This window comes from Enterobacter sp. CPE_E863 (assembly GCF_046521465.1).
In the GTDB taxonomy this organism is placed as follows: Bacteria; Pseudomonadota; Gammaproteobacteria; order Enterobacterales; family Enterobacteriaceae; genus Enterobacter; species Enterobacter adelaidei.
The window spans coordinates 1-57,033 of the sequence record NZ_JBKFZX010000005.1 but is presented as its reverse complement, the minus strand read 5'-3'; the positions used below and the strand labels follow the sequence as shown (position 1 = coordinate 57,033).

Annotated in this window: 55 protein-coding genes and 5 pseudogenes (1 of these 60 only partly in view); 32 read left to right on the top strand and 28 right to left on the bottom strand. The window is 49.7% G+C overall.

The annotated features are described in order from the left end of the window. From ACLHV8_RS26570 to ACLHV8_RS26550, 5 genes are all read left to right on the top strand, one after another. A protein-coding gene (locus ACLHV8_RS26570; RefSeq protein WP_032676104.1) for a tyrosine-type recombinase/integrase crosses the window boundary here: on the top strand, positions 1-894 show its 3' portion. Its footprint begins 102 nt before the window's first position; the window shows 894 of its 996 coding nt (coding positions 103-996); its start codon lies off the left edge, out of view; it ends in the stop codon at positions 892-894. 367 nt (positions 895-1,261) lie between these two features. After that, positions 1,262-2,881, top strand: coding sequence for a phosphoethanolamine--lipid A transferase MCR-10.1 (locus ACLHV8_RS26565; RefSeq protein WP_023332837.1), 1,620 nt, complete (start codon positions 1,262-1,264; stop codon positions 2,879-2,881). Between the two features lie 852 nt (positions 2,882-3,733). After that, complete coding sequence (locus tag ACLHV8_RS26560; protein WP_032638139.1) at positions 3,734-4,501, top strand: membrane protein; 768 nt, start codon at positions 3,734-3,736, stop codon at positions 4,499-4,501. Between the two features lie 59 nt (positions 4,502-4,560). Continuing rightward, positions 4,561-4,683: a hypothetical protein gene (locus ACLHV8_RS26555; protein ID WP_021314799.1), complete on the top strand. Its 123-nt coding sequence runs from the start codon at positions 4,561-4,563 to the stop codon at positions 4,681-4,683. A gap of 249 nt (positions 4,684-4,932) precedes the next feature. After that, positions 4,933-5,166, top strand: coding sequence for a hypothetical protein (locus ACLHV8_RS26550; RefSeq protein WP_021314798.1), 234 nt, complete (start codon positions 4,933-4,935; stop codon positions 5,164-5,166). 102 nt (positions 5,167-5,268) lie between these two features. Here ACLHV8_RS26550 and ACLHV8_RS26545 read toward each other — a convergent pair whose 3' ends face one another. The 7 genes from ACLHV8_RS26545 to ACLHV8_RS26515 form a co-directional block, all read right to left on the bottom strand. Then, entirely contained in the window at positions 5,269-5,604 is a 336-nt protein-coding gene (locus ACLHV8_RS26545) for a hypothetical protein (RefSeq protein WP_021314797.1), read from the bottom strand. A 26-nt stretch (positions 5,605-5,630) separates the two neighbouring features. Then, the gene (locus ACLHV8_RS26540) at positions 5,631-5,858 is read right to left on the bottom strand and encodes a type II toxin-antitoxin system Phd/YefM family antitoxin (RefSeq protein ID WP_021314796.1); all 228 of its coding nucleotides are present in this window, start codon (positions 5,856-5,858) and stop codon (positions 5,631-5,633) included. Between the two features lie 136 nt (positions 5,859-5,994). Continuing rightward, positions 5,995-6,777, bottom strand: coding sequence for a DsbA family protein (locus ACLHV8_RS26535; RefSeq protein WP_032638136.1), 783 nt, complete (start codon positions 6,775-6,777; stop codon positions 5,995-5,997). A 28-nt stretch (positions 6,778-6,805) separates the two neighbouring features. Next, entirely contained in the window at positions 6,806-7,354 is a 549-nt protein-coding gene (locus ACLHV8_RS26530; RefSeq protein ID WP_244250187.1) for a hypothetical protein, read from the bottom strand. Then, a complete protein-coding gene (locus ACLHV8_RS26525; protein ID WP_247171603.1) occupies positions 7,317-7,961 on the bottom strand; it encodes a hypothetical protein in 645 nt (214 codons plus the stop codon). Before ACLHV8_RS26525 ends, ACLHV8_RS26530 begins: the two co-directional genes overlap by 38 nt. A gap of 5 nt (positions 7,962-7,966) precedes the next feature. Further along, positions 7,967-8,713, bottom strand: a complete 747-nt coding sequence (locus ACLHV8_RS26520) for a hypothetical protein (protein ID WP_208595317.1) — start codon at positions 8,711-8,713, stop codon at positions 7,967-7,969. Further along, a complete protein-coding gene (locus ACLHV8_RS26515; RefSeq protein WP_410392158.1) occupies positions 8,703-9,224 on the bottom strand; it encodes a hypothetical protein in 522 nt (173 codons plus the stop codon). Before ACLHV8_RS26515 ends, ACLHV8_RS26520 begins: the two co-directional genes overlap by 11 nt. A gap of 34 nt (positions 9,225-9,258) precedes the next feature. Here ACLHV8_RS26515 and ACLHV8_RS26510 point away from each other — a divergent pair, with 34 nt between their 5' ends. Continuing rightward, the gene (locus ACLHV8_RS26510; protein ID WP_032636617.1) at positions 9,259-10,239 is read left to right on the top strand and encodes an IS5-like element IS5 family transposase; all 981 of its coding nucleotides are present in this window, start codon (positions 9,259-9,261) and stop codon (positions 10,237-10,239) included. 726 nt (positions 10,240-10,965) lie between these two features. Here ACLHV8_RS26510 and ACLHV8_RS26505 read toward each other — a convergent pair. Both ACLHV8_RS26505 and sopA read right to left on the bottom strand, forming a co-directional pair. Then, a complete protein-coding gene (locus ACLHV8_RS26505; protein WP_410392157.1) occupies positions 10,966-11,931 on the bottom strand; it encodes a ParB/RepB/Spo0J family plasmid partition protein in 966 nt (321 codons plus the stop codon). Continuing rightward, positions 11,931-13,098 (bottom strand): annotated as a pseudogene (gene sopA, locus ACLHV8_RS26500) (plasmid-partitioning protein SopA). Before sopA ends, ACLHV8_RS26505 begins: the two are co-directional and overlap by 1 nt. 740 nt (positions 13,099-13,838) lie before the next feature. Between sopA and ACLHV8_RS26495 the strand changes: the two are divergent. After that, positions 13,839-14,849 (top strand): RepB family plasmid replication initiator protein, encoded by a 1,011-nt coding sequence (locus ACLHV8_RS26495; RefSeq protein WP_015572055.1) that lies wholly within the window; start codon positions 13,839-13,841, stop codon positions 14,847-14,849. Between the two features lie 243 nt (positions 14,850-15,092). Here ACLHV8_RS26495 and ACLHV8_RS26490 read toward each other — a convergent pair. The 5 genes and pseudogenes from ACLHV8_RS26490 to ACLHV8_RS26470 form a co-directional block, all read right to left on the bottom strand. Beyond that, positions 15,093-15,350: pseudogene (locus ACLHV8_RS26490) on the bottom strand (site-specific integrase); the annotation flags it as partial. Positions 15,351-15,551: 201 nt separating this feature from the next. Further along, positions 15,552-16,328, bottom strand: a complete 777-nt coding sequence (locus ACLHV8_RS26485) for a site-specific integrase (protein WP_015572054.1) — start codon at positions 16,326-16,328, stop codon at positions 15,552-15,554. Between the two features lie 18 nt (positions 16,329-16,346). After that, entirely contained in the window at positions 16,347-16,877 is a 531-nt protein-coding gene (locus ACLHV8_RS26480; protein ID WP_032638119.1) for a hypothetical protein, read from the bottom strand. A gap of 130 nt (positions 16,878-17,007) precedes the next feature. Beyond that, complete coding sequence (locus tag ACLHV8_RS26475) at positions 17,008-17,298, bottom strand: hypothetical protein (RefSeq protein WP_032638117.1); 291 nt, start codon at positions 17,296-17,298, stop codon at positions 17,008-17,010. Positions 17,299-17,804: 506 nt separating this feature from the next. Then, positions 17,805-18,779: a sensor domain-containing diguanylate cyclase gene (locus tag ACLHV8_RS26470; RefSeq protein ID WP_071283999.1), complete on the bottom strand. Its 975-nt coding sequence runs from the start codon at positions 18,777-18,779 to the stop codon at positions 17,805-17,807. 636 nt (positions 18,780-19,415) lie between these two features. Here ACLHV8_RS26470 and ACLHV8_RS26465 point away from each other — a divergent pair. Continuing rightward, the gene (locus ACLHV8_RS26465; RefSeq protein ID WP_001372261.1) at positions 19,416-20,324 is read left to right on the top strand and encodes an HNH endonuclease; all 909 of its coding nucleotides are present in this window, start codon (positions 19,416-19,418) and stop codon (positions 20,322-20,324) included. Positions 20,325-20,709: 385 nt separating this feature from the next. Here ACLHV8_RS26465 and ACLHV8_RS26460 read toward each other — a convergent pair whose 3' ends face one another. From ACLHV8_RS26460 to silR, 4 genes are all read right to left on the bottom strand, one after another. Further along, the gene (locus tag ACLHV8_RS26460) at positions 20,710-21,060 is read right to left on the bottom strand and encodes a DUF305 domain-containing protein (RefSeq protein ID WP_410377065.1); all 351 of its coding nucleotides are present in this window, start codon (positions 21,058-21,060) and stop codon (positions 20,710-20,712) included. A 143-nt stretch (positions 21,061-21,203) separates the two neighbouring features. Further along, positions 21,204-21,635 (bottom strand): silver-binding protein SilE, encoded by a 432-nt coding sequence (silE, locus tag ACLHV8_RS26455; RefSeq protein ID WP_000790483.1) that lies wholly within the window; start codon positions 21,633-21,635, stop codon positions 21,204-21,206. Between the two features lie 250 nt (positions 21,636-21,885). Further along, positions 21,886-23,361 (bottom strand): copper/silver sensor histidine kinase SilS, encoded by a 1,476-nt coding sequence (silS, locus tag ACLHV8_RS26450; RefSeq protein WP_032638115.1) that lies wholly within the window; start codon positions 23,359-23,361, stop codon positions 21,886-21,888. Continuing rightward, positions 23,354-24,034: a copper/silver response regulator transcription factor SilR gene (silR, locus tag ACLHV8_RS26445; RefSeq protein WP_001572351.1), complete on the bottom strand. Its 681-nt coding sequence runs from the start codon at positions 24,032-24,034 to the stop codon at positions 23,354-23,356. The genes silS and silR overlap by 8 nt, the downstream gene beginning before the upstream one ends. 189 nt (positions 24,035-24,223) lie before the next feature. On the opposite strand from silR, the gene silC reads away from it, so the two are divergent. The 7 genes from silC (at position 24,224) to ACLHV8_RS26410 (ending at position 33,893) form a co-directional block, all read left to right on the top strand. After that, positions 24,224-25,609 carry a Cu(+)/Ag(+) efflux RND transporter outer membrane channel SilC gene (gene silC, locus ACLHV8_RS26440; RefSeq protein ID WP_000475512.1) on the top strand — a complete coding sequence of 462 codons (1,386 nt, stop codon included), beginning with the start codon at positions 24,224-24,226 and terminating at the stop codon, positions 25,607-25,609. 28 nt (positions 25,610-25,637) lie between these two features. Continuing rightward, on the top strand, positions 25,638-25,991 hold the full coding sequence (gene cusF, locus ACLHV8_RS26435; protein WP_001246153.1) for a cation efflux system protein CusF: 354 nt from the start codon (positions 25,638-25,640) through the stop codon (positions 25,989-25,991). Between the two features lie 113 nt (positions 25,992-26,104). Next, positions 26,105-27,397: a Cu(+)/Ag(+) efflux RND transporter periplasmic adaptor subunit SilB gene (gene silB / locus ACLHV8_RS26430; protein ID WP_001485328.1), complete on the top strand. Its 1,293-nt coding sequence runs from the start codon at positions 26,105-26,107 to the stop codon at positions 27,395-27,397. Positions 27,398-27,407: 10 nt separating this feature from the next. Then, the gene (gene silA, locus ACLHV8_RS26425; protein ID WP_000574021.1) at positions 27,408-30,554 is read left to right on the top strand and encodes a Cu(+)/Ag(+) efflux RND transporter permease subunit SilA; all 3,147 of its coding nucleotides are present in this window, start codon (positions 27,408-27,410) and stop codon (positions 30,552-30,554) included. Between the two features lie 86 nt (positions 30,555-30,640). Then, a complete protein-coding gene (locus tag ACLHV8_RS26420; protein ID WP_008322815.1) occupies positions 30,641-31,081 on the top strand; it encodes a DUF411 domain-containing protein in 441 nt (146 codons plus the stop codon). A 126-nt stretch (positions 31,082-31,207) separates the two neighbouring features. Then, positions 31,208-33,655: an Ag(+)-translocating P-type ATPase SilP gene (silP, locus tag ACLHV8_RS26415; RefSeq protein WP_032638111.1), complete on the top strand. Its 2,448-nt coding sequence runs from the start codon at positions 31,208-31,210 to the stop codon at positions 33,653-33,655. Positions 33,656-33,695: 40 nt separating this feature from the next. After that, positions 33,696-33,893 (top strand): DUF2933 domain-containing protein, encoded by a 198-nt coding sequence (locus tag ACLHV8_RS26410; RefSeq protein ID WP_004388331.1) that lies wholly within the window; start codon positions 33,696-33,698, stop codon positions 33,891-33,893. Between the two features lie 33 nt (positions 33,894-33,926). Here the strand turns inward: ACLHV8_RS26410 and ACLHV8_RS26405 are convergent, their stop codons facing one another. Both ACLHV8_RS26405 and ACLHV8_RS26400 read right to left on the bottom strand, forming a co-directional pair. Further along, positions 33,927-34,664: a peptidoglycan DD-metalloendopeptidase family protein gene (locus ACLHV8_RS26405; RefSeq protein ID WP_208595189.1), complete on the bottom strand. Its 738-nt coding sequence runs from the start codon at positions 34,662-34,664 to the stop codon at positions 33,927-33,929. Positions 34,665-34,952: 288 nt separating this feature from the next. Then, on the bottom strand, positions 34,953-35,402 hold the full coding sequence (locus ACLHV8_RS26400) for a copper resistance protein (protein ID WP_001023257.1): 450 nt from the start codon (positions 35,400-35,402) through the stop codon (positions 34,953-34,955). Between the two features lie 234 nt (positions 35,403-35,636). Here ACLHV8_RS26400 and pcoA point away from each other — a divergent pair, with 234 nt between their 5' ends. The 7 genes from pcoA to pcoE all read left to right on the top strand — a co-directional run bounded on the left by pcoA (position 35,637) and on the right by pcoE (position 42,486). Beyond that, positions 35,637-37,454, top strand: coding sequence for a multicopper oxidase PcoA (gene pcoA, locus ACLHV8_RS26395; protein ID WP_000925242.1), 1,818 nt, complete (start codon positions 35,637-35,639; stop codon positions 37,452-37,454). Positions 37,455-37,459: 5 nt separating this feature from the next. After that, positions 37,460-38,350, top strand: coding sequence for a copper resistance outer membrane transporter PcoB (gene pcoB / locus ACLHV8_RS26390; protein ID WP_001378118.1), 891 nt, complete (start codon positions 37,460-37,462; stop codon positions 38,348-38,350). A 39-nt stretch (positions 38,351-38,389) separates the two neighbouring features. Then, on the top strand, positions 38,390-38,770 hold the full coding sequence (gene pcoC, locus ACLHV8_RS26385; protein ID WP_032638105.1) for a copper resistance system metallochaperone PcoC: 381 nt from the start codon (positions 38,390-38,392) through the stop codon (positions 38,768-38,770). Positions 38,771-38,825: 55 nt separating this feature from the next. Then, a complete protein-coding gene (gene pcoD, locus ACLHV8_RS26380) occupies positions 38,826-39,704 on the top strand; it encodes a copper resistance inner membrane protein PcoD (RefSeq protein ID WP_229692861.1) in 879 nt (292 codons plus the stop codon). Positions 39,705-39,758: 54 nt separating this feature from the next. Next, positions 39,759-40,439: a copper response regulator transcription factor PcoR gene (pcoR, locus tag ACLHV8_RS26375; protein WP_001188930.1), complete on the top strand. Its 681-nt coding sequence runs from the start codon at positions 39,759-39,761 to the stop codon at positions 40,437-40,439. Further along, entirely contained in the window at positions 40,436-41,836 is a 1,401-nt protein-coding gene (gene pcoS / locus ACLHV8_RS26370) for a copper resistance membrane spanning protein PcoS (RefSeq protein WP_032638101.1), read from the top strand. The genes pcoR and pcoS overlap by 4 nt, the downstream gene beginning before the upstream one ends. Before the next feature lie 215 nt (positions 41,837-42,051). Continuing rightward, on the top strand, positions 42,052-42,486 hold the full coding sequence (pcoE, locus tag ACLHV8_RS26365; RefSeq protein ID WP_004388336.1) for a copper resistance system metallochaperone PcoE: 435 nt from the start codon (positions 42,052-42,054) through the stop codon (positions 42,484-42,486). 151 nt (positions 42,487-42,637) lie between these two features. On the opposite strand, the pseudogene tnpC reads toward pcoE, so the two are convergent. From tnpC to tnpA, 3 genes and pseudogenes are all read right to left on the bottom strand, one after another. Continuing rightward, positions 42,638-44,175: pseudogene (gene tnpC / locus ACLHV8_RS26360) on the bottom strand (IS66 family transposase). A 48-nt stretch (positions 44,176-44,223) separates the two neighbouring features. Continuing rightward, a pseudogene (gene tnpB, locus ACLHV8_RS26355) lies at positions 44,224-44,515 on the bottom strand (IS66 family insertion sequence element accessory protein TnpB). Positions 44,516-44,565: 50 nt separating this feature from the next. Beyond that, the gene (gene tnpA, locus ACLHV8_RS26350) at positions 44,566-44,970 is read right to left on the bottom strand and encodes an IS66-like element accessory protein TnpA (protein WP_000839182.1); all 405 of its coding nucleotides are present in this window, start codon (positions 44,968-44,970) and stop codon (positions 44,566-44,568) included. Between the two features lie 269 nt (positions 44,971-45,239). Here tnpA and ACLHV8_RS26345 point away from each other — a divergent pair. From ACLHV8_RS26345 to ACLHV8_RS26315, 7 genes and pseudogenes are all read left to right on the top strand, one after another. Then, positions 45,240-46,587, top strand: a pseudogene (locus ACLHV8_RS26345) (ISNCY-like element ISLad2 family transposase). A gap of 58 nt (positions 46,588-46,645) precedes the next feature. Further along, positions 46,646-47,449 (top strand): hypothetical protein, encoded by an 804-nt coding sequence (locus ACLHV8_RS26340; protein ID WP_000589340.1) that lies wholly within the window; start codon positions 46,646-46,648, stop codon positions 47,447-47,449. A gap of 13 nt (positions 47,450-47,462) precedes the next feature. Next, positions 47,463-48,134: a hypothetical protein gene (locus tag ACLHV8_RS26335; protein WP_246978485.1), complete on the top strand. Its 672-nt coding sequence runs from the start codon at positions 47,463-47,465 to the stop codon at positions 48,132-48,134. After that, on the top strand, positions 48,113-48,358 hold the full coding sequence (locus tag ACLHV8_RS26330; RefSeq protein ID WP_410392119.1) for an FRG domain-containing protein: 246 nt from the start codon (positions 48,113-48,115) through the stop codon (positions 48,356-48,358). Before ACLHV8_RS26335 ends, ACLHV8_RS26330 begins: the two co-directional genes overlap by 22 nt. Positions 48,359-48,441: 83 nt before the next feature. Beyond that, positions 48,442-48,696, top strand: coding sequence for a hypothetical protein (locus ACLHV8_RS26325; RefSeq protein ID WP_410392156.1), 255 nt, complete (start codon positions 48,442-48,444; stop codon positions 48,694-48,696). A 276-nt stretch (positions 48,697-48,972) separates the two neighbouring features. Further along, a complete protein-coding gene (locus ACLHV8_RS26320; protein WP_016239970.1) occupies positions 48,973-49,413 on the top strand; it encodes a hypothetical protein in 441 nt (146 codons plus the stop codon). Positions 49,414-49,430: 17 nt separating this feature from the next. Beyond that, complete coding sequence (locus ACLHV8_RS26315; protein ID WP_407224132.1) at positions 49,431-49,697, top strand: hypothetical protein; 267 nt, start codon at positions 49,431-49,433, stop codon at positions 49,695-49,697. Positions 49,698-49,737: 40 nt separating this feature from the next. On the opposite strand, the gene ACLHV8_RS26310 is transcribed toward ACLHV8_RS26315, so the two are convergent. From ACLHV8_RS26310 to ACLHV8_RS26300, 3 genes are all read right to left on the bottom strand, one after another. Further along, on the bottom strand, positions 49,738-50,706 hold the full coding sequence (locus ACLHV8_RS26310) for an IS5-like element IS903B family transposase (protein WP_022649395.1): 969 nt from the start codon (positions 50,704-50,706) through the stop codon (positions 49,738-49,740). An 849-nt stretch (positions 50,707-51,555) separates the two neighbouring features. After that, positions 51,556-51,852: a type II toxin-antitoxin system RelE/ParE family toxin gene (locus tag ACLHV8_RS26305; RefSeq protein ID WP_032638098.1), complete on the bottom strand. Its 297-nt coding sequence runs from the start codon at positions 51,850-51,852 to the stop codon at positions 51,556-51,558. Then, positions 51,839-52,099, bottom strand: coding sequence for a type II toxin-antitoxin system ParD family antitoxin (locus ACLHV8_RS26300; protein ID WP_013087106.1), 261 nt, complete (start codon positions 52,097-52,099; stop codon positions 51,839-51,841). Before ACLHV8_RS26300 ends, ACLHV8_RS26305 begins: the two co-directional genes overlap by 14 nt. Before the next feature lie 141 nt (positions 52,100-52,240). Between ACLHV8_RS26300 and ACLHV8_RS26295 the strand changes: the two genes are divergently transcribed. The 3 genes from ACLHV8_RS26295 (at position 52,241) to ACLHV8_RS26285 (ending at position 54,360) form a co-directional block, all read left to right on the top strand. Further along, a complete protein-coding gene (locus ACLHV8_RS26295) occupies positions 52,241-52,765 on the top strand; it encodes a hypothetical protein (RefSeq protein WP_080286651.1) in 525 nt (174 codons plus the stop codon). A 367-nt stretch (positions 52,766-53,132) separates the two neighbouring features. Continuing rightward, entirely contained in the window at positions 53,133-53,903 is a 771-nt protein-coding gene (locus ACLHV8_RS26290; RefSeq protein WP_032638097.1) for a TraX family protein, read from the top strand. Between the two features lie 130 nt (positions 53,904-54,033). Beyond that, on the top strand, positions 54,034-54,360 hold the full coding sequence (locus tag ACLHV8_RS26285) for a hypothetical protein (RefSeq protein WP_032638096.1): 327 nt from the start codon (positions 54,034-54,036) through the stop codon (positions 54,358-54,360). On the opposite strand, the gene ACLHV8_RS26280 is transcribed toward ACLHV8_RS26285, so the two are convergent. Beyond that, a complete protein-coding gene (locus ACLHV8_RS26280; protein WP_032638095.1) occupies positions 54,335-55,141 on the bottom strand; it encodes a DUF4225 domain-containing protein in 807 nt (268 codons plus the stop codon). The genes ACLHV8_RS26285 and ACLHV8_RS26280 overlap by 26 nt on opposite strands. Positions 55,142-56,019: 878 nt before the next feature. Next, positions 56,020-57,033 (bottom strand): plasmid replication initiator RepA (gene repA / locus ACLHV8_RS26275; RefSeq protein WP_410377064.1); only part of this gene is annotated, 1,014 nt, incomplete at its 5' end.

The window sequence follows — 57,033 nt, the reverse complement described above, 5'->3', positions numbered from 1 at the left end:
GTCGGTCCCGCCCGGGCCTACCTGCTTTCCCTCAATTCCCCCCGCAGCCGGCAGACCATGGCCTCGTTCCTCGGTATTGTTGCCGGCATGCTCGGCGCCGCGTCCCTGGAGTCCTGCAGCTGGGGCAGCCTGCGCCGTCATCACGTTATGGCCGTGACCGAGCTCCTGCGCGACACCGGCCGGGCCACGGCGACCGTCAACACCTATCTTTCGGCACTCAAGGGGGTGGCGAAGGAAGCCTGGATGCTGAAACTCATGGACGTCGAGAGCTTCCAGCACATCCGGGCGGTGCGTAACCTTAGGGGCAGCCGCCTGCCGCGCGGCCGGGCCCTGCCGCCGGAGGAGATACGGGCGCTGTTTGGTGCCTGCGAGGCCGATGACTCCAGCATCGGGGTACGCGATGCGGCAATGCTGGCCGTCATTCTCGGCTGCGGCCTGCGCCGGTCAGAGGCGGTAGGGCTGGATTTGCGTGACGTTGTCACAGATGAGCGGGCGCTCCGGGTGCTGGGTAAGGGAAACAAGGAGCGGTTGGCCTATATGCCGGCGGGCACCTGGCAGCGGCTAAGGACGTGGATCGATGACGTGCGGGGAGAAAAAGACGGGCCGTTGTTCACCCGTATCCGCCGCTTTGACACCCTGACGAACGACCGGCTGACCGACCAGGCGGTGTATCACGTCCTGCAGGTCCGCCAGCGCCAGGCGGGGGTTACAAAATGTGCCCCGCACGATTTAAGGCGAACTTTTGCCACCGCCATGCTCGATAATGGCGAGGATCTCATCACGGTAAAGGACGCGATGGGGCATGCCAGCGTCACCACCACCCAGCAGTACGATCGCCGCGGCGAAGCGCGCCTGCGCACGGCCCGCGATCGCCTGAATCTGACTGACATTTAATATCATATTAAGTTAATAACTTAACAAGAAACCCGTAACAGTAATGCCGGTGGCAGCCGTGCTGCTGTCATATCCGGTACTGTCTGAACAGAGGAGGCGGAACTCCGGACTACGCTGCTTCCCCTGTTGCGCAGTCTGAAGGACGTCTTCATCTTTTCCCTTCGGTAAACGGCCAGCTGGCTGCTCCGCTTTGTATCCCAATACCGCTACCGGCGACTCAGGCCGGATACCAGAGATAACTCACTGATTGGGTACTAGTCATTAAAAAATAGTTTCGCTTAGGAACCGCCGGGTCTGATAACCTGTTGCCCTTTTTCTGGTGCAACCTGTGACCCCGGGCGGGGACATATTATTGATGGAGATCGTAATGCCCGTACTTTTCAGGATGAGGGTAATCCCCTTGGTTTTACTTCTGGCACTCGTTTTTGCATTCTTACTTAACTGGCCGGTGTTGCTGCATTTCTACGATATCCTGAGCCGTCTTGAACATGTGAGGGCGGGGTTCGTCATCTCCATTCCGTTTGTGCTGGTTGCAGCGCTTAACTTTGTGTTTATGCCCTTCTCGGTTCGCTACCTGCTCAAACCCTTCTTTGCCCTGTTGCTGGTCACCGGTTCGGTGGTGAGTTACGCCACACTGAAATATAAAGTGATGTTTGATCAGTCCATGATCGAAAATATACTGGAAACAAACCCACAGGAAGCGCATGCCTACCTGAATGGCTCACTGGTGCTGTGGCTGGTCTTCATGGGCATTCTTCCGGCTATCCTGTTGTTTTTGATTAAAATTGAATATGCAGACAAATGGTACAAAGGGGTTGCCCACCGGCTGCTTTCCATGCTCGCTTCGCTGATCCTGATTGCAGGTGTTGCCGCTCTGTATTACCAGGATTATGCTTCTGTCGGGCGCAATAACCCGACGCTGAACAAAGAAATTATCCCGGCAAACTATGCGTACAGCACTTTCCATTACGTGAAGGATACCTATTTTACGACGAAAATGCCTTTCCGGACGCTGGGGGATGATGCAAGGCGCGTTACCCGGAATGGTAAACCCACGCTGATGTTCCTGGTAATTGGCGAAACGGCACGGAGCCAGAATTTCTCCATGAACGGCTACCCGCGTGACACAAATGCCTTTACCAGCAAAATCGATGGCGTTATTTCGTTCAGGAATATGCGTTCCTGTGGCACGGCGACCGCAGTCTCGGTGCCCTGTATGTTCTCGGATATGAACCGGACGGATTACGATGGTAAAAAGGCTGCCGGCAGTGAAAATGTCCTCGACATCGTGCAGAAAACGGGGGTTTCGCTGTTGTGGAAAGAAAACGATGGCGGGTGTAAAGGCGTATGCAGCCGTATCCCGACTGTCGAAATTAATCCCGGTATCAGTAAAAAACTGTGTGACGGTAAAACCTGCTATGACGATGTTATGCTGGAAAACCTGGATACCGAAATCGGCAAAATGGCCGGAGACAAGCTGATCGCCTTCCATATGATTGGCAGCCATGGACCGACCTATTACCAGCGTTATCCGGCAGAGCATCGTCACTTCATGCCGGAATGTGCGCGCAGCGATATCGAAAACTGCACGCAGGAACAGCTGGTTAATACCTACGACAATACCATTCGCCACACCGACTATGTGTTAGCGCAGATGATTGAAAAGCTTAAGCAATACAGCGAACAGTACAACACCGTACTGCTGTATGTGTCCGATCACGGCGAATCTCTGGGAGAGAGCGGACTGTATCTGCACGGTACCCCCTACAAACTGGCACCGGATCAGCAGACGCACATCCCGATGCAGCTCTGGATGTCGCCAGGCTTCATTGCTGCTAAAAATATTAACGCCGCGTGTCTGCAGCATAATGCCGTTAACAGGACATATTCCCACGATAACCTTTTCGCGTCCGTACTGGGGCTCTGGGACATCACCACCGGGGCCTATCTTCCGGAAAGCGACCTGTTCCGCGAATGTCGTGGATAGCCTACATACTCGGTCGATTTCCGGAAACAAACAGCCTGCTGCCGGAAATTATAAAATTTTGCTGACGGCGTGCATGCCGTCAGCGCCTGTTTGCCTGCTCCCGAAGCAGGCATTTTTTTACCTGAGTCGACCTGTCTGACATACATCGCCGCGCTTACCCACACCCTTATCCCCGGTTCCTGTGGATAAACCTTACAAAACGGATCCCCGTTTCTGGTACCTTCGGGCGGCAGAATGACCGGTTGCCTCTCGGCCAGCGCGCGGGCCCGTAGTATCTCTGTACCTGGCGTCATACCGGATGCCTGCCGTCTGCATTATCCTGACGGATGGAGCCGTCCATCATAAACCTGCCGGGTTCAGTACGGACGGGTGTCATCGCATTTACGATGAAGACAAAATGTGACTCTGATTATCCCGTTGTGCTTACTGGCCGATCGGGGGATCTCTTTTCTGATACATTGTGTCAGCTCAGGGACCGCTGGCAGGTGACCATATGCACATGAATCCGTTGCTGGTATTAATTATTACCGTCATGATAGTGAAGGCTGTCCTGTCACTTTTTCATGAGGGCGAAGGTCTCGCAATACTGGATCTGCTCTGGAACAGATAAATCCGGGCACCCGTTCACTCCGTTATTATCCTGAGTGGCCATCTCCCTGAGCCTCCTCTTACCGGTCCGTAATCCTTCTCCTGCTGCTGTGAACCCTGAGCGATGCGGTCATCCCTGGCTGGCTACACGTCAGGCCTGTGTCAGGAGATCGTCATATCCAAGAAGATAAGCTGCTTTCCTAAGGTAGAGCTAATCTGGCGTCCGTAGAGTGAACTCATCACACTGCTGAACAGGGCTGCAAAATGATGACTCACTCCAGAACCACAGGGCTCAGTAAGGTGCCGGAAGTCACCTTTTTCTTCTGGCTCATCAAAATGATGTCCACCACCGTAGGTGAAACCTTCGCCGATTATTTAAACATGGATCTCGGCTGGGGCTTGACTTACACCACCCTGCTGACCTGTTTTTTATTTGTGGTTGTCCTTGTATTCCAGATGCGCGCGACGCGCTATGTGCCGGCGCTTTACTGGCTGACGGTACTGCTCATCAGTGTGTTCGGCACGCTGCTGACGGACAACCTGACAGACCATTTCAGCGTACCTCTTTCTTTATCCAGTGGGGTGTTTGGTTCGCTGCTGATCCTGACTTTCGTACTCTGGCATAACGAAGAGAAAACCCTGTCAATTCATAGTATCACCACCCGTAAACGCGAGATGTTCTACTGGGTGGCCATACTTTTTACCTTTTCTCTGGGTACCGCCGCGGGTGACTGGCTGGCGGAAGGCATGGATCTTGGCTATCTGAATGCCGCAGCACTGTTCGGCGCTCTGATTGGGCTGACGGCGGCGGCTTTTTATCTGTTCAGGGCAAACAACGTGCTCTGTTTCTGGATTGCCTATATTCTGACGCGCCCCTTCGGGGCTTCCTGCGGTGATTTGCTGTCGCAGCCTCCCGGGAACGGGGGGATTGGTCTGGGCGCGACGGGTACAAGTATTCTGTTTTTGCTAGCCATTCTCAGTCTGGTAGGCTATCTGACTTTCCGCGATAAAATGCAAATGTCGGAAAAATAGCGTCTGCCGGACCTGGCAGATCATACCGGTCTCCGTGATCCCGGACTGCTGAAAGACAAATGAAAAAGATGATGATCCTGGAGATTATCCTGATTGTGCTGACATTCCTGCTGCATCCCGATATCTGCCGCGATGCAGCGTATTATTTGCAGGAACTGGTTTTACTGTTGTCACGCAGATAGTGCCGGAAAGCTCTGTTTGTCCGGAGCCCTTTTTCAGAAGCTGGTTTGGCCATGCCTCGTCAGTGCTTATCCTGAGTGGTTCCTGAACCCGTCCGGCGTGTATACGTCAGCACTCGTTTAGCCACCACGCAGTATCCCGTCCTTTCCCACGTCCCTTTTCCTTTCGCCCCGGTTATCTGAATGCTTTATGCTAGTCTTTCCTGTGAATGCCGAGAAAGGAGACGCTATGCAATTACAGGACACAACGTTATGGACATTGTGTTTGAAAAAATGATTATGACATTATTGCTTGCTCTGTGGCTCTGGTTGTTCTGCAGCATGTACAGAGAGTGGTGGAAAAAAAACAGCGCCAACACGGCTATTGCAGAAGCCGATGCCAGGGAGAAACGCAAATGGCGATATGTCATATGGGGATGGAGAATGTTCCAGCTCCTGTGTCAGCTGTATCTGGCTACGCTGGTTCTCCGATTCGTACTCTCATAATGAAAGGCCCTGCGGCCGGCCAGGCAAGCAGTGTCAGCCTGCTGGCAAATCCGCCGGCCATCACTTTGAATAAGAGACTGCATACGGGATGCTGATTATTTATCAGGCCTTGATAAGGCGTCTGAACAAGAGTTGCTTAATATCCTGTTTGTGCGCAAGTATCGCGTGTGTCGTGACGACAGAATCTTCTGCAGAGTAAATGACGCGGTATCCGTTTGCCGTATTACATTCACGATATTTTGAGACACCCATTTTAAGCAGTTCCGGACAACTCTGACAGCCATAGGGGTAGAGACTCACGCGCTGCTCATACTGATCCAGTATTTCGGCCAGGACGGGAGCAGGGTCAACGTCTGACTGTGTAAGGTGAGATGCGATCTCTGACAGGCAAATTTTCACTGTTTCCGTGTATTCAATTTTAACGACTTTTTTTTCCATTTTTTCACCTTAAGCGGAAAGCGTCCTTACAATCCCTCAAGCAACTGACCTCTGGTAAGCACTTTTCCTTCCGCTCTGTCCTGTTCAGATAGCGTCAGCAGTTTAAGAAGTGCTATGGCATTTTCCCGCTCCTGTTGCTGGTCATAGGACTCAATAACGTAAGCTGGTACACCATTCTGGGTAACCAGAATCGGTTCCGAGAGGTCCAGGGATGCTGCATTTTTTTTGACGAAAGAGATTGTTTCAACTTTCATTGTGGGAGCCTTGTCGTTAAATCAGGACTTAATATAGCCTAAATTTAGTCCAACTGCAATTTGACCCTTATGATTTGACTGCGCTCAACACGGCATCACGAAGCCATTCCGCTGAAAATACGAGTGAGGGTCATTGTCACCGGGAGGCTTTTCTTATCGCGGCCTGTAGTCTGTCAGCGGTTACGGCTTCCGGGAAAACCGTGATGGTGTCGGGAGTCGCCCCGCTAACGGGCATGACGACGATCCCCGGCGTTCCGGTGAGCCCCAGTTCCTCTGCCAGGTTACTGTTTTTCTCAAGGGACGCGGTATGGTCGCCCGGCACAGAGGCGGCCAGCCCTGCCTTTGACGCTGCCGCGAGTATATCCTCTGCCGTCAGCTTGCCTTCATTATGGCCGGTGGCGTAGATGGCATTGTGATAGGTGACATAGGCCTGCGGCCCTTTCTGTTGCCAGACCGTCAGCCCCTGCTGTGCAGCCTGAAGTGAAGCTTCCCAGCGACCACCAAATATTGGCCACTCCTTAAAGAGGTAGCGGACGTCCGGCTGCGCTTTCATGACCTTCTCCAGTTCCGGCGCGAAGCGGCTGCAGAACACGCACTGGTAATCAAAGAATTCAATCACCGCGACCTTTGCAGTATCAGGCCCGTAAGCCGGGGTGTCCGGATCATGCAGAAGGTTCGCCTGATTCTCCATGACGTTGAGTGCAAACATCTTCTGCTTACGTGTTTCCTGCTGTTCCTGCAGCTTATTACTGACGGTCACCAGAATCTCCGGGTGAGATACCAGATAGTCGGCAGCGATTTCGCCGATACGAGCTTCCTGCTCCGGGCTGAATACCGGCTGAGGTGCTGAAGCGTGTGCCGTTGAAATAAAGCTAATGTATGTTGTAACTATTAATGCGGCTAATTTTTTTGCTTTCATTGTCTGATTCTCATGGTTAAAAGGGGGATTAACGTTCTTTCTGAATGGTTCGGGTGAGGGTTTGTTCTTCACGCTCCAGCGTGCGGCCGCGTTCAGTATTTTCTGCCGCCCTGAGCATGTCGCGCTCTACGTTTGCCAGATCTGCAATCACACGCGATGCCCGCGACTGTTCACCAGCGGTCTTGTCAGCACCTTCCAGCTCGCTTCTGACGCCTGCAGCGGCTTTTATTTCCTGTCCATCGGTGTTTTCCTCACCTCTGACCCTGGCGATCACATCCGCATCCGGGTTGAGTGGTTCCGGTTTACGCGGGTTAATGTCTTCCGGTTTCAGTCTGATCACCTCTTCCTGTGGAACTTCCGCCAGCAACGACTCCGGCTGCCTGCTCCGTCCGGCTTCTTCATTGCGAACCTGGTCTGCCAGCATTTGCTCGCGCAGCTGCTGTACGTTCTGTTCGTCCGTCAGCGTGGAGACAATACCCGGCGACACATCCTGTTTTGTCCCACCGCTTACCTTAAGCAGCCATGCTGAAGGCGGTTCATCACCGGTCTGCCAGACCACGCCGTCCTTTGATTTCACCGTCCTTAACGCCGTAAGAGCCTTTCATTACACAGGTAACAGGGACTGATTTACCGGCAATGCCCTGTGTTGCACTAACGGCGATCAGCGCTTTTTCCCCTGGTTTAAACGCAGATGGATAGCTCCAGTTGAATGCCACATCTGACAGTTCTGGAGGCGGTGGCGGAATCTGCTGGTTCTCTTTTTTCGCCTGCGCAATTTGTTGATTTACCCACTCCTTATCAGAGGAGGAAAGGTCGTGCTGACTCAATAACCAGACCAGCAGCGCGGTTCCCATCCAGCCCGGTCCGCTTCGTTCTTTCTCCCGAATAACTGTCTGCAGCTTTTCTGAAGGAAGGGTTTGCGATTGAGACAAAACAGAACGGTATCTGCCGGTTTTTTCAGGTGTCCGCGAGTTGAAGCGGTTGACCGGCGTCACGGGTACAGCGCTTTTATACGTGACCGGTCCTGACGTCGACGGTCGCGGGGAACTTCGTACAGCAGAGCCTTTGGTTGAGGACGAGCTGAAAGACCTTGAGCCAGAACCCGGGCTTTTACCGGCATGCGCAGTTAAGGTGCTGAGCAGTAGTCCTGCGGTCAGGCCTGCTGCCATAAGGCGTCTGGACATTATGTTCATTGCAGCTCCTTAAGGGCTGCCAGCCCGTTAACGGTTATGACGGTCTTATCCCGTGCCTGTTTCTGAATCCACTGAATCTGGCGGGGGTTCAGGAGTTGGGTCACCGGAGAGTGGCTTTCATCCTGCCAGATACGGCAGTTGCCGATGCAGCGAAGTTGCCAGAGATAAGCGCTGCCAGGGTCCTGCAGCTCCTGGTAGATGGAGTAAATCTTTGCAGGTGCGCTGTTCTCTCCTGCCAGCCAGGCCCGTGAGTAGTAACCCGCTGCGCGCTGGCTGTCTTTGATTGTCCACTGTCCTTTTTGCAGTATGTCCCCGGCTGTCATTAACAGCTCTTTGTCCTTCCGGTTTCCTGCTGCTTTTTCTGCGAGCATCAGGAGTGGCTCATAGAGCTCGGGTCGGCTGCCAACAAACCCCGGCGCGTCATCCCGGCTGAACACCAGGACCAGTGCATCCGGATTATTTTTCCGGGCTGCACTCAGAACCAGTGAAGCTGCCAGTTCGCTGTATTGTTCACGAATATCGCTGGAGATATCGCCTGGGTCACTGGCAGACAATTCCAGCCAGGCATGCCAGGGGTCTTTATCAGCGAGGGCCTTTTTCTTTGCCACCTGGAAGCTTTCTTCACCGCGTCCGGTCGCAGGCCCAAATAAAGAGTCCAGCGCGCTGACCATCCCGGCGGCAGCAAGATGAGGTGTACTGAACAACAGGGCCAGAGAGAGTGTGATTGCTGTTTTATGCTTCATTCACTTCGTCCTTTTTGCTATCGGCGCAGTTTTTCTTCCTGAGGAACTTCAGGCCTGGTTTCTTTTCTGGCCAGACGCTCATCACTTCCAGCTGATACCAGTTTCTGACGTTGCTTACCGTGAGGCCTTCCGTTTCGGTCTGACGCTTCAGGTGCTCCCAGGCAGAAAGGTTCAGGGGTTCATAAGCAGAAAGCTTCCTGTCGAATACCTCCGCCCAGCTTTCGTTGTAGCGAGGGACAATTCGCCTGCATATCCACTGACTCGAAAAGAACCAGATAACCAGGAAACCCAGCGCCCATAGTAGTTGGCAGTACGCGAGAACCGGCCACGCGGTCCCAAGGTACATGACAAGCCAGATAAACATGAACCGGCTTCCTTCCGGAGTGGCGCGTCCTGCCTCCCATTCAGCAATGTGTATCCGCATGCTCCTGAGCAGGCTGTTATTACGCTCGTCGTCACGCATTTCGGCTTCCTTAGGGAAGGTGCGAACAAGTCCCTGATATGAGATCATGTTTGTCATCTGGAGCCATGGAACAGGGTTCATCATGAGTCATCAACTTACCTTCGCCGACAGTGAATTCAGCAGTAAGCGCCGTCAGACCAGAAAAGAGATTTTCTTGTCCCGCATGGAGCAGATTCTGCCATGGCAAAACATGGTGGAAGTCATCGAGCCGTTTTACCCCAAGGCTGGTAATGGCCGGCGACCTTATCCGCTGGAAACCATGCTACGCATTCACTGCATGCAGCATTGGTACAACCTGAGCGATGGCGCGATGGAAGATGCTCTGTACGAAATCGCCTCCATGCGCCTGTTTGCCCGATTATCCCTGGATAGCGCCCTGCCGGATCGCACCACCATCATGAATTTCCGCCACCTGCTCGAGCAGCATCAACTGGCCCGTCAATTGTTCAAGACCATCAATCGCTGGCTGGCCGAAGCAGGCGTCATGATGACCCAAGGCACTTTGGTGGATGCCACCATCATTGAGGCACCCAGCTCTACCAAGAACAAAGAGCAGCAACGCGATCCGGAGATGCATCAGACCAAGAAAGGCAATCAGTGGCACTTTGGCATGAAGGCCCACATTGGTGTCGATGCCAAGAGTGGCCTGACCCACAGCCTAGTCACCACCGCGGCCAACGAGCATGACCTCAATCAGCTGGGTAATCTGCTTCATGGAGAGGAGCAATTTGTCTCAGCCGATGCCGGCTACCAAGGAGCGCCACAGCGCGAGGAGCTGGCCGAGGTGGATGTGGACTGGCTGATCGCCGAGCGTCCCGGCAGGGTAAAAACCTTGAAGCAGCATCCGCGCAAGAACAAAACGGCCATCAACATCGAATACATGAAAGCCAGCATCCGTGCCAGGGTGGAGCACCCGTTTCGCATCATCAAGCGGCAGTTCGGCTTCGTGAAAGCCAGATACAAGGGGCTGCTGAAAAACGATAACCAACTGGCGATGTTATTCACCCTGGCCAACCTGTTTCGAGTGGACCAAATGATACGTCAGAGGGAGAGATCTCAGTAAAAACCTGAAATAACGCCAGAAATGGTGGAAAAAATAGCCTAAATAGGCTGATTCGATGTGTTTGCGGGAAAAAAATCGGCCCAGATCCGCGAAATTTTAATCAGCGAGTCAGCTTGGGAAGAAATGACCTGCTTATTCGCACCTTCCATAGAAACAGCTGAATAGAGTGGGACCATGGTCCCAGTTAAATCCGGCGTGTGGAATCGATATTCCAGGCGGGGTTGAAGGATGAGTTCTGACACGCAAGTAGGAGGTGGGACCGTGGTCCCAGTTAAATCCGGCGTGTGGAATCGATATTCCAGGCGGGGTTGAAGGATGAGTTCTGACACGCAAGTAGGAGGTGGGACCGTGGTCCCAGTTAAATCCGGCGTGTGGAATCGATATTCCAAGCGGGCTTGACGGGTGAGTTCTGACACGCAAGTAGGAAGTGGGACCGTGGTCCCAGTTAATCTGGTGTATGAAATCAGTATTCCGGGATGGGTTACCGTCTGAGTTCTGATATGCAGGTTGAGGGGTGAACTGCGGAACTAGTTAAGGAAAACTAGAAAAAACTGGATCTTTAGATTGTGGTAACAATCAGGTTGGGAGAAGTAAACAGATCTTTTTAACAACACTGGGCTATAGTGCAGAAAATAACTGCTTCGGATGTATATATTCCGAAGCAGCATGTAACGCATTAAGGATATTGGAAATTAATGAAGACTCTCGCGTGTATCATTAAACAGGCTAAACTTTTTGTAAGTCGCGCAGTATGCTTTCTATCTTCTCGATACACTCGGCAGGCAAACGAGATTTATCGAGATTAAAAATCACCTTATCGCCTTTGTATAGGGCTGTCGCACCAGGTACAAATTGATGACGGGTATTAAGGTTTACTTTTTTACCTGATGGCTCTTTCAGAACATCCGTCAGTAAACCAATAACTTCCTCGGATTCAAAGATAACTCCCGCTTTCTTTTGCTCATGAAGCTGTTGTGTCCGTTGCAACAATAAAGCTTCTTTTCCCGAAAATGCTTTGTACAGCGTCTCCCCAGAGCGGGCGGAAAGTTCACCAGGATGAGTAAACAGGGCAACCACTGATTTTGGCAAATGGGCCGTGTTGATGCAACGCGTGATGATTTTACGGGAAATATTCTCAGCTTCAGCCAGAGCAGAGATATTGCCGTTAAAATCATTTTCCAACCGCTGTGCATAACGGTTGCCCCGTTCATAAGCGCTGACAGGACGATAATCATTACCCAGCCGTGATAAAGCCATCATCTGTTCGTCATCGAGATCCCCGACGAGAACACGATAATCTGATGATGTCAGTATGGCGGCTTTATGACGGCGACTACCATCAGCAATTTCAATGACACCTTCTACCCTTCGTCCGAACGCAGGCGTCTGTTGACCACTCAGCATAAAAGAGGGAATCAGATCATCAAGCGCGTCTTCGGTCAGTAGTTCCTGGTCACGTTCATTACCTGACCAGACTCTTGATGCCGTCTCAACACTCTCGCCCGGGATCGCTTCCAGAATAAATTTCACTTCCCGGCCACAAACCGGAAGCAGAATGGTATTCCCGCGGGCCATGGCTCCAACCCGTGCAATTAATGAATCAACCATCGGTGCAGCGGGTGCCGCTGAAGGTTCAGTTTCGGGGCGGATATCTTTTACGGTATGTTTTGGAATGACTGGTGCACGTTTCATTATCTGATCTCCCAGCGAGGTTTAATCAGGCGATCAAAAATTTCATTACAGACAGGCTCCCAGATAGACAGCGCATTTCGCCAGGCTCCTGTAGATGAGCGCTGATCGATAGCCTGCTCAAACACCGTTCTCATACGGATCTGACCTTTACCGACTTCGTCGGTCTCGCGAACAACGTTTTTCAGTACCATGCTTTCCCCAGGCATCGCGGATCTGTTCTTCCATCCAGGGTGACTGTGAGCCATTGTTATTGCTGTACTTGGTCAGAAGAATTCTAACGTCAGGTTCAAAACCCTGCAGGTCCACGTTTTTTAACAGGTCGCGCAGCATGTCAAAAAACTGAAGGGCAGAGGTGTAATCAAATAACTCTGCTGGCGTTGGCACGATGAGTACATCTGCAGCACAGACGACATTGATGGTACCAATACCGAGGTTCGGTGCACTGTCGATAACAATGACATCATAATCATGGGCCACTGTTTCGATGGCCAGGCGAAGCATCATATGAGGTTCTGTCGGCAGTTTCCCGTTGTCAAACCTTCCCATTAGTTCTGTCTCAATGCGGTGCAGAGCCAGGCATGAAGGTATGATGTCGAGACCCGGCCAGCAGGTGGCTTTGACGGCATAGGCTGCATCATCGCGCTCACCAAGATAAAAAGGCAGCAGTGTGTCTTCGGCATGGATATGCAAATCAGGGACCCAGCCGTGGTACATGGAGGCTGTGCCTTGAGGATCGTTCCCTTCGACAAGCAGTACTCGCAGCCCTTTCAGCGCCAGGTCCTGTGCCAAATGTACAGATACAGATGTCTTATAGACACCCCCTTTATGTGCTGCCACCGCGATGACGGGCGGAACGCTGTCATCAGGACGGCGCAGACGGGTGCCAAATACATCCCGCATATGGTTGATTTGTTCAATGGTGTAGCCCACCCGCTGCTCTACACGTCCACGCATTTCCATATCAGGATGGGGAAGGCGTCCTGCTTTTTCTGCATCACGGATTGCCTGAGAAGAAACGCCAATCAGATCGGCGGCCTCACCCACACGCCAGCGACGGGTAATTTTCCTGGCTTCCGGGCTATCATCGTTAAACTGTGCAATCGCGATAGCTTTCGTCATTTCATGACCGGCCGTAATGCACTGGTCAAGCGTTTCCATCAGTCCCATTCTTTGTTCCTTATTATTATCTTTGCATTAATCTATTAAATCTTGGTAAAAGGCGCAAAGCAACATTAAAGTTGCAAACCGTCTTAAATATTGCAAAGCCGATCAAAATATAGTCTTGTTCAGTTCAGCATCCGCCTGAAAGGCTGCCGCATGCTTCAGTCAATATCATCCGCTCGCCGCAGAAAGTATGCGCGCGTAGGCGCATGCGTCGAGGAAGCGGAATTACTCCGTACTAACAAGGTGTGGCTGACGCTCTGAAGCTAACGAAGCTCCACTGGAAGGAACTGAATGGTAAGGAATTGACTATAGTATGCAGATTATTGACTGCGGTATGAAGCTGAATAGGAATAGGGAAGAGTAATGACATGCATTTTTCTGCATATCACAGTCAAGACTATTGCCTTTCCTGGTGTTGTATTACTGGGTTGTTGTACCAAGATTCACATTGTGTCATGTCAGTGGTCCATATGTATTGGATGCTGGCTGTTATTCCATATTTCGATCCAGTAATTGATCCTTAAGGAGATCATGTTGAGATCAAAAAGAGATCCCCGGATCGTTTAGCGCCCCGCTACGCCTGAGCCTGGAGACTATCTTCATTAACTGTGGTGTGTGGTATGTTGACTGTTGTGTGCGAGATCAACTATTGCGGTATGCAATTGTATTAACTGGGGTATGTATTTCCGTTGACTGTGATATGCGTATATACTTTCGTTTGTGGATAACCGCGGGTTAATAAAATGGCTATGGAAAATAATGAGTTACCCCTGAATCTTCAGGAGGTCAATAAGACAACGGGTGAAGTTGTTAAGCTGGATGTCAACAGCGCCAGTACTGTTCAGCCTGTTGCGCTCATGAGGCTTGGTCTGTTCGTTCCTACCCTCAAATCGACCTCTAGGAGTAAGACGAACCGCAAAAACGTCACGGATGCGACTGAGGAGCTCGTACAGCTGTCCATTGCCCGGAGTGAAGGGTATACCGATGTCAGGATCACCGGATCGCGCCTCGATATGGATACGGACTTCAAAGTCTGGCTTGGAATCATCCGTTCAATGTATGATTTTGGCGTTAAGGATGACACGCTCAAGCTGTCTTTTGTTGAGTTTGTTAAAATGTGTGGCTTTGACTCCCGGCGCTCTAACAAGAAAATGCGTGACAGGATAAGCAACTCCCTGTTCAAGCTGGCATCCGTAACCCTCAAGTTTCAGAGTGAAACGAAAGGGTGGACTACGCACCTGGTTCAGTCTGCCTATTACGACATCACTGCCGATGTCGTGGAGATCAGGGCAGAGCCCAAGCTCTTTGAGCTTTATCAGATGGACAGGCGGGTCCTGTTGCGTCTGAAAGCCATTGATGCCCTGCAGCGCAAGGAGTCCGCACAGGCACTCTATACCTACATTGAAAGTCTGCCACAGAATCCGGCCCCCATCTCCATGAAGCGTATGCGAGACAGACTCAACCTGACGTCTAACCTCTACACGCAGAACCACACGGTGCGCAAAGCCATGGCGCAGCTGAAGGATATCGGCTATCTGGATTACACCGAATTCAAACGCGGCCGGGCCACCTACTTCAGCGTGCATTACCGTAATCCGAAACTCATCAGTAGCAAGGTCGTTGTTCCCCGTGAGCCGGAAGAGGAAGTACCTGAGCAGAACTATGACGAAGTTATTAAAGCCCTGAAGGCTGCAGGTATTGATCCTCAGAAACTAGCAAAAGCGCTCGCCAGCGTGAAACCGGGAAATGACTGAGGAATGCCGTTTTAGAGTTTGTTGACTGTGGTATGCAGAGCGCATACCACAGTCAATTTATACTGATTCATCATTCCGTTTAGGTTTTGCTTGCCTTGACTGCGATATGCGGATAGGCCTACCGGAGTATTGATATTGACTGCGGTGTGTGGAAGAGCGGGCAGTCTGCTCAACATCTTCACTGCGATATGTTTACTTTCATCACTTAGTCAATATTGTTCGTCAGGGCGGATGCCCTTAGCCCAGTACTTTCACAAAGGGTCTTAACCCACCGAGATCAAAGGATTCCGGGGGCAGCGTCCGGGATTCACTGATCCGCACTCCCGTGTTCCAGAAAGTAGAGAACAGCATTTAATGGTGAAGATCCGGCATATAGAAGAGTAGGGCTCTCACTTCGGGGACGAGTAGGTACGCCAGGGTGGCGCCGGTTAAAGTGGCCATCCTTCTGAGTGCGGCCGCGGTCGCAAAGTCGACCCCATGGGCTTTCGGCAACAGTGAAATGCGTTATGAAGAAAAGGGGGCAATGCAGGGATGAACAGGATCGGAACGAAAAGGTAAGTAATGAAGAAGACGTAAAGTGCGTTACGTGAATTCCGGCCTGGTACAGCCTGGACCCCTGTCAGTTTTCACGTAACGCAAGATTAATTTATTATCGAATAAGTGGATGTCATTACAACTGTCTGTAAATTTTGACAAATTTAGTTATCTTTTTTTCAGCATGGCAACAGCATCAGCCTCTGCCATTGAAAATTGCACACGATGCCTTGCAGCAACATCGAGCGCAAATACCTTTGTATAGACTTCCGTCGAGCTGATCGACTTGTGCCCCATCAGGCTCTGCAGCACCTTCAGCGGAATTCCGGCATACAGCATGTGCATGGCGTAGGAGTGGCGGAACGTGTGTGGCGTCACCGGCACGGAGAACGTCACCCCGTCGGCGGCTGCCGCTTCAACAGCTTCGCCCAGCCAGGTGCGAACGGTACGGTCGGTGATCTCCCAGATGCGCACCTTTTCCGTTCTGCCGGTGCGCTTATTCCGGCGTTCCAGCGGTATTTTCAGGGTGGCCACCATCATTTCCAGCTGGCGGGCATACTGCGGATCGGAAAGCGGAACGTTACGATGAGGCTGGCTGCCGGCCGGAGCACGGCCGGCCGTTCGGGCCGCTTTCTCCACCCGCTGTTTGAGGGTTGCCAGTTGCACGAACGGGTAGGGCGGGGCCAGGGAAAAATCACTCCGGGTCAGGGCCAGTGCTTCGTTAATACGGGCGCCGGTGTTCCACAGGGTGGTCAGCAGCATCTTACGGTGAAGATCGGGCACGTAGTGGAGCAGGGCGCTCACTTCCGGCGCCAGCAGGTATTTCGGCAGTTCGTCCTGAACGAGCGCCATCTGGCGCAGTGCCAGCGCGGCCGGGTAATCGATGGCCACCGGCAGCTGAGCAGAGGAAAAAGCCCCGCTATGGCCTGGCAGTGCTGGCATCATGTTATGTCACCATTGTCATTAGAGTGTGCAGTGCATCACCGGTGCATCCGGGGATGCCGGACCCGGCAGGATCAGATACTCGGTAGCAGATTTGACACGATAATTGGTGTAATCTTCAAACGAAACCGGGCTTGCTTTCATCCCCGAGAGAAAAGTTTCTTCAAGACCGCGGGCACGCGGAAGCGATAGTTCTATCGTCTCAGGATCGATGGCCATTTTCTGGCGGGTGGCTTCCAGCTCAGTGGTCAGCTGGTATTTTTCCGTACGAAAAGGAATACTCTCTTCAGCGTTTCGCTGTGTATAGGTCACGTCAAACATCATGCGATCACCGTCGTTCTGCAGTACCACGCCCCTGAGGAGACTTTCTATACGAACGGGGGATTCACCTTTCTGCGGAATCTCCGAGGTCCGGCTGCAGATAATCACCATCCCGGGTTTCTGACTGGCATTAACCATCCGCATTTCACTGAGCGTTGCCGCCCCTGCATCCCGTGCAGTCACACCCAGCAGGATCGTCAGCCCCATTATAAAACCGGTCAGTTTACACATCGTTCCTGTATCCTTTACGTTAATGTCTGGATCATCTTCAGGGAGAAATCCCGCCGGACTACACTATCGAGTGACATGTGGCCGCCAGAGGGTGTCCAGCCGACCACTCATTAAATGCTGCTGTCGGCTATCAGTAGCGACCAAGAGTCATTAACTGGAAGCATTTTTCCTCGGAGAGCTCTCCTTCTTTCTTTGGGAGAGGGCCAAGGAAAGGAGTTATCACATCGACTTCTGTGGACAGATACCATGTGTCATCAGCATCATCCCACCAGGCAACTGTGCGATCGTCCCAAGTGTGTATCTCAAGGTAGCAGCCGTATCCGTATATGTGCTCAAACTCCGATTCTTCCATCCAGACTCTGTCATGCCCAAGGATTATGAGAGCCTCAAATAAAACACTCAGTGTAATTTTCATATTCATAATCAACTTCCTTATTATTTAATATCTATTAGTTCTATTTATTTATCATCGCCAGCAGAACATTCCGTTGCCCGCCTGCATTGATTAGCAGAATAACAGTCACCGCCCGCAATTACCGGATCTCACTCTTTTTGACTTCCGAAAAATTCATAATAGCAAAGTTTTCGGAAGCGATGATGAACAGATTAACAGGATTTACTCGTCAGGTCGGTCTGATGCGGAGAGGGTGAAAGTTATCTAACTACTTAAAGTGTAGCACATTTTTAATTTTCGTTTCACAAATCAGCGCAGAAAATCGCCGTGATCCGGAACTACCTTTTTTCGGATCTCAGAAGTGGAGAAGAGGAATTATTGCAGCATGGACACAAAAAACGAGTAATTGTTGCGATGAGTGGACTATTGCACCATGAGCAAATATAAATGACTTTATGCGTCCTGCGGTTAAATATATTGTTCATGCCGTCCGGCTGAACCCCGGGTCAGGGGATCAGCCGGGAAGGAGAACGTCACGGTTCTGTTTTCCGCGACAGGGTCTTTCTTTTTTTCTTCAGGTACATCACTTCGTCACATTTACCGATCATCTCCGCCAGCGTCGTATAATGGTCTGCGTTATTGATCAGTTCGCCAAAGGAATAATTGATGTTGTAGGGCTTGCCCGAGGTGTCATTGTAATGATCGAGACTGGCACTCAGCGCGTGCAGATAAGACTGAGTGTTAGCGTTTCGCCGGATCAGGGCGGCAAACTCATCCCCGCCGAGGCGGCCTGCTATTTCACCCGGTTCAAGGTGCTGATGTAAAAAGCCGGCAAAGATCTTCAGCACCTCGTCACCTTCCGCGTGTCCCCAGAGATCGTTAACCGGTTTGAACCTGTCCAGATCGAAATAGATGAGGCTGAACGACGCATCCTGCCGGTTCATTGCGCGGAAGAGTTTTTCGCCGGCGCGGTAAAACCCGCGCCGGTTGGGAATGCCCGTCAGGCTGTCCGTCATGGCCATGCTGATGGCCTCGAATTCGTCCTCCACGATACAGGCCAGGTCCCGGAGGGACGCAATGTCCTCATCCGTGAAGGCGCGGGGAACGGTGTGGATCAGGCACAGCGTGCCGGCCACCGTGCCGTCCGGCAGGCTCACCGGCTGGCCGGCGTAGAACCGGATGTGTGGCTCACCGGTAACCAGGGGATTATCGTGAAATCGCGCATCGGCAGCCGCATCGTGAATGATAAAAGGCCCTTCCTGCAGAATGGCGTGCCCGCAGAACGAAATATCACGTGGAGTTTCGCGCACGCCGACGCCCTGGCAGGCGAGGAGCCACTGGCGCTCGCGATCCAGCAGGCTTATCAGGGCCACCGGGACCTGAAAGGCTTTGCGGGCCAGCCGCGTCAGGCGTTCAAAACGCTCATCGTCACGGGTATCAAGAAGGCCGGTAATATACAGGGACTTCAGCCTCTGTTCTTCATTCTCCGGTATACCGGGTGCCTGCATGTAATCTCCTGGTATGTACAAAGTATATATGCAGATGAAAAGGTGTTTGGATCTGACTGAGTGTAATTATAGTTCACGACTTATCTGCCAGCGGCTGAACTTCAGGTACAGGAATTCACGTTTATCACTCGTACTAGACTCTCCGGAGGACCAGGGGAATGACCGGGTCTGTTACGGTGAGGGAATCTGTAAACCTCAGGATTTTTGCCGGGAAAGTACGTATAACTGCTATCTTGATTAGTAAATGTTAAAATTTGTAGGTATCCACCCGTTAAACAAAATGATTAATATTTAAAAATACTCGTTGAACACCCGTGCCGTAATAATGAAGTACATTAAAAATGTTATCCGGTCATGTGAAGCTGAGACCGTCTCTTCGTCATGTAAAATGCCGTACTTTCTTTGTCGTGAAGAATGACCGGGTTAAGTCCATAAGGTTGAGAGGAAGTCTGCTGATGTGATACGCTCAAGGCGGGATTTATCTCAGTGAGAACTCACGGCAACAAAAAGTTTTTGGACAACAAAACACAAAGTTGTTTTGGACTGTAGGAGTCCAAGAGACAATGACATTACATACAACGCCGTGTAACGGATTTTACATTATTACAAAGCCTGTGTTACAAGAGAGTTATGGACATGATTGAAAAAATATGTGAAGTAATTGATGGTGAATACGTCTGTGATATAGATATTAGCGTTGAAGAATGGAAGATTTTATTAAGGGATAAAAAAGTTTTTGATGACAAAAGTATTGCAGCGTTAAAAAAATGGTTCATTGAGCCAGACCATTCCTGTACATGTTTCGATATCGGCAAGAAGTACGACCTGCACAGTATGAGTGCTAATGGTGTAATCAATGGGTTGGGTGGAAGAGTTCAGAAGCAGCTTGGCCGATTCGAGGTTAAAGGAGTCGGAAAGATTGCTTCCGGGACAAAATTCATTACAGTCATGAAAAGTAGAGAAATTAAAGGAAACCCAAAGCGAAATTTATGGACTATCCGTGAAGAACTTGTTCAGGCAATAAAAGAACTAGATTTTTTTAGTACGAACGAAAGCTCAAGCATTGATTTTTACTCAGATAATGATTTGATCACTGCTCTAGAAGAAAGTAATCACTTTGACGTTACTCAGACATTTGAGTATAGCGAAAAAGCGAAACCTAAGAAAGCTGCAATAGAAGTCAAAAATGGACTCTCATACCCAAGAAGTAAATCTGTTTCAAAAAATGCGCTTAACAAAGCTGATTATAAATGTGAAATTAATTGCGACCATCCAACGTTCAGAAGGCGAAACTCTCCCCTAAATTACACAGAACCTCATCACATTGTCCCGATGTCAAAGCAAGACTATTTTGAGAATTCACTGGATGTGGAAGAGAATATCATATCACTATGTTGCAACTGCCATAAACAAATTCATCTTGGCAAGGGGTTTGAAGATATGTTGAGGAAAATATATGCCGAGCGGAAAGATGTATTAAAAAAAGCGGGAATCGAGATATTATTAGAGGATTTGATTCTTTTTTACAAGATGGAAGGTAATTAATCTTCGAGAAGATGCATGCTTATTTTTATTTTTAGCAATGAATGTGAAATACTGCCTGACTATCAATCCTGTCATGTGGTTCAGATTTATGGGGGAGGATTTTAATATTTTACCAGCATGGCATGTCGATCAATCGGTTAAGTATAGCGCCAGGTAACCAGACGGATTTTCCCTCTCAGGCGGGAGTCGTTATCCATCGTCCAGTACCTGATCAAAAGTAGGAATAATTACAAAAAAATTAAATTGTATGACTATTATTTCCGTTCAGAAAAGAAAGTTACATTAAAAACCCGAAATTATTCGGGTTTTTAATTAGTTAAGTACTATATGTTTTCGTGTCCGAGGGTACCCTAAGAGGGTGCGCAAGACAACACTCCAGTGTTCATTATTTATGACTGTCAAGCCATTTATTCATCTGCTCAATTTCATCTTTTTGAGCTTTAATGATGTCCTGCGCGAGCTTTCTCATTTCCGGATCTTTTCCGTATTTGAGCTCGGTCTCAGCCATTGCGATTGCCCCTTCATGGTGTGCGATCATACCTTTTGCAAAGGCCTTATCGGGATTGGATTCATTAACGGCGGCCATCATTTTTTCATGCATATTTTTCATGCCAGCCATATATTCCTGTGATGATGCCGATGAGTGCATATCTGACATTTTCATTTCCGAATGTTCAGCAGAAATGGCTGGCAGGGATAACATTAATATTACAAAAAGGGTGTTTTTGATTTTCATATAATAATTCCTTTCAGACAGGTACCGGTTAAGTGTAGCTGAGTCAGACAAAAAAGCCCCCTGACGGGGGGCAAAAATGTAGCAACGTTGTTTCAGGAAAATCTATCAGGGAAAAGGTAACAGCACGGATACTACCGTCGCATTCAGCCTGCATTGATCATGCGGCGGTGCGCTTCGGCCATGGCCTGATGTGGGCCGGATTGCCCGTTATTCATGAATTCATGGGCAACCGCTGCTCTTTCATGCTCATTCATCGCCGCGTAAGACGTTGACGGGACGGTCGTGGATACCGTGTTATTTCCCATCATCTTCTGATGACTTTCCACCATTTTCTGGTGCGCATCCGCCGAGCCGTTCGTCATGGTTTCATGAGCAATAATGGCCTGTTCATGCTGGTCCATACCGGTCATACGAGGAGCAGTCCCCTGGATCCCGACAGGAGCCGCAGCAGACTGCATCTGGTGAGCAGGAGCCTGTGCATTGTTGACGCGATCATGGATATTCACGGTTTCAGTGGCCCAGGCCGATGAAATTAAACCAAAGCCCAGCAAGGATGCTAATACGATATTTTTCATGATAACTCTCCATTTCTGAATTAGTGATGTCCGGGGAAGTACAACCGGTGTTTTCAGTTCCATAACTGAAACAAGTTCGGCAGCGTTTATTTCTCCGGAAGAGGGCTGGATATTCATTTCCTGGCGTACTCTGACGCCGGGTATTGATGAAGCAATCCAGCCTTCCTGATAAGTTGCACTAATTATATCGAATGGCTTCTGTTTGCTGCATGACAGGCTAATGACATCTTTGTCATTTACATCTTTATTTTCAGCATTGGGTTTCCGGGATCATTTTCTCCAGTCTGGGCACGGATAAGATAAAACGCGTGGAGCGTACGTCTGATTCCACCTGCACTCTTCCGTGATGTGCTTCCACGATTGACTTCACAATCGCAAGGCCGATGCCGCTGCCTTCTCCTTTTCGTTGTCTGGATGGATCCACCCGATAAAAACGGTCAAACAGCCTTGATAAATGTTCTTCAGGGATCGGTTTCCCCGGATTTTCAATCACAAGGTCAAAAAAGCTCTCCTGCTCTCTTATTGAGACGGTGATTGCCTGTCCCTCCGGGGTATAACGCAGGGCATTGGATAACAGATTATTGATCGCCCTTCTGAACATTTGTGGATCTCCCTCAACCAGGCAGGGCATCCCGTCAAATTTGAGCGTGATATTGCGTTCTTCGGCCCAGGCTTCGAAAAACTCGAAGACTTTCATGACTTCCGCTCTGAGGTCAAACATGACCCTGTCAGGTATCAGCTGATTATTGTCTGCCTGCGCCAGGAACAGCATGTCGCTGACCATTTTGGTCATCCGGTTATACTCTTCCAGGCTGGAGTAGAGGACATCCTCAAGTTCCTTCTGGGTTCGATCCTGACTCAGCGCGATTTCAGTCTGTGTCACCAGATTGGTGATGGGCGTTCTGATCTCGTGCGCGATATCGGCAGAGAAATTGGCCTGGCGGGTAAAGACATCCTCAATCTTTCCAATCATATGATTGAACGAGATAACCAGTTGCTCCAGCTCAATGGGAACCCGTGTCGGTTCCAGCCGCGCATCAAGATTCTCGGAGGTGATGCTTTTAATGGCATTGCTGACATTACGAAGGGGCAGATGCCCCTGACGGACAGCGATGCGAATGATCAGAACAATCAGCAGGCTTATCACAACAGCGATTGCAATCAGATTTTTTTTCAGCGCATCAAGGTAATGGAGATGGAAATTAATGGAGAGGCCAGTCAGCATGACATAGTTCTGCTGTTTGCCCTGAAATATCGCCTGGCCAGAGGAGGCGATAATCCGGTATGTTTCCATCTTCATTCCGGACCCGGTATCCATCGGTCCCGCAGGATCCTCCACCGTCCAGAGAAAGACATCCCGTGCGCGGCTGTGCTCGCTAAAATCTGCTGAATTCACTGCCGGGCGTAGTGCCGCCCCCTGAGCTGAGCTCAAGAGCACTTCACCCCTGGGATTGAGGAGCAAAAGGGCAACGTTGCGGTAGCTGGCAATTGATTCCTTTATTTTGCTTACTTTTTTTTCATCCGGATCTGCCGGGGACTGGAGTATACGGCTCAGTGTGGTGCTGATTTGTTGCAGATCGCTGACATCCTGCTCGGCAAAATGCTTTTCAACAGAATGCAGCATAAACCAGGTGAAGGCGATAAACGCCAGTATTGTGGACAGGCTGATAAAAAAGGTCAGCCGCAGAGCGAGTGAGAAAGGTCGTCTGGACGGTTTGCTATGCATCCGGGATCTCCAGCATGTAGCCCACGCCCCGCACTGTCTGGATCAGTTTTGTCCCGTAATCGTTGTCTATTTTAGCGCGGAGTCGCTTTACTGCGACATCAATCGCGTTAGTGTCGCTGTCAAAATTCATGTCCCAGACCTGAGAGGCAATCAGGGAGCGGGGAAGAACTTCTCCCTGATGGCGAATGAAGAATTCCAGCAAGCTGAACTCTTTACTGGTGAGCACAATGCGGTTCCCGGCGCGGCTGACTTTTCTGGATACGAGATCAACCGAGAGGTCAGCCACTTTAAGCTGGCTTTCCGTGATCATCGTGTTTCCCCGCCTGAGGAGGGTTCTTACCCGGGCGAGCAGTTCAGCAAACGCAAAGGGCTTCACCAGATAATCGTCCGCACCCAGCTCAAGTCCTTTGACCCTGTGTTCAATCGTGCCAAGGGCCGTCAGCAGTAATACCGGCATCCCCTTTCCGGCACTGCGCAGCATACGGATGATATCCCAGCCGTTTACATCAGGCAGCATGATATCCAGGATGACTAAATCATACTCGGCTGTCATGGCAAGATGATATCCGGTCAGACCATTATCAGCGTGATCCACGACGAACCCCGCCTCTGTCAGCCCCTTGCTGAGATATTCACCTGTTTTAATTTCGTCTTCAACGATTAATATTTTCATCATGCTCCCCGGCTGGCTGCTAATGTCATTTTATTGCGCCCACGATCGTTATCAACGGATTACAGCAAAAATGACAACATTGTCATTATCCTGTCACCCGGCAAACAGAGAGCGTTCGGTAAAGTATCCCTATCAATACTCTGGACTTCGTTTGAACCATTTACCAGGTCTGCCTGTACGAGAAGCGTTATGTTCAAATTAAAATTACTCAGCATCAGTACCATATTCATCCTGGCTGGTTGTGTTTCTCTGGCACCTGAATATCAGCGTCCGCCAGCTCCGGTTCCCCAGCAGTTTTCATTGTCTAAAAACAGTCTGACGCCTGCGGTAAACAGCTATCAGGATACGGGCTGGCGAAACTTTTTTGTCGATCCCCAGGTCAGCAGGCTGATCGGTGAAGCCCTGAATAATAACCGTGATTTGAGAATGGCTGCCCTGAAGGTTGAAGAGGCCCGGGCCCAGTTCAACGTCACGGATGCAGATCGTTATCCCCAACTGAATGCCTCATCCGGGATCACATACAACGGTGGTCTGAAAGGTGACAAGCCGACCACACAGGAGTACGACGCGGGTCTGGAGCTCAGCTATGAGCTCGATTTTTTTGGCAAACTTAAGAACATGAGTGAGGCTGATCGCCAGAACTACTTTGCCAGCGAAGAAGCCCGTCGTGCCGTACACATCCTGCTGGTCTCCAACGTTTCACAGAGCTATTTCAGCCAGCAACTGGCGTACGAACAACTCCGTATTGCGCGGGAAACGCTGAAAAATTATGAACAGTCCTATGCTTTCGTTGAGCAACAGCTCGTGACCGGGAGTACGAACGTTCTGGCACTTGAACAGGCGAGAGGACAAATCGAAAGTACCCGCGCCGAAATAGCCAAACGAGAAGGCGATCTGGCTCAGGCAAACAATGCCCTGCAACTGGTGCTGGGAACGTACCGCGCACTTCCGTCAGAAAAAGGGATGAAAGGCGGGGAGATCGCACCAGTAAAATTGCCACCAAATCTATCTTCACAAATTTTGCTGCAGCGACCGGATATTATGGAAGCGGAATATCAGCTGAAAGCGGCTGATGCCAATATTGGCGCAGCGCGAGCGGCCTTTTTCCCCTCCATTACCCTGACCAGTGGTCTTTCCGCAAGCAGTACGGAGCTGTCAAGCCTGTTTACGTCAGGAAGTGGAATGTGGAATTTTATCCCTAAAATTGAAATTCCTATTTTTAATGCTGGCAGGAATAAAGCCAATCTGAAGCTGGCTGAAATTCGCCAGCAACAATCGGTGGTTAATTACGAACAAAAAATTCAGTCAGCCTTTAAGGATGTTTCCGACACGCTTGCGCTGCGCGACAGCCTTAGCCAGCAACTTGAGTCACAGCAGCGTTATCTTGATTCACTTCAGATAACTCTCCAGCGTGCCAGAGGATTATATGCAAGTGGTGCTGTCAGTTACATCGAAGTGCTGGATGCAGAACGTTCCCTCTTCGCTACGCAGCAAACCATTCTCGATCTTACCTATTCCCGACAGGTTAACGAAATTAATCTGTTTACCGCGCTGGGTGGCGGTTGGGTAGAGTAAATTTATTTAATTAATCAGGAAATTAAAAATGCGTAATTCACTTAAAGCCGTTTTATTTGGTGCCTTCTCTGTCATGTTTTCTGCCGGTCTTCATGCTGAAACACATCAGCATGGCGATATGAATGCTGCCAGTGATGCTTCGGTACAGCAGGTTATCAAGGGCACCGGTGTCGTTAAAGACATTGATATGAATAGTAAAAAGATTACCATTTCGCACGAAGCAATCCCTGCTGTGGGCTGGCCTGCAATGACCATGCGCTTCACTTTTGTTAATGCAGACGACGCTATCAATGCCCTGAAAACCGGCAACCATGTCGATTTCTCGTTTATTCAGCAGGGCAATATCTCCTTACTCAAAAGCATTAACGTTACGCAATCCTGATTATCAGTCCGGAGCGAATACATCCAGTGCGCCTGAACATTCATTAAGGGATTACTGTGAATGAATGATCGGGCGCATATGCCAGGTGTTTTGATTTTTCAGCGAGAAATTGTATGGCTTCTTTAAAGATAAAATATGCTGCAATAATTATCAGCAGCCTCATAGCAGGGGGGCTGATATCGGTTACTGCCTGGCAGTATGTAAACTCATCACAAAAAACAGTACAAACCGAACAAAAGGCACCGGAGCGAAAGGTACTTTTCTGGTATGACCCGATGAAACCGGATACCAAATTTGATAAACCCGGAAAATCTCCCTTTATGGATATGGACCTGGTGCCGAAATATGCTGATGAAAGTGGCGATAAAAGCAGTGGCGGGATCCGTATCGATCCAACCCAGGTTCAGAATCTGGGATTAAAAACGCAAAAAGTTACGCGAGGAATGCTGAATTATTCCCAGACAATCCCGGCTAATGTCAGTTACAACGAGTATCAGTTTGTCATTGTGCAGGCGCGTTCTGACGGTTTCGTCGAAAAAGTGTATCCCCTGACGATTGGCGATCATGTGAAGAAAGGCACTCCGCTTATCGATATCACCATTCCTGAATGGGTTGAGGCACAAAGTGAGTTCCTGCTGTTATCCGGTACAGGCGGTACGTCAACCCAGATAAAAGGGGTTCTGGAGCGACTTCGTCTGGCTGGTATGCCGGAAGAGGATATTCAAAGGCTGCGTTCAACCCGCACAATCCAGACCCGTTTTACCATTAAAGCACCTATTGATGGTGTCATTACTGCGTTTGACCTGCGCACCGGAATGAATATTTCGAAAGATAAAGTAGTGGCTCAGATTCAGGGGATGGACCCGGTCTGGATCAGCGCTGCAGTGCCAGAATCTATCGCCTATCTGCTGAAAGATACGTCGCAGTTTGAAATTTCGGTACCGGCTTATCCGGATAAAACATTCCATGTCGAAAAATGGAACATTCTTCCCAGCGTGGATCAGACAACCCGTACGCTTCAGGTCCGTCTCCAGGTTTCTAATAAGGATGAGTTTCTCAAGCCGGGCATGAATGCCTATCTGAAACTGAATACCAAGAGCCAGGAGATGCTGCTGATACCAAGCCAGGCCGTTATCGATACCGGCAAAGAACAGCGCGTGATTACTGTTGATGATGAAGGCAAGTTTGTGCCGAAACAGATCCACGTTCTGCATGAATCACAGCAACAGTCCGGCATTGGCTCCGGCCTGAATGAAGGCGATACCGTGGTGGTCAGTGGCCTGTTCCTCATTGACTCCGAAGCCAATATTACGGGCGCGCTGGAACGTATGCGCCACCCTGAAAAAACAGAAAACAGTATGCCAGCAATGTCTGAGCAGCCTGTAAATATGCATTCAGGGCACTGAGGAGACGACGATGATTGAATGGATTATCCGGCGCTCTGTCGCCAACCGTTTCCTGGTCATGATGGGCGCACTGTTTCTCAGCATCTGGGGCACATGGACGATAATTAACACGCCGGTCGATGCGCTGCCTGACCTGTCAGATGTGCAGGTCATTATTAAAACCAGCTATCCCGGACAGGCCCCGCAGATTGTAGAAAACCAGGTCACCTATCCGCTTACCACCACCATGCTGTCCGTACCTGGCGCAAAAACCGTGCGTGGCTTTTCACAGTTCGGTGATTCGTATGTGTATGTCATTTTTGAAGACGGCACCGATCTGTACTGGGCCCGTTCGCGCGTGCTGGAATACCTGAATCAGGTTCAGGGCAAACTGCCTGCGGGTGTGAGCTCTGAAATCGGCCCGGACGCCACGGGAGTGGGCTGGATATTTGAATATGCCCTTGTCGATCGCAACGGAAAACACGACCTTTCAGAACTGCGCTCTCTGCAGGACTGGTTCCTGAAATTTGAGCTGAAAACCATCCCGAACGTGGCTGAGGTCGCTTCGGTTGGCGGCGTGGTGAAACAGTACCAGATTCAGGTCAATCCGGTAAAACTGTCCCAGTACGGTATCAGCCTGCCCGAAGTGAAACAGGCACTTGAATCGTCTAACCAGGAGGCCGGTGGCTCATCCGTTGAAATGGCCGAAGCGGAGTATATGGTCCGTGCCAGCGGTTATCTTCAGAGCATTGATGATTTTAATAACATCGTCCTGAAAACAGGTGAGAACGGCGTGCCGGTTTATCTGCGGGATGTTGCCCGCGTGCAGACCGGGCCCGAAATGAGGCGTGGTATTGCCGAGCTGAACGGCCAGGGAGAAGTCGCTGGCGGCGTGGTGATCCTGCGGTCGGGTAAAAATGCGCGCGACGTTATCACGGCAGTGAGGGATAAACTGGAGACGCTGAAGGCCAGCCTGCCGGAAGGCGTTGAAATCGTGACCACCTACGATCGCAGCCAGTTAATCGACCGGGCGATTGATAACCTCAGTTCCAAACTTCTGGAAGAGTTTATCGTGGTGGCCATCGTCTGTGCTCTGTTCCTGTGGCACGTACGTTCTGCCCTGGTGGCGATTATCTCTCTGCCGCTTGGCCTGTGTATCGCCTTTATCGTCATGCACTTCCAGGGACTGAACGCCAATATCATGTCGCTGGGAGGGATAGCGATTGCCGTCGGTGCGATGGTGGATGCCGCCATTGTGATGATTGAAAATGCGCACAAACGGCTTGAGGAGTGGGATCATCAGCATCCGGGTGAGCAGATTGACAACGCCACCCGCTGGAAGGTGATTACCGACGCCTCCGTGGAAGTGGGACCCGCGTTGTTCATTAGCTTGCTGATCATCACCCTGTCCTTTATTCCTATCTTTACCCTGGAAGGGCAGGAAGGTCGTCTGTTTGGCCCGCTGGCATTCACGAAAACGTACTCCATGGCGGGAGCGGCCGCACTGGCCATCATCGTCATTCCTATTCTGATGGGATTCTGGATCCGGGGGAAAATTCCTGCCGAGACAAGTAACCCCCTGAACCGGGTGCTGATCAAAGCGTATCATCCTTTGCTGCTGCGGGTCCTCCACTGGCCAAAAACAACCCTGCTGGTTGCGGCCTTGTCCATTTTCACGGTTATCTGGCCACTGAGTCAGGTGGGCGGTGAATTTCTGCCGAAGATTAACGAGGGCGATCTGCTGTATATGCCGTCGACCTTGCCTGGCGTCTCTCCGGCAGAAGCTGCAGCGCTCCTGCAGACAACAGACAAGTTAATCAAAAGCGTTCCTGAAGTGGCTTCTGTATTTGGCAAGACCGGTAAAGCAGAGACCGCAACGGATTCCGCGCCGCTCGAAATGGTGGAAACCACGATCCAGCTCAAACCTGAGGATCAGTGGCGTCCCGGCATGACAATTGACAAGATTATTGATGAACTCGACAGGACAGTCCGTTTACCGGGTCTGGCAAACCTCTGGGTGCCGCCTATCCGTAACCGTATTGATATGCTCTCAACCGGGATCAAAAGCCCGATAGGTATCAAAGTGTCCGGGACTGTTCTGTCCGATATCGACGCGACGGCGCAGAGTATCGAGGCGGTAGCCAAAACCGTGCCTGGCGTGGTGTCTGTCCTGGCTGAGCGACTTGAGGGCGGGCGCTACATCGATATCGATATCAACCGGGAGAAAGCCTCCCGCTACGGGATGACGGTAGGTGATGTCCAGCTGTTCGTCTCTTCAGCAATCGGAGGTGCTATGGTGGGTGAGACGGTTGAAGGGGTGGCCCGGTACCCTATTAACATTCGCTACCCGCAGGATTACCGGAACAGTCCGCAGGCGCTGAAACAGATGCCGATCCTGACCCCGATGAAGCAGCAGATCACGCTGGGCGATGTCGCGGATATTAACGTCGTTTCTGGACCAACCATGCTGAAAACCGAAAATGCCCGGCCAGCCAGCTGGATTTATGTTGATGCCCGCGGCAGGGACATGGTGTCGGTGGTTAACGACATTAAGACGGCCATCAGCGAGAAAGTGAAACTGAGACCGGGAACCAGTGTGGCATTCTCCGGACAGTTTGAACTGCTTGAGCATGCCAACAAGAAACTGAAGCTGATGGTGCCGATGACGGTGATGATCATTTTCATCCTGTTGTATCTGGCATTCCGCCGGGTTGACGAAGCCCTGCTGATCCTGATGAGCCTGCCGTTCGCCCTGGTTGGCGGAATATGGTTCCTGTACTGGCAGGGCTTCCATATGTCAGTGGCGACCGGAACCGGGTTTATCGCCCTGGCCGGGGTGGCAGCAGAGTTTGGCGTGGTCATGCTGATGTATCTGCGTCATGCCATTGAAGCGCACCCGGAATTGTCCCGTAAAGAGACGTTCACACCGGAAGGTCTTGATGAAGCCCTCTATCATGGTGCCGTACTGCGTGTCCGGCCGAAAGCCATGACCGTGGCGGTGATCATTGCGGGTCTGCTGCCAATACTCTGGGGAACCGGCGCAGGTTCAGAAGTCATGAGCCGTATTGCGGCACCCATGATTGGTGGGATGATCACGGCTCCGCTGCTGTCCCTGTTCATTATTCCTGCCGCCTACAAATTAATCTGGCTGCGCAGACATAAAAAAAGCGTGTCCTGAACCTGAAAGGGCACCCCCTGTGGGTGTCCTTCTTTACTGATTCACCCTGACGTCAGGGTTTATATCGATAATATACAGAGGTGAGTATGAAAAAAGTGGTTCTAATGGCGCTGGCTCTCGGCCTTTCACTACCCGCGATGGCGAGTGAAAAAGTGATTGATATGTACAAATCTGAAAACTGTGGCTGTTGTTCCCTGTGGGGCAAAGCGATGGAAAAAGACGGGTTCGAAGTACGAACTCACGTCATGAATGATCAGGCGCTGTCAGCCCTGAAAGAAAAGCATGCTGTTCCTGCAGGACTACGAAGTTGTCATACCGCGGTTGCCGGTAATTTGATCATTGAAGGCCATGTGCCTGCGACAACGATACATAAGGCAATGCAGTCTGGTTCGGGTATATACGGTCTCGCCACCCCCGGTATGCCAGCAGGAAGTCCTGGAATGGAGATGGGAGCCCGAAAAGAGGCTTACGATGTTATCGCATTCTCACCGGATGGAAGTAAAAAAGTCTTCCAGCGAATCGAATAGTCAGCGGAACGGCTGATAACGGGACGCCGGTAGCAGGCACTCCTGTGCCGGCGATATTCGTGGTAATCGCATCCATGACATACCCTGAAGACAGAAGATGCTTCGGTATGCATAAGGAGAGTTACTGTGAAAAATGACAATGCAGTGCAACACAACAACCAGACTGCTTCTGAGCAGACATTATCCCCGGACGAGGGCCACGTATTGCATAAGGTGAGAGATCCCGTGTGCGGGATGGTCATCCTGCCTGACAAGGCGCACAGCAGCATTCGATACCAGGACCATCAGCTTTATTTCTGCTCCGCCAGCTGTGAGAGCAAATTTAAAGCCCATTCCGATCATTATTTTACCGAAGATGCCAGTGAACATTCCCATCACCATCACCACGATCATCACGAAGTCAGCCCTGATCAGATAAAACAGCCTCACAACCAGGCGGAAAAAGAGAATTCTGAAGGTGTGTGGACATGTCCGATGCACCCGGAGATACGCCGCAGTGGTCCCGGAAGCTGTCCTGTCTGTGGAATGGCACTGGAGCCGCTCGTAGCCACGGCATCCACGGGGCCGAGTGATGAACTTCACGACATGACAAGACGCTTCTGGCTGGGGTTGTTGCTGGCGTTTCCGGTTCTGGTACTCGAAATGGGATCTCATCTGTTTCCCGACTTGAGGAATACAGTACCGCCACAGTACAACACATGGCTGCAGTTGCTTCTGGCCTCCCCTGTCGTGTTGTGGTGTGGCTGGCCATTCTTCGCCCGGGCCGGAATGTCGTTACGTAACCGCTCCCTGAATATGTTTACCCTTGTTGCAATGGGGACCGGCGTAGCCTGGGTTTACAGCGTCATTGCAACCGTCTTCCCCTCCTGGTTTCCTGCATCGTTCAGAAACATGGATGGCCTGGTGGCCGTTTATTTTGAAGCCGCAGCAGTTATTACGGTGCTTGTTCTGCTGGGACAGGTTCTTGAGCTGCGGGCACGGGAACAAACCTCAGGCGCCATTACTGCGCTTCTGAACCTTGCCCCCAAAACCGCCAGACGGCTGGATCATGACGGTCATGAAACGGATATTAATGCGGAAGATGTCCTGCCTGGCGATAAGCTCCGCATCAGACCTGGAGAGAGTATTCCGGTCGACGGTATCGTGATCGAAGGCAAAACAACTGTGGATGAATCGATGGTGACCGGGGAGTCTATGCCGGTTACCAAAACGAAGGGTGACCCTGTCATTGGGGGGACGATTAATCAGACAGGTAGTCTTATCATCCGTGCAGAGAAAGTCGGTGATGAAACGATGCTCTCACGAATTGTTCAGATGGTCGCTGATGCACAGCGTTCGCGTGCCCCCATCCAGAGAATGGCAGACAGCGTTTCAGGCTGGTTTGTTCCTCTGGTGATACTTATCGCGGTTGTTGCTTTCTTGATCTGGTCTGTCTGGGGGCCCGAGCCCAGGATGGCGCACGGTCTCATTGCGGCTGTGTCGGTCCTGATTATTGCCTGTCCCTGCGCGCTGGGACTGGCCACGCCGATGTCGATAATGGTGGGGGTGGGCAAAGGCGCCCAGGCCGGGGTGTTAATCAAGAATGCCGAAGCCCTTGAGCGTCTTGAAAAAGTGGACACGCTGGTTGTCGACAAAACAGGCACGCTCACGGAAGGTTCGCCTACGGTGACAGGGATTATCAGTCTCAGTCCGGGTGGGGAAATATCTCTTTTACGTGTAACAGCTGCAGTGGAAAAAGGTTCGCAGCATCCGTTGGGTATGGCTGTTGTCAGAGCCGCGCATGAAAAGGGGATCGTGATACCTGCCGTCAGTAATTTCAATGCCCCGTCGGGGAAAGGTGTCTCAGGCGATGTCGAAGGTCAACGGGTTGTTATTGGTAATGAACTGGCTATGCAGGAAAACAGTATCGTTATTGATAATCAAAAGGCCGTTGCGGATACGTTGCGGATGGAAGGCGCTACCGTTATCTATGTGGCCACAGACGGGAACCTTGCAGGCCTGATAGCTATCTCGGATCCCGTGAAAGCAACCACGCCGGATGCGCTTAAAGCTTTGCGTCAGGCGGGGATCCGCATTGTTATGCTCACCGGGGATAACCAGCTTACTGCTGAAGCAGTCGCACGGAAACTGGGAATAGATGAGGTTGAAGCCGGGATTCTGCCGGATGGCAAAAAAGCAGTGATAACCCGATTGAAAGAGTCTGGCCATGTGGTTGCGATGGCCGGAGACGGTGTGAATGATGCCCCGGCGCTGGCAGCGGCTGACGTGGGTATAGCCATGGGAACGGGTACAGATGTGGCAATAGAAAGTGCTGGCGTTACCCTTCTCAAAGGCGATTTGATGATACTCAACAGGGCCCGTCATCTGTCAGAGATCACCATGAAAAATATCCGGCAGAATCTGTTTTTTGCGTTTATCTACAATGCTCTTGGGGTGCCTGTAGCTGCAGGTCTGCTTTATCCTGTGTATGGAATACTGCTGTCGCCAGTTATTGCGGCGGCGGCCATGGCCCTTTCCTCCGTTAGCGTCATTGCAAATGCGTTGCGTCTGAAAAGTGTCAGGCTCGGGAAATAACACTGAGTGAAGGGGCTGTTACGAACAGAAGGAGTCCGGTATGAAAAGTACAACCTATGCGCTTATTGCTGTCGCCGCGATTGCGGCATTTGCTCTCCTGCGCGAACACTGGTCACATGTGGCAGGCTACTGGCCATATCTGTTACTGCTGCTTTGTCCGCTCATGCATCTTTTCCACGGTCACGGGGGGCATGGAGATCATCAACATCACGGAAGTGAAAACGATAAAAAAAATTAATCCGGCAGACGGGACCGCGTCGCGGTCCCGTTATCAGTCCAGGTATCGTTCGTAGTCTCTGGCATGCGCAAAGGCATGCTGTTCGAGTTTGTTATCAGCGGGTGCCGCCGTCCGGAACGCCAGTGAGTTAACAGGATTGTTATTGATGAACAGCTCGTAATGCAGATGAGGACCGGATGAACGTCCGCTGTTACCGGATAACGCAATAGCGTCTCCCCGGGTAACCCTGGCCCCTTTAGTAACGAGTATTTTATTGAGGTGGAGATAGCGAGTTTTAACACCGGCTTTTCCCGTTACTTCAACAAAATATCCCATGGTACTGTTGTATTCGGCCCGGGTGATTTTTCCGTCGATGACGCTGACTATTTTCGTGTTCATGGGCATGGAATAATCAATGCCATTATGGGGACTCACTTTTCCCGATACCGGGTTAAGTCTTGCAGGATTGAAAGGCGAACTGAGTCTTGCTGTGGCCGGTAACGGATAATCGAGACTGCCTTTCCCGGAAGTATCGGAAAGGTTATAGAACTTTTTATCTGATATACGATACGCCGTGTAATTAAATGAACCGGACGTAAATTTATAGGCCACGACACGTGATTTTCCCGCTTTCTTTTGCAGTACGAGTTTTAATGATTCATTTTTTTTCAAATGCCGCAGATTAAACCGGGAAGGCAAGCAGCGCTGAAGAGTAGCGATCTCGTTCGATTCCAGCCCCGAGCGGGTGGCTGAAAGGTAGGCATTTTCTTTTACGACATCGGTAGAATACATTTACTGGAATTCGCCGTTAGCATGAACACTGCGGCGTATGCTAGGGGTTTTCAGGAGGCGTGTCATCTGTCAGTTAATCGGGAGCACCGTTGATGGTCGTCATTTTTGTAACATATCTTGTTTCCCGTTTGCTCCGGAAGCTCTGGGAACTGTATGACCAGCCCGACGGTGATGATTAACGGGACTGAAACAGGTTACGGCAGAGCAATATGGGGCTCATGTCCTGCTACGTAACCCGTCAGTAAAGCCCTGCTGCGCACCTGACGCTAAGCACTAACCCGCCTGCAGTTACCTGGTCGAATACAGCCCGCGAAGCTTTCTTGCCTGCGTCTGATGTGCTTCCGCACCGGCATTATTGACCTGCTCATGCACGAGAGCGGCTTTTTCTCCGGCATTCAGTTCGTTAAAAGAAGAAGACGAGGTCTTTGAATTTGCATCACTGCCGGACAGCATTTTTTTATGTTCCTCAATCATTTTCTGATGCGCATAGGACGCGCTGTTGTTCATAAATGAATGAGCAACAATGGCCCTTTCATGTTCATTCATTTCAGAGAATGAGGGCGTGTTGTTTTTATTAACCCTGTCCGGTAAGTTTTCATGCGTCGAGGAATTCACATGACTGACGGCTGAGGCATTATTAACAAATCGATGTGCTTCATGGGCAATATCACTGGACTGAGCAAAAGCTGCCCCACAAAATAAAGCTGTAAACGCAGTGGTCGTGATTAATATATTCATGTGTAATTACCTTCTGAGGTACATAAAAGATGTCCTTATGATCATATATAAAAATAATCAACCTGTGGGGAAGATGACGTAAATGTAATACAGCTATGTACATTACACGATTGTAATGAATTTGTTTCTTAAGGTGTGCTAGATTCATTTCATTGTAAGTGGATGAACCAGTAATTTAATTTAAATCGGTTCTCGAATTCTGTCAGTAACCATACTTTAAATAAGGGAATGCGCATGCTGTTGAAAACGTCTCGACGAACTTTCCTGAAGGGGTTAACCCTCTCTGGCGTAGCCGGAAGTCTTGGCGTATGGAGTTTCAATGCGCGTTCCAGTCTGAGCCTGCCAGTTGCCGCATCCCTGCAGGGTACTCAGTTTGACCTGACCATTGGTGAAACGGCCGTCAATATCACGGGCAGTGAGCGTCAGGCCAAAACAATCAATGGAGGCCTGCCGGGGCCCGTTCTTCGCTGGAAAGAAGGTGACACCATTACCCTGAAGGTCAAAAACCGTCTTAATGAACAGACGTCCATTCACTGGCACGGCATTATTCTTCCGGCCAATATGGATGGTGTTCCGGGGCTGAGTTTTATGGGCATAGAGCCTGATGATACCTACGTTTACACCTTTAAGGTTAAGCAGAACGGGACTTACTGGTACCACAGCCATTCCGGTCTGCAGGAACAGGAGGGGGTATACGGTGCCATTATCATCGATGCCAGGGAGCCAGAACCGTTTGCTTACGATCGTGAGCATGTGGTCATGTTGTCTGACTGGACCGATGAAAATCCTCACAGCCTGCTGAAAAAATTAAAAAAACAGTCGGATTACTACAATTTCAATAAACCAACCGTTGGCTCTTTTTTCCGCGACGTGAATACCAGGGGGCTGTCAGCCACCATTGCCGATCGGAAAATGTGGGCTGAAATGAAAATGAATCCGACTGACCTCGCGGATGTCAGTGGCTACACCTACACCTATCTCATGAACGGGCAGGCCCCGCTGAAAAACTGGACCGGACTGTTCCGTCCCGGTGAAAAGATACGCTTACGGTTTATCAACGGCTCGGCAATGACCTATTTCGATATCCGTATCCCCGGGCTGAAAATGACGGTCGTGGCTGCAGATGGCCAGTATGTAAACCCGGTTACCGTTGACGAATTCAGGATTGCCGTTGCCGAAACCTATGATGTCATTGTGGAGCCTCAGGGTGAGGCCTATACCATCTTCGCACAATCCATGGACAGGACCGGTTACGCTCGAGGGACACTGGCCACGAGAGAGGGGTTAAGTGCTGCCGTTCCCCCCCTCGATCCCCGTCCTCTGTTGACCATGGAAGATATGGGTATGGGGGGAATGGGACATGATATGGCAGGAATGGACCACAGCCAGATGGGAGGCATGGATAACAGCGGAGAGATGATGTCTATGGACGGTGCTGACCTTCCGGATAGCGGGACATCCTCCGCGCCCATGGATCACAGCAGCATGGCCGGTATGGATCATTCCCGGATGGCCGGAATGCCGGGTATGCAAAGTCATCCTGCGTCAGAAACGGATAACCCACTGGTTGATATGCAGGCGATGAGCGTCTCTCCGAAATTAAATGATCCGGGTATTGGTCTTCGAAATAACGGAAGAAAGGTTCTCACGTACGCGGATTTGAAAAGCCGCTTTGAGGATCCTGACGGACGTGAACCTGGCCGTACCATAGAACTGCATTTAACCGGCCACATGGAAAAGTTTGCCTGGTCATTTAACGGAATCAAGTTTTCAGATGCCGCACCGGTGCTGCTGAAATACGGTGAGCGGCTCAGGATCACGCTGATCAACGATACCATGATGACTCACCCCATTCACCTGCATGGTATGTGGAGCGATCTGGAAGATGAAAACGGTAATTTCATGGTTCGTAAACACACAATAGATGTTCCCCCTGGTACAAAACGCAGTTACAGAGTGACAGCAGATGCGCTTGGCCGCTGGGCGTATCACTGCCATTTGCTCTATCACATGGAAATGGGAATGTTTCGTGAAGTCCGGGTGGAGGAATGATGCGAATGAAGAGAAATTTGAAGGCCATACCTGTTCTGGTCGCCGGTTTGTTTACCTCACAGCTTTCTATTGCGGCGGGCTCCGTCTCTGCAGATCCCCACGCCGGGCACGACATGTCTGCCATGCAGATGCCAGCAGATGAGAATTTCACTGAGATGACGTCAATGGAGCCCATTGTAACTGAGAGCAGAACGCCAATTCCGCCTGTTACCGATGCCGACCGGAAGGCTGCATTCGGCAATTTACAGGGGCATGCGATTCACGACAGTGCGATTAATTATCTGGTTCTGCTGGATCAACTGGAATGGCAACGGTCGGATAACACCAACAATTTCAGCTGGAGTGTTAACAGCTGGATTGGAGGCGACACAGATCGGATTTGGCTAAAGAGTGAAGGTGAACGAAGCAATGGGGAAACGGAGGCGGCTGAAGCGCAGTTACTCTGGGGACATGCGGTTGGCCCATGGTGGGATTTGGTTGCGGGTGTCAGGCAGGATTTCAGACCTGCTTCTGCCCGGACCTGGGCTGCTGTCGGTTTTCAGGGGCTGGCACTCTATAATTTTGAGTCTGAAATTACGGGTTTTGTCAGTAATGGCGGAAAAGCAGCCCTTCGTCTGGGAGGAGAATACGACGTTTTACTGACTAACCGGCTCATACTCCAGCCATCCTATGAGGTGAATTTCTACAGTCAGGATGATGAATCGCGGGGTCGCGGCAGGGGACTGACTGACACAGAGCTGGGGCTCCGGCTGCGCTATGAAATACGCCGTGAGTTTGCACCCTATATAGGCGTTTCCTGGAATCAACTTTACGGGAAAACATCCGATATGGCGAAAAGAGAAGGTGAGAAAGACCATCAGGTAGTATTCCTGGCGGGAGCCAGAATCTGGTTTTAACGCACTGATATAAAACACTCAACTAAACAGGTAAATAAAATGTCGATTTTAAATAAAGCCATTCTTACAGGTGGCCTCGTTATGGGCGTTGCTTTCTCTGCTATGGCCCATCCGGAATTAAAAAGCTCTGTGCCACAGGCTGATTCAGCCGTAGCGGCCCCGGAAAAGATTCAGCTTAATTTCTCGGAAAATCTGACCGTGAAATTCTCAGGTGCAAAATTAACGATGACGGGTATGAAAGGCATGTCATCACATTCTCCGATGCCGGTCGCGGCAAAAGTGACGCCAGGCGCTGACCCTAAATCGATGGTCATTATTCCGCGAGAGCCTTTACCCGCTGGCACTTATCGTGTTGACTGGCGCGCGGTTTCTTCAGATACGCACCCTATTACCGGTAATTACACCTTTACAGTGAAGTAATATTATGAACGACCTGATTATGATTGTTATTCGTTTTCTTCTTTATCTGGATTTGATGGTAATATTTGGATTGCCATTTTTTCAGATATATGGAATAAGCGGTGTCAGACATGAAACCTATAACCTGACTAATTTCAGGTCGTTTATAACCTTTGCTGTTGTTACAGGCATCATTCTTACTGGCATTAATATGCTCCTGGTATCTAATGCCATGAGTGGAGTAACTGACCTCAGAGAATTATCCATCCATGTTATCGAGATGGTGATAGAAGAAACTGATGTGGGTATTAGCTGGATTGTCAGGCTCTGTGCCCTGTTTACCACACTCGGTGCTTTGTTCCTTTACACTAATAAGAGAGTATTGTCCTGCCTGCTGATGACGATGAGTGGGGGCGTGGCGCTGGCTACACTTGCCTGGGGAGGACACGCCGTTATGCATGACGGTCTGCATTACTATCTCCATTTACTGAGCGATCTGACCCATCTCGGCGCTGCAGGTGCCTGGACAGGTGCTCTGGTTGCATTTGCTATCCTGCTGATGCGCAGAAACGAGCATAATGCACAGAGCGTCATTGTGATATCTGACTCCCTGGCAAAATTTGCCACGGCAGGAACGGTGATTGTTGTAGCCCTGATCCTGAGTGCGCTGGTCAACTATCTGTATATTGCTGAGGGTAACTTAACTCCCTTATTCAACAGTTCCTGGGGGAGGATATTGCTTGCCAAGACGGCTCTGTTTGTTCTGATGCTTCTTCTGGCTGCAGCAAACCGGTTTCACCTGGGTCCCCGGCTTGAAGTTATGGTCAGGGAAGGGAATTATGATCGCAGCGTTGCCCTGATGCGAAACAGCATCCTGACAGAATTCGTTGTTGCGATTATCATTCTGGGCGCCGTAGCGTGGCTCGGAATGCTTGCTCCGTCTCAGGTCAGCTAGGGGACAGCCAAAGCTCATGCGTGAGATTTTTACTTTCATATCAGCGAGTTGACCATGCAGCGTATTTTAATCGTTGAAGACGAACAAAAAACAGGTCGTTACCTGCAGCAGGGACTGGTTGAGGAAGGCTATCAGGCCGATCTCTTTAATAATGGCCGCGATGGTCTCGGGGCCGCGTCGAAGGGACAGTATGATTTGATAATACTGGACGTGATGCTGCCTTTCCTCGACGGGTGGCAAATCATCAGCGCACTGAGGGAGTCCGGGCACGAAGAACCGGTCCTGTTTTTAACCGCAAAGGACAACGTGCGGGACAAAGTGAAAGGACTGGAGCTTGGCGCAGATGACTACCTGATTAAGCCCTTTGATTTTACGGAGCTGGTTGCACGTGTAAGAACCCTACTGCGCCGGGCACGCTCGCAGGCCGCAACAGTCTGCACCATCGCCGATATGACCGTTGATATGGTGCGCCGGACCGTGATCCGTTCGGGGAAGAAGATCCATCTCACCGGTAAAGAATACGTTCTGCTTGAGTTGCTGCTGCAACGCACCGGAGAAGTGTTACCCAGGAGTCTTATCTCGTCCCTGGTCTGGAACATGAATTTTGACAGTGATACGAATGTGATTGATGTCGCCGTGAGACGTCTGAGAAGTAAAATTGATGATGACTTTGAGCCAAAACTGATCCATACCGTTCGCGGTGCCGGATATGTCCTGGAGATCAGAGAAGAGTGAGGTTCAAAATTTCCCTGACCACACGCCTGAGCCTGATTTTTTCTGCGGTGATGCTTACGGTATGGTGGTTATCAAGTTTTATCCTGATTAGCACCCTTAATGGCTATTTCGATAATCAGGACCGCGATTTTCTGACAGGTAAACTTCAGCTCACCGAAGAGTTTCTTAAAACAGAGACGTTCCGGAACAAAACGGATATTAAGTCATTATCAGAAAAAATAAACGATGCGATGGTAGGGCACAATGGTTTATTCATTTCTATAAAAAACATGGAAAATGAAAAAATTGTTGAACTCTATGCCAAAAATTCTGTTGTTCCAGCGGTCCTGCTTAATAAGTCGGGTGATATTCTCGACTATATGATCCAGACGGAAGAAAATAACACCGTGTACCGCAGTATCTCGCGGCGGGTTGCCATGACGCCGGAACAGGGTAAAAGCAAACATGTCATCATTACGGTTGCCACGGATACTGGGTATCACACCCTGTTTATGGACAAACTCAGTACCTGGCTGTTCTGGTTCAATATCGGTCTGGTCTTTATTTCTGTTTTTCTGGGCTGGCTGACCACACGTATTGGTCTGAAACCGTTACGGGAAATGACCAGTCTGGCTTCCTCCATGACTGTACACAGCCTGGATCAGCGTCTAAATCCCGATCTGGCTCCGCCGGAAATCTCTGAGACCATGCAGGAGTTCAATAATATGTTTGATCGCCTGGAGGGGGCATTCCGGAAACTGTCAGATTTCTCGTCTGACATCGCGCATGAGCTGCGCACACCAGTCAGTAATCTGATGATGCAGACGCAGTTTGCACTGGCTAAGGAAAGGGATGTTTCGCATTACCGCGAAATTTTATTCGCTAACCTGGAAGAACTGAAAAGGTTGTCACGAATGACCAGTGACATGCTTTTTCTGGCACGTTCAGAGCATGGTCTGCTGCGGCTGGATAAACATGATGTGGATCTGGCAGCCGAACTGAATGAATTACGTGAGTTGTTCGAGCCCCTGGCAGACGAAACAGGAAAGACAATCACGGTTGAAGGAGAGGGCGTTGTTGCCGGAGACAGCGATATGCTCCGACGTGCTTTCAGTAACCTGCTTTCCAATGCAATCAAGTATTCTCCCGATAACACCTGTACAGCGATACACCTTGAGCGTGACAGTGACTGTGTGAACGTGATGATTACGAATACGATGTCCGGCCAGGTTCCCGCTAATCTGGAACGTTTGTTTGACCGGTTCTATCGCGCAGACTCATCAAGGTTCTACAACACGGAAGGCGCGGGGCTGGGATTATCAATTACAAGGTCGATCATTCATGCTCACGGCGGCGAGCTGTCAGCAGAACAGCAGGGGCGGGAAATTGTGTTCAGTGTGCGTCTGTTAATGGATTAATACCGTTATTCAGGAGAAACCCGGAAGGTGACAAAAATGTCATCGTTCAGTCACGCGATAAACAGAGGCGGTTTTTTATAATCAGCCATAAATCAGGACAGCGTGATAATTCAATCGCCCGGTTCCTGGCGTGATGATCAACCAGCCCTGAGATCAAATGCTTTCTCTGTTATAAGCATTGATTGTTCGGGTATGAAAACACCGGAGACCCAACCATGAAAAAGATCCTTGTATCCTTTATTGCTATGATGGCTGTCGCTTCATCTGCCTGGGCTGCAGAGACAATGAACATGCATGACCAGGTAAATAATGCCCAGGCGCCTGCCCATCAGATGCAATCATCCGCTGAAAAAAGTGCAGTTCAGGGGGAGAGCATGAAAATGATGGATATGAGCGGTCACGATCAGGCCGCAATGTCCCATGAAATGATGCAAAACGGCAATTCTGCTGCCCATCAGGACATGGCTGAAATGCATAAAAAAATGATGAAATCCAAGCCAGCAGCTTCTAACGAAACAGCAAAATCATTTTCCGAAATGAACGAGCATGAGAAAGCCGCTGTTGTGCATGAGAAGGCGAATAATGGTCAATCTTCCGTTATTCATCAGCAGCAGGCTGAAAAGCATCGCAGCCAGATCACCCAGAATTAACCCGCAGCTCCACTTGTCAGACCCTCATTTGACGCCGAAGTCACTGGCTTACGCTCCCGATCGGGAGCGTTTTTTTTAAACCAAATGAAAGATTATATCTGTGTATGATTAATCGTAAGCGTGCAGCGAGAACCGTATTGACGGGGATGTGTTATTCAGTTGGCAGTGCTACGCGCCAGGGGAGTAGTTCGCTGACCCGGTTTATCGGCCAGTCCGCTATGACGTTAAGGACGTGACGGAGGTAGCTTTCTGGCTCCACTCCGTTCAGTTTGCATGTCCCGATCAGGCTGTACAGCAGCGCTCCCCGCTCTCCTCCATGATCCGAACCGAAGAACAGGTAGTTTTTGCGGCCCAGGCTGACCATCCGTAGCGCATTCTCAGCTATGTTGTTATCTGCCTCGGCCCAGCCGTCGTCAGTATAGTAAGCCAGCGCCGGCCACTGGTTCAGTACGTACGTGAACGCTTTCGCCAGTTCTGAGTGTCGCGACAGCGTTTTCACCTTTTCACGCAGCCAGCTTTCCAGGGATTTCAGCCGCGGTTTAGCTTTTTGCTGACGTTCTGCAAGGCGTCGCTTCGCCGGCATTCCCCTTATCTCCGCTTCAACGGCATACAGCTCGCCGATACGCTTCAGGGCTTCATCCGTCAGCGCCGACGGTGTGCGGACGTGCACATCGTGGATTTTACGGCGGGCGTGAGCCCAGCAGGCGGCTTCCGTTATCTGGCCATCGCGGTACAGCTCGTTGAACCCGGCGTACGCATCGGCCTGCAGCACACCACTGAACCCTGCAAGATGGGTCTGAGGGTGGATGCCTTTTCTGTCCGGGCTGTAAGCGAACCACACCGCCGGCGCGACTGCTGATCCAGCGTTGCGGTCATCACGAACATACGTCCACAACCGCCCGGTCTTCGTCTTCTTATTGCCCGGCAGCAGCAGCACTGGACCGGGGTGTCATCGGCATGGAGTTTACCGTCGGTCAGGACATAGCCCTGAAGCGCCTCTTCCAGCGGTGACAGCAGCCGGCAGCATGCATCCACCCAGCCCGACAGCAGTGAGCGGCTCAGCTCCCACCCTGGCGGCTGTATATTTCTGACTGCCGGTACAGCGGGGTATGTTCTGCATACTTTGAACTCAGCACGCGGGCCAGCAGCCCCGGTCCGGCGATACCCCGCTCGATGGGACGTGAAGGCGCGGGGGCCTGCACGATGGCATCGCACTGAGTACAGGCATGCTTTTCACGTACTGTCCGGATAACCCGGAAGGCGCTGCGCATCAGCTCCAGCTGTTCGGCGGCATCTTCACCCAGGTAACTCAGCGCACCACCATTCCGGGCAGCATGACGCTGCCGGCAGCAGCCGTTTTTCGTCACGGGGAAGTGATTCAGGGAACGGTTTGCGGGTACGGGTCTGCCGCAGCGGGCGCTGCACGGCCGGGTCATCCACCCGGCCGGTAAGGGTATCGCTTTCTTTCTGCAACTGCTTAAGGTCGGCTTCCATCTGCGCGATACGGCGGGAGACTTTTTCGGAGCGGCTGCCGAAGTTCATCCGGCGCAGCTTATCCAGTTGCGCCTGCAGGTGATCTATTTCGCGTTCACGCTCGTTCAGCTTTTCCAGAAGGGCACGGTTCAGCGCCTCCTGTTCGGCAAGGAGACGTTCCAGTTCATCGATATCGTCAGGAAGTAAGCTGTTCATACCGGGTATATTACCAGGCTCATTCAGCGTCGACCAGGATAAAGAGGCCTACAACATAGTCAGTGACGTAAGCAGTCTTTTAGGCTGCCGCCAGTCGATACCTTCAAGGAGCATCGCCAGCTGTGCCGGTGTGAGGAACACTTTGCCATCCCGGGCTGACGGCCAGGCGAAGCGGCCGCGCTCCAGCCGTTTGGTCAGCAGACACAGTCCATCGCCGGTAGACCAGAGGAGCTTTACCTGACTGCCATTACGCCCACGGAAGATAAAAACGTGACCTGACATCGGATCGTCTTTCAGCGTCGTCTGCACCTTTGCCCAGGCCGTTGAAGCCGTTTCTCATATCGGTGATGCCAGCGACCAGCCAGATCTTTGTCCCTGATGGTAATGGGATCAACGTTTGAGCTCCCGTATCAGCAGGTTCAGGATATTTTCGCTGATGGCACCATTCAGACGGAGTGATCCGTGCCGGAACGTCACTTCACAGCTGATATTGAGTGATTCAGGTGCCGCAGCAGCTACAGGTTGTGACCGGGGGGAGGTTGCAGGGACAACATCTTCGGTATCAAGTGTTATCGGGAGCAGCTCAGGCACGTTGTTTTCTGTTGTTGAAGGAGGACGTAGTTTTCCTTCGCGCCAGTACTGGCGCCACTTGAACAGCAAATTATCGTTGATCCCATGCTCACGAGCGAGTTGCGCTACGGAGATCTCTGGTCGATGCGAGAGTTCAACCATTTTGATTTTGAACTCAACGGGATAATTAGGGCTTTTTTTACGCACTGCGGTTAATGATTTCATGGATAGCGTCCACCATATTTGGTGTCCACTATCCTCTCAGGAATATCAGGATCTGCCAGACGGTGCTGAGACGACGCTTACGATTAATCGTAGTCTGCGGCCTGTTATGAACTAAATGAACGACGGACTAAATTTAACATAAGATAGATTACACGAACTAAGTATGTTAGAACCATTTAGTAATGTCACTTTTTATCCAGATAGAAACGTCACCTTAGAGTAAGCTAAACTGAATGCAATTCTAAGGGGCTCAACGCATGTTGGTGACCATGTCAGATAAAGAGATCCACCGCCTACCGGTGATACAGGCAGTTTGTGAAAAGCGTCTACGCCGTCGTGATGCAGCATCACAGCTTGGCATTTCAGAACGTCAGGCGCAACGACTTATCAATCGTTACCGAGTTTCTGGTGCTGAAGGACTTGTCAGCCGCAAACGCGGCCAGCCCAGCAACCGCCGGTTGACCGAATCTCTCAAACTACGAGTACTCACGCTGATACGTGAAAACTACAGTGACTTTGGGCCCACACTGGCCGCAGAAAAACTCAGAGAGCGCCATAATATCCGGCTTTCAATCGAGACCGTCCGCAACTGGATGACGTCTGACGGACTCTGGGTCCCGCATGCTCGCCGTAAGTCACGGGTTTATCAACCCCGACATCGGCGTGATTGTCTGGGTGAACTTATCCAGATCGACGGCTCCCACCATGACTGGTTTGAAGGCCGTGCGCCAAAATGCTGCCTGCTGGTCTTTATCGATGATGCCACCGGGCGTCTGATGCATTTGCGGTTCAGCGAGTCAGAAACAGCCTTTGACTACATGCTGGCAACCCGGGAATACATCGAGCAGCATGGGAAGCCGGTATCGCTGTACAGTGACAAACACGCAATATTTCGCGTCAGTGGTCCGGAGAAACGCAATACCACCGTTACCCAGTTCGGACGTGTGCTTTATGACCTGGCAATCGAGCTTATTTGTGCCAACAGCTCTGAAGCTAAAGGCCGCGTGGAACGTGCGAATCAGACACTTCAGGATCGGCTGATCAAAGAAATGCGTCTGGAAGGTATAACCGGCATTGAGGCCGCAAATGCCTGGCTTGCCACTTTCATCGCTGACTTTAACAGCCGGTTTTCACGACCGGCTAAGTTCCCCAAAGATTTGCATCGTCCGGTGCAGGAAAGCCCCGATGAATTAAGAGACATCTTTGCCTGGCATGATGTTCGTACCGTGTCGAAATCACTGACCTTCCAGTACGATAAGATCCTTTATCTCATGGACACCACAGAAGAAAATAGCCGTCTTGCCGGTGAAAAAATTAAAGTACTGGATTATCCCGATGGCACCCTCGCCTTCCTCTATGGGCACCGGAGCCTTAAGTGCCAGGCATTTGATAAGCTAGGCCTGTGTCGACCAGGGGCAGATTGTTGATAACAAACGTCTCGGGACTGTACTCCGACTGGCTCAGGTAAAACAGGATGAGCGGGAAAGCGAAGGCAAACGGGAACGAAGCAAAAAATCGCCCAGCCGTAAGGCTCAGGTGCGCATCCAGGAACAGCTCCGGGCTATCAATCCCGTTCTGGCAGACCCGAGCTTGTTTGTGGCAAGTTCAAAGCGATAGAATCGACCATCAGTGCTGCAAAGTACCGGAACAGTGAGTCCCCAAAAGGATACTTGAGATGATTAAATTCCCGACTACAAAGCGCGTTGATTTGTATAAAACTGCTGTCAGCTCTGAGCAATTACATCTAGATCTGGTTGCGGCTCAGGAGTTCATGTTCGATGCCTGGGAAAATGATGACCTGGAAGTTGTGCTGAAACTCATCAGAAAAGCTATCAAGAAATCCCCGCTCTGTGCTGACGCATACTCATTCTACTGCGAGATATCTCAAGAACCTCCTGAGTCAAAAATCGGGAAGCTGGAGACTGCTTTGTACGCAGCCAGCATTGCACTTGGCGAGGATTTTCAGGAGTTCGCAGGACGTTTCTGGGGATTTGTCGAAACACGTCCATATATGAGAGCAAAAGCAGCTTTGGCTGAGGCCTTATGGGAGTCTGGTAATTTTTATCCGGCTATGGCTCATAGCCGCGAAATGCTGAAGCTCAACCCGAACGATAACCAGGGGATTCGTCATTTATTAGCGAACTATTACCTTGAGCTTGAAATGGTGGATGATCTGGCCTTGCTACTGGACGATTATCCTGGGGATATGCGTTCGTTTTTTCAGTATACACGCGCCCTACTCGCCTACCGACAGTCATCCCCGGATGCCGATGATATCGCTAAAGCTGCGATTGATTCTAATAGACACATCCCCGGCTTGTTATCGAAGTGCAGATTACAGATCAAGTCTAACAGTGGATATATCACGTTAGGTGGAATGGATGAAGCCATTTATTATGTGAATCATAATATAAAGCCTTGGATTCGCACCTCTGGCGCAATTGATTGGATTGTAAATAATTCATTAAGTAAAATATAAGGATTTAGTTTTAATGTTTAATCTAATTATGGGCGGAGAACCTGACTATTTTGAACATTGGCCCATGTATGAACGGGTTAGTGGGAGTTGTGATTTTCCTATATCACGTATGTTAGAAGGCACCTCTGATGACATCCGGTTGAAGTTAACGCCTTTGAATGATAAAGCATTATCTTATATTGAGAAATTACCTACGCTTTTTATGTCAGAACTTTATTCCCGAGACAATGTTGAATACATTACTTTGCGACTTGGTGTAATTTCAAATCTACGAACAGTTAACAAAAATGTTGAGTTTGATTTCAGAATCACTCACTCACAAGATGATGTCGTAGTGATAAACAAAGAGTTATATCAAACAGCTTTAGAATTAGGTGCATATGGGCTGAAACGGACTCACTGGGGAATAAAAGCACGTGATTTAAATCAAACATTAGCACTTCTAAATATAACGACAAGAAGTACACCACTTCCTCCTACTGAAGCACTTCCTGATGAAGTTGATAACTACCCAATAATAGATAATGTTCAAAGTTTCATGGCGCGTGTTTTAGAACAAGATCATGAAGAAGATGCAGAAATATTTTATCGTGGACATTCTGATGTATCTTACGAGTTGGCTCCATCAGTTTTCAGGAAAAACAAAAAGGTAACTTCAAGCATTTGCACAGTGAATCAAATTTAGTCCGTGAAGCCCTAACAGCAAGGCCAACTGAGTTTGTTGATGATAAAACAATGCTAGACAAGTTAGTAAGGATGCAACACTACGGACTACCAACTCGTTTGTTGGATATAACATCAAATCCACTAATCGCTCTGTATTTCGCTTGTTGCGACATTAGTAATAATGAAAATACAAATGAGGTTGATGGACATGTTATTATTTTCAAAACAAAAGGGATCGTATAAAATTCTTTGACTCTGATACAGTAAGTTGCATATCAAATATATCAATGCTAAGTCAAACACTGAAAGATCAGCTGGATTGTAAAATGGACAAGGAGGCTTTCAATAAAACTGAAGCTTGTCAAAAACTCATACATTACATTAAAGATGAAAAACCTTATTTTAAAGATGTAATTATACCATCAGATTTGGAAAGGTTAATTTTCGTTAAAGGAAGAAATAATAATGAAAGGATGTCATCACAGTCAGGTGCATTCTTATTATTTGGGAATAATGCTGTTTATCCCGATTTAGTTTCAAACCCTGATGATGCTATGCAAGAGTTTAAAGTAGAAAAATAGTGATCAGAAAAACAAAGCTAGAATACTTAAGGAACTCGCAAGGTTAAACATTACAGATGCGACAGTTTATCAAGGCATGGAAAGGACAATGAAACTAATTGCGGCCAAATTTTCCGCAGGAGATTGATCTTCATGTGGTTTTTGACACACTAGCCTGTCGCTACTGGCATTGGTCCCTTGTATGCTAAGCATATGAACTCTGGTGTGTTGGACAGGAGCAATTAACCAGTCGTATAGTAAAATTTGAATGTAAAAATATAAAACAAGGAGTTGAGAATGAACCCCATTACTTTGAGTGAAATGAGTGATGAAGATGAAGAGGTAAAAATCATTTCTTCATATGAACCTCAAGATGATGAGATTGCGATCGTTTTTGATAGTTCAAAAATTACTGGAGGTAATGCACTGGATTTTTTCCAGTTCACCAAGCAATCACATTCTAATGTTAAAGTGTACGGAGATTCTAATGGTGTTTCGTACCTGCAATTAAACAGTATAACGTTAGCGTTAGGCACTTTCTTTGCCACATCAGTAATGATACCTTTTTTAGTAAATCTTGTTTCAAATTATATTCAGAAAAAAATTGATAACTTTGGAACTAGAGATATAGACGTTAAAGTCTCTATAATTAAAAAAAATAAATCAGGAAAACATGTGAAATACACTGTTTCTGGAAAAGTAGACGATGTTTTAAAAGTAATTAACAAAATCAAATAAAAATCTATATAGATATTATGAATATTCACGAAAAGTTAAAGCGTTGGATGTGTATTACTCAAGAAGATAGTGCTATTCTTGATTATCTTAATGCTGAGTTAAAAAAAGCTCAATCCTTGAGCTTGAATAATGAATCAAACAGATTGTTTTTATACAAAACAATTTTACTAGCCCATTTAAAATATATTCAAGTCATTAATTTACTTACAAGAGGTGATTTTTATGAAGCATGGGTAGAACTTGAAAGGATAGAAATAGATTTAATACATGGCTTTGTTGAATAAATCAGATTTCGGGTAAGTCTCCCCGTAGCGGGTTGTGTTTTCAGGCAATACGCACGCTTTCAGGCATACCTGCTTTCGTCATTTTGTTCAGCGCTCGTACCAGGGCCATAGCCTCTGCAACCTGACCATCGTAGTCACGCAGTGTCAGTGAACCTCCGAACAGCTGTTTTACCCGGTACATCGCCGTTTCCGCTATCGAGCGACGGTTATAATCTGTTGTCCATTTCCACCGCGCATTACTCCCGGTCAGCCGCTGATTCGCAACAGCACGGTTACGGTCTGCATATTCACCGGGCCAGTAACCCGCGCCTTTTCGGGGCGGGATAAGCGCGCTGATTTTCTTACGCCGCAGTTCATCGTGACAGAGCCGGGTGTCGTAAGCGCCGTCTGCCGATGCTGCCCTGATTTTTCTGTGAGTCTGCCGGATAAGACCCGGGAAGGCTTCTGAGTCCGTCACATTGTTCAGCGACAGGTCTGCACAGATGATTTCATGTGTGTTGCTGTCAACTGCCAGATGCAACTTTCGCCAGATACGGCGGCGTTCCTGGCCATGTTTTTTGACTTTCCATTCGCCTTCACCAAAGACCTTCAGCCCGGTGGAATCAATCACCAGATGCGCGATTTCACCCCGGGTGGGCGTTTTGAAACTGACATTAACCGACTTTGCGCGCTTGCTGACACTGGTGTAATCCGGGCAGCGCAACGGAACATTCATCAGTGTAAAAATGGAATCAATAAAACCCTGTGCAGCCCGCAGGGTCAACCTGAACACGCGTTTAATGACCAGAACGGTGGTGATGGCGAGATCAGAATAGCGCTGAGGTCTTCCCCGTGATGAAGGCGTTGCCGACTCATACCAGGCCTGAATAGCTTCATCATCCAGCCAGAAAGTTATGGAGCCACGGTTGATGAGGGCTTTATTGTAGGTGGGCCAGTTGGTGATTTTGAACTTTTGCTTTGCCACGGAACGGTCTGCGTTGTCGGGAAGATGCGTGATCTGATCCTTCAACTCAGCAAAAGTTCGATTTATTCAACAAAGCCTTAATACATATTAAAGAAAATAATGAGTTTCTGCCTGAGGTTAATTTCTATGGTGTTAACTTCTTAGCGAGAATGGTATGTAATTGGCAGGCGTTATTCCCATATAAAATCTTCGGTAGTTCTCGTGAAATAATAAAAGAAGTGAAATGTTCAGTATGTAATACAACCCGTAGTTTTATTAATGATTGTGGTCATGTTAAAAATAAACTTTATAATGGAGTTCTTTGCTTTGATGAAGTGATCGATTTTGAATTAATTACTTATGACATAGTTAGTAATCCCGTTAACAAATGTAGTGTTTTTTTCTCCAATGATGGTGATCATTATAACTATTCAACTTTAATTAGTGTTGTCAAATACATACAATCCCCACATCAAATTTTCAATATTACGACCTGGAGATTTAAGGCGAAAGAACATGATGGAGTATTATCGCCAGAAAATATTTGTCCATGTGGAGATTCTTTAAAAAAATATGCAGATTGTTGTTTGCCACGTAATGGTATTTATAAAAAACATATAGATATTTGGTTTCCCTTCCCGTTGAATGTAGAACCTATTTAGAACCAGATATTCAATAACTAAAGATCCCGTTGACACAGATATTTCCATATTAAGATGTTTTCGTTATATTTTTATTCCAGTCTTTCATATTTAACTTTTGCTTTATTAATTGGTTGAGTGGGATAACGCAGCAGTCACATTAATATGATTACATAGGCTGAAAGTGCCCTTTCTATCTTGCACAAAGAGGTGACATTTTAAACTTGCTTTGACAAAGTAATTGATTTTTATGTATTTAAAGTTTCTTGCCCGATTATATCCAGGGTTCATGCCGTGCCGTATCCTGAGACTGGCTGAGAATACGTATGACCGTAACCACCGAATGCGATGGCACAAAATAGATCATGTGCTGTTCCACCGGCAACGAGCAGATATCTTCTCCCAGCTCTGCGCGATGCGTGCCGATGTCATGCATGGCCAGCACATCAAACACTGCGGCTATACGCCCGATATACGCATCCGCCTGAACAACCCCGAACTGTCTGAAGCTGTAGTCCCAGATAGCCTCCAGATCTTCTTCTGCTTTTGGTGTCAGCTCAATCTCTTTCATTTGCCATCCTGGCCCTGACATTATTCAGGAATGCATCCTTGTTCCATGGTTTCGCCTCGCCGCTGCTGATGCCTTCGGCCAGCAGATCGCGCAGTTCCTGAAGGCGTGATTCAGCTTGCTTCTCGCGCAGCAGCCGCAGCGCGTCACGCATGACTTCGCTCTGGGTTCGGTAATCACCGGCCTTAACCAGGGAATCGATAAATTCACGCAGCTCATCACCCACGTCCACCGTCATTGTACGGGCCATAACCCCTCCGTTTCATTATGTAAGATTTGTTCTTACATCAGTATATCATTTTAGCATCAGGCTTCCATGCTCAGTGATCGAGACTATGGACTGCATTTATGAGATCAACAGGGATGCGAAATCAAATAGATATCTAATAGAATGCTGAGTTGTAGCCTTAAGCGAGAACTGGAAATGAAATTAACAGAAAATCGGGTAGATACACTCATCGATACCCTGAACGACCTGATCTGCGATGAGCAAAGCATTACTCGCGAACAGCGAGAAAATTTAATTAAAACGGTTGCCACACTGGGTGGGCTTAAGGAGCGACTACGGCTCATTTCTGCGGAGAAAGAAGCCAGACAGATCGCTAAAAACGAGCAGGTAAAGAAACCGCGCGAACCGGACCTGGTGTTTCCCCGTACTGGAAAGCCGTGGCTGCCAGAGGATCTCGATGTTATCCATTCCATTATCGACGATATACCTGATGACAGAATTGATGATCACATCCTGTGGCTTTCAAAACAGCAAGGGCGCACCCCCTATGCTGTCGCACTGAAGATTGTTGGTGTAGGAAGAATGGATGATGAGTGGGCGAAAGCCTGGAAACCCGCGGCAAAATCGCTTCGAGAAGATTATGCAAAGCTTCATCCTGCTCAATCTTCGGATATCAGCCAGGAATAATCGGTTTTAGGTTGAGATGTATATTAAGTTATTTTGCAGCAACATGTTTTATAATTATAAAAATCTTTCCATGCAAAATATGGTAAAATAATAAACAATTACACTCCTTAATCTAAATATATCAATATTTTTGCCGATATATATAGTAAGGAAGGGAGTGTCATGAACGATTTTAATATTTTAAGTATCTGTATTCAGAATAAGGATGTGGCAGGTGCAATGCGCGTGCTGCGTGATAAATCAGAATTTGCGGTGCGCAAGATTCTGGAGAAACTCAGAGTCAGGGTCACAACGCAAACCGGCAGGGCATTCTGGCATTATGTTCAGGGCTGGCTGTTAACCGCGTGTCGCCAGGGGAATATACAGCATGAATCATTCATTACCCGACATTCTTCCCACTATCCGGAACGCCAGCCAGCTCAGTCCCGCTGCACTCGATATGGTCAAACTTCTCGCACTTCTGGCCATGATTATCGACCACACCAATACGGTGTTTCTGTCGTCTGCCTTGCCGGTGATGTATGCGCTTGGCCGGATGGCCTTCCCCCTGTTCACGCTTATATGGGCGATGAACGTACAGCGCCCCCCGGAACGACTGCAGAAGAGAGCCAATCGTCTGTGGATCTGGGCAATCATAACGCAGCCGGTGTTCAGCCTGGCCTTCCAGAATCAACAGCCCTGGTGGGCCCTGAACATTCTGTTCGTGTTTGCAGGCGTCACGCAGTTGCTTGCCCTGCAGTACCGGCACGGCCGGAAAGGAATGCTTGCCGGGTATCTGCTCCTGGCCCTTATGATTTGGCCCCTGCAGCCGGCAAGTTACGGGCTGGCAGGAATAACGCTGGCCATCAGTATGGCAACGGTTTCTGGCAGCGATACACCCGGAGTGCAGCGGCTGGCAGCCATCACTGCCGTGCTGTCACTGATTTGTTTAAACGGGTTATCGCATCTCCTGGATATGCCCGCAGAAACATTATTACTGGCCACGCTGCCTACTCTGGCATTCCCCCTGGCAGTGGTTTCATTCTGCAGGCAAATCTGTCCGGAGGGCCGTAGGCGTTTCATGCCGCGTAATTTCTTTTATTATGCTTACGCCGGCCACCTGGGGATTATTGGTCTGGTACAGTCTACTTTTGGCTGATTTAGAATGACGTGATGGCTATCAGTGAGAAAGAGCTGATAGCCGTAACCACCTGTCAGGTTATCGGTCGGGCTTAACTGGTTATTAGCGCAGGGCATGTTAAACTTCCCGCAGGGAAAAGGAGAGAAGCATGAACCATGAAAGTGATCTGATGAACCACGGCTTCAGTGAAGAGGACATTGTCCGACTGCGGGCCAGTTCAGCTAAAACGGGTACGGAAATGGATACTCTGCTGAACGATCTGGCAAACCGTTTTAAGGCCCTGATATGGGTGCTGTCAGTCATGTTACTGATTCTTGTGGCCACACTTTTGGCTGGCTCGAGGGTGCATGCAATTTCCTTTGGCGTGGCTATTCTTGTTCTTGGCACTCTGTTTACGATTACCATGCCTTTGAAGCTGGCCTATAAATCATGGCATTACCGCCGGAATCTCATTTCCCAGCGTCATCAGAAGTGATCAGATCGAAAACAACCTTAGCCTTTACCCCCCATCCCACAATTTTCATTGTCAGTTTACCCCGGGACATGGTGTCGATTTTCCGGTAAAAATCGGTGCTGATATAGTTAAACAGACGCCATGTCCCTGGTCTGGCCATTAATCCATAGACACTGTAGATATTGCCTGCAAGCGCGATCCCGTTGTATATCCCTAACCCTGTTGATCGTTCAAATCCCATGAATTTAGCGATGTTCATAGCACCATCACCAAACATACCCTGCGTGTCAGGTTCATTCAGGAACTGACGACCAACTTCACGGGTTATCGTGTTGGCCGAGTCGACAATCAGAATAGCCCCGGCAAGAACGCCTACGGGGGTCATTGAGGAAGTCAGCACGAAGCCAAATACGCCCTGCATACCTGCCAGCACCACTTTAATTCCTGAGATGACATAACCGACCATCCGGTCTTCATCCCTGACGTATTTGATCTGGGCATATAGTTTCGCATAACCGGTCTGGAGCTGCCGGCTCTGCTCAAGCAGACTGCTGTTTTCTGCCTGCAGGTTACGCAGGCAGGTCATGCACTCTTCGTCAGACTTTGCCCGCCGGGCACGCTCAAATTCGCCATTAATGACAGATTTAATTTCATCGATGAATTTGAGACGCGTCAATCCATCCCCCAGATGTCGGGCGCCAACAATATTAGCGGTATTGACGAGTTTGCGGGCCTCCAGATTAATCATGGTTTCTGCCCAGACTCGAGCCTGGCTTTTGTTTCCCGGAAGAATTATATCCATTTTTCTCATCCTGATTGAAAATCACCCGTTAAAGCTTATCGCGCTCCCGGATTTAGGCAACCCTGCTTTAAAGGGTACATATATGCCGCGAAGCGGCATGGAGACGCCAGCCGGAGCTGAACCGGGTGATTCTGGTGAGGGGCGTCGTAACCGGCATCAGCCGTTACGGATTGATAGGTTCTGCCAATCCCATCCCTTTCCCTGCAAAGCCATACCCGCTTAAAACTTTCTGATTGCTAATGTGCGCGGTCGGAGTGAGTCCGTCAAGGCCAGAGGCCGCTGACGGGCTGTATCTCCGCGTTAGCGCCGTGAGGCGCTTACGAGCGTGTACCGCGAACTTACCGCGAATCGACTTACAGCCATAGCTATTTCTAGTTACAACATCCCTCTTAAAGCGAAGTTGTTCCGGCCCTTTGGGCCGGGGCGGCTCGGTTTAGCAGGGGTTAGGTATGTATGCGGTGCCGGGTTCTGGCCAGAAAGGGGCCCGGCGCTTGCGACGGGAGGTACTTTTGATTTTGTTCTGAGCGCGAGGCCGTGAGGCCGCTGCATGCGAAGGCATTTTTCGTTATCCACAGAGTGATTGCAGACAAAGATCTACTCTGGAATGAAATGAACAGAGAGATAAAAACGGTGAAGTAAGACTGTTTTGCGGAATGTCTTTTATTCGTTTCCGGGTTACTTCACTTATTCGTTTGCGGATTTCTGTGTAAAAAAAAGAGACAGTGGCCACTGGGGGCCATAACGACAAGCAGAACGTCATGGTGACCGGAAGGAGAACGGAGTGAAGGTTGAAAAATGAGCAGGGTGGCCGAAAAAAACCAGCACGAAAAGCCCCGGTGAGGGGCCCGTAAACAAGAAGACTGTTGTGTCGTCTGTGACTAGTCCGGGGGAGAAAGCGCCAGATCCAGCTGGTAAAGATGCTTGATGGCCAGAGCCTTCAGGCGCTCAGATGTGCACCAGTACGCTTCGTCAGGCGGGAGGGTGCGGTAAATCCATTCAGACATTGCATGGAGTCGTTCATCTGCCGGCAGCTTAATCAGATTGTTGGCACGTTTACGCTCCGCGCCTTTTTTGCGGCGGTAAACGAGTGCCTCCCGACGCTTACGGTCAGACCAGCATTTCCGCGCAGAGTGGGCCTGAACATCATCATGTTCGCTCATCACTACTTCCCGGATCAGCTGCTCACGCTCGGCGCTCTGACGGAGCTTCTTCTCCTGCTCTTTAAACAGCTTGTCCATATCGACGCCCAGCATCTGGAATCCCAAGGGGGTTATATAGACATACGTTGGCAACCAGGTGCGGGATTCACGATCCCAGGCGCGTTCTTCTGCGAGGCCCAGAACGCCAAACCGTACCTGTTCCTCAATAAGCCGTGAAAGGCGTGACACCGTCACCTCCGTTTCAGGAATGACATTGCCTTTTGGGTCCTTTGCACTGAGTTCTTTTGCAAGACGGGAGATACACATGCCGACGGTATGCTTGCCGGCATCACAGAAGCTGATGAGCACTGGCCAGAGCGCATCGAGCAGGCGCTGACGTTCCGGACGGAAGCCATATTTACGTCCCGCCTTACGGCGGCCGGCGACATAGAGAGGGTGACGAGAAACATGCATGCGCAGGCTGACCTGCCCGGTTTCTTTGTCTTTTTTCACCAGGCGATTGTAGGCATGACCGAGCTGTCCGGAGAGCTTTTTATAATGCTCCGGGCGATACCAGGCCGGGTTCTCACATTTGGCTTTTGTGGAATGCTCACCGCGTTTGCGGCGGGTCAGTTTTTTGACCGGTGCAATGAGGAAATTACCCTGAGTGCCGGCATCGACATCCTGGCAGAAACGGGTTAGCTCATCTTTCGGTAGATCTGACCAGTGAACAGAAATCTGATTGTCATTCAC

Coding starts and splice junctions, on each gene's coding strand:
- silR (WP_001572351.1), bottom strand. CDS start 24,034: ATGAAAATATTAATCGTTGAAGACGAAATTAAAACAGGTGAATATCTC.
- ACLHV8_RS26400 (WP_001023257.1), bottom strand. CDS start 35,402: ATGAATATATTAATCACGACCACTGCGTTTACAGCTTTATTTTGTGGG.
- ACLHV8_RS26305 (WP_032638098.1), bottom strand. CDS start 51,852: ATGAAAGAGATTGAGCTGACACCAAAAGCAGAAGAAGATCTGGAGGCT.
- ACLHV8_RS26335 (WP_246978485.1), top strand. CDS start 47,463: ATGTTTAATCTAATTATGGGCGGAGAACCTGACTATTTTGAACATTGG.
- silB (WP_001485328.1), top strand. CDS start 26,105: ATGGCTTCTTTAAAGATAAAATATGCTGCAATAATTATCAGCAGCCTC.
- pcoB (WP_001378118.1), top strand. CDS start 37,460: ATGAAGAGAAATTTGAAGGCCATACCTGTTCTGGTCGCCGGTTTGTTT.
- cusF (WP_001246153.1), top strand. CDS start 25,638: ATGCGTAATTCACTTAAAGCCGTTTTATTTGGTGCCTTCTCTGTCATG.
- ACLHV8_RS26550 (WP_021314798.1), top strand. CDS start 4,933: ATGGACATTGTGTTTGAAAAAATGATTATGACATTATTGCTTGCTCTG.
- ACLHV8_RS26280 (WP_032638095.1), bottom strand. CDS start 55,141: ATGGATATAATTCTTCCGGGAAACAAAAGCCAGGCTCGAGTCTGGGCA.
- ACLHV8_RS26485 (WP_015572054.1), bottom strand. CDS start 16,328: ATGATGCCAGCACTGCCAGGCCATAGCGGGGCTTTTTCCTCTGCTCAG.
- ACLHV8_RS26320 (WP_016239970.1), top strand. CDS start 48,973: ATGAACCCCATTACTTTGAGTGAAATGAGTGATGAAGATGAAGAGGTA.
- ACLHV8_RS26420 (WP_008322815.1), top strand. CDS start 30,641: ATGAAAAAAGTGGTTCTAATGGCGCTGGCTCTCGGCCTTTCACTACCC.
- ACLHV8_RS26470 (WP_071283999.1), bottom strand. CDS start 18,779: ATGCAGGCACCCGGTATACCGGAGAATGAAGAACAGAGGCTGAAGTCC.
- ACLHV8_RS26525 (WP_247171603.1), bottom strand. CDS start 7,961: ATGTCCAGACGCCTTATGGCAGCAGGCCTGACCGCAGGACTACTGCTC.
- ACLHV8_RS26520 (WP_208595317.1), bottom strand. CDS start 8,713: ATGAAGCATAAAACAGCAATCACACTCTCTCTGGCCCTGTTGTTCAGT.
- ACLHV8_RS26315 (WP_407224132.1), top strand. CDS start 49,431: ATGAATATTCACGAAAAGTTAAAGCGTTGGATGTGTATTACTCAAGAA.
- ACLHV8_RS26535 (WP_032638136.1), bottom strand. CDS start 6,777: ATGAAAGCAAAAAAATTAGCCGCATTAATAGTTACAACATACATTAGC.
- ACLHV8_RS26515 (WP_410392158.1), bottom strand. CDS start 9,224: ATGATCTCATATCAGGGACTTGTTCGCACCTTCCCTAAGGAAGCCGAA.
- ACLHV8_RS26505 (WP_410392157.1), bottom strand. CDS start 11,931: ATGAAACGTGCACCAGTCATTCCAAAACATACCGTAAAAGATATCCGC.
- pcoD (WP_229692861.1), top strand. CDS start 38,826: ATGGTAATATTTGGATTGCCATTTTTTCAGATATATGGAATAAGCGGT.
- ACLHV8_RS26510 (WP_032636617.1), top strand. CDS start 9,259: ATGAGTCATCAACTTACCTTCGCCGACAGTGAATTCAGCAGTAAGCGC.
- ACLHV8_RS26300 (WP_013087106.1), bottom strand. CDS start 52,099: ATGGCCCGTACAATGACGGTGGACGTGGGTGATGAGCTGCGTGAATTT.
- silE (WP_000790483.1), bottom strand. CDS start 21,635: ATGAAAAATATCGTATTAGCATCCTTGCTGGGCTTTGGTTTAATTTCA.
- ACLHV8_RS26475 (WP_032638117.1), bottom strand. CDS start 17,298: ATGAATATGAAAATTACACTGAGTGTTTTATTTGAGGCTCTCATAATC.
- ACLHV8_RS26460 (WP_410377065.1), bottom strand. CDS start 21,060: ATGAAAATCAAAAACACCCTTTTTGTAATATTAATGTTATCCCTGCCA.
- ACLHV8_RS26565 (WP_023332837.1), top strand. CDS start 1,262: ATGCCCGTACTTTTCAGGATGAGGGTAATCCCCTTGGTTTTACTTCTG.
- ACLHV8_RS26495 (WP_015572055.1), top strand. CDS start 13,839: ATGGCTATGGAAAATAATGAGTTACCCCTGAATCTTCAGGAGGTCAAT.
- ACLHV8_RS26285 (WP_032638096.1), top strand. CDS start 54,034: ATGAACCATGAAAGTGATCTGATGAACCACGGCTTCAGTGAAGAGGAC.
- tnpA (WP_000839182.1), bottom strand. CDS start 44,970: ATGAAATCATTAACCGCAGTGCGTAAAAAAAGCCCTAATTATCCCGTT.
- ACLHV8_RS26290 (WP_032638097.1), top strand. CDS start 53,133: ATGAATCATTCATTACCCGACATTCTTCCCACTATCCGGAACGCCAGC.
- silC (WP_000475512.1), top strand. CDS start 24,224: ATGTTCAAATTAAAATTACTCAGCATCAGTACCATATTCATCCTGGCT.
- ACLHV8_RS26295 (WP_080286651.1), top strand. CDS start 52,241: ATGCTGAGTTGTAGCCTTAAGCGAGAACTGGAAATGAAATTAACAGAA.
- ACLHV8_RS26545 (WP_021314797.1), bottom strand. CDS start 5,604: ATGGAAAAAAAAGTCGTTAAAATTGAATACACGGAAACAGTGAAAATT.
- ACLHV8_RS26540 (WP_021314796.1), bottom strand. CDS start 5,858: ATGAAAGTTGAAACAATCTCTTTCGTCAAAAAAAATGCAGCATCCCTG.
- silS (WP_032638115.1), bottom strand. CDS start 23,361: ATGCATAGCAAACCGTCCAGACGACCTTTCTCACTCGCTCTGCGGCTG.
- ACLHV8_RS26555 (WP_021314799.1), top strand. CDS start 4,561: ATGAAAAAGATGATGATCCTGGAGATTATCCTGATTGTGCTGACATTC.
- ACLHV8_RS26410 (WP_004388331.1), top strand. CDS start 33,696: ATGAAAAGTACAACCTATGCGCTTATTGCTGTCGCCGCGATTGCGGCA.
- pcoA (WP_000925242.1), top strand. CDS start 35,637: ATGCTGTTGAAAACGTCTCGACGAACTTTCCTGAAGGGGTTAACCCTC.
- pcoE (WP_004388336.1), top strand. CDS start 42,052: ATGAAAAAGATCCTTGTATCCTTTATTGCTATGATGGCTGTCGCTTCA.
- silA (WP_000574021.1), top strand. CDS start 27,408: ATGATTGAATGGATTATCCGGCGCTCTGTCGCCAACCGTTTCCTGGTC.
- pcoR (WP_001188930.1), top strand. CDS start 39,759: ATGCAGCGTATTTTAATCGTTGAAGACGAACAAAAAACAGGTCGTTAC.
- ACLHV8_RS26480 (WP_032638119.1), bottom strand. CDS start 16,877: ATGTGTAAACTGACCGGTTTTATAATGGGGCTGACGATCCTGCTGGGT.
- ACLHV8_RS26325 (WP_410392156.1), top strand. CDS start 48,442: ATGGACAAGGAGGCTTTCAATAAAACTGAAGCTTGTCAAAAACTCATA.
- ACLHV8_RS26405 (WP_208595189.1), bottom strand. CDS start 34,664: ATGTATTCTACCGATGTCGTAAAAGAAAATGCCTACCTTTCAGCCACC.
- pcoC (WP_032638105.1), top strand. CDS start 38,390: ATGTCGATTTTAAATAAAGCCATTCTTACAGGTGGCCTCGTTATGGGC.
- ACLHV8_RS26560 (WP_032638139.1), top strand. CDS start 3,734: ATGATGACTCACTCCAGAACCACAGGGCTCAGTAAGGTGCCGGAAGTC.
- ACLHV8_RS26340 (WP_000589340.1), top strand. CDS start 46,646: ATGATTAAATTCCCGACTACAAAGCGCGTTGATTTGTATAAAACTGCT.
- ACLHV8_RS26465 (WP_001372261.1), top strand. CDS start 19,416: ATGATTGAAAAAATATGTGAAGTAATTGATGGTGAATACGTCTGTGAT.